Annotated in this window: 46 protein-coding genes and 4 tRNA genes (2 of these 50 cut by a window edge); 39 read left to right on the top strand and 11 right to left on the bottom strand. The window is 46.3% G+C overall.

The window, feature by feature from the left end:
• A protein-coding gene (gene asd, locus L5M18_RS03220) for an archaetidylserine decarboxylase (RefSeq protein ID WP_028761759.1) crosses the window boundary here: on the bottom strand, window positions 1–101 show its start. It extends 778 nt beyond the left edge of the window; the window shows 101 of its 879 coding nt (coding positions 1–101); its start codon is at window positions 99–101; the stop codon falls past the left edge of the window.
• A 62-nt stretch (window positions 102–163) separates the two neighbouring features.
• Window positions 164–1,228: a small ribosomal subunit biogenesis GTPase RsgA gene (rsgA, locus tag L5M18_RS03225; RefSeq protein ID WP_105250279.1), complete on the bottom strand. Its 1,065-nt coding sequence runs from the start codon at window positions 1,226–1,228 to the stop codon at window positions 164–166.
• Between the two features lie 112 nt (window positions 1,229–1,340).
• On the opposite strand from rsgA, the gene orn reads away from it, so the two are divergent.
• The 28 genes from orn (at window position 1,341) to L5M18_RS03365 (ending at window position 29,252) form a co-directional block, all read left to right on the top strand.
• Window positions 1,341–1,886 (top strand): oligoribonuclease, encoded by a 546-nt coding sequence (orn, locus tag L5M18_RS03230; protein ID WP_263195935.1) that lies wholly within the window; start codon window positions 1,341–1,343, stop codon window positions 1,884–1,886.
• Between the two features lie 271 nt (window positions 1,887–2,157).
• Window positions 2,158–2,233: transfer RNA gene (locus L5M18_RS03235), tRNA-Gly, on the top strand.
• A gap of 42 nt (window positions 2,234–2,275) precedes the next feature.
• Window positions 2,276–2,351: transfer RNA gene (locus tag L5M18_RS03240), tRNA-Gly, on the top strand.
• Window positions 2,352–2,472: 121 nt separating this feature from the next.
• Window positions 2,473–2,548: transfer RNA gene (locus tag L5M18_RS03245), tRNA-Gly, on the top strand.
• Between the two features lie 42 nt (window positions 2,549–2,590).
• A tRNA-Gly gene (locus L5M18_RS03250) sits at window positions 2,591–2,666 on the top strand.
• A gap of 787 nt (window positions 2,667–3,453) precedes the next feature.
• The gene (locus tag L5M18_RS03255) at window positions 3,454–3,909 is read left to right on the top strand and encodes a hypothetical protein (RefSeq protein WP_028761762.1); all 456 of its coding nucleotides are present in this window, start codon (window positions 3,454–3,456) and stop codon (window positions 3,907–3,909) included.
• Window positions 3,910–4,177: 268 nt separating this feature from the next.
• Complete coding sequence (locus L5M18_RS03260) at window positions 4,178–5,662, top strand: NAD(P)H-hydrate dehydratase (RefSeq protein WP_263195936.1); 1,485 nt, start codon at window positions 4,178–4,180, stop codon at window positions 5,660–5,662.
• Between the two features lie 102 nt (window positions 5,663–5,764).
• Complete coding sequence (gene tsaE / locus L5M18_RS03265) at window positions 5,765–6,223, top strand: tRNA (adenosine(37)-N6)-threonylcarbamoyltransferase complex ATPase subunit type 1 TsaE (protein WP_028761764.1); 459 nt, start codon at window positions 5,765–5,767, stop codon at window positions 6,221–6,223.
• 8 nt (window positions 6,224–6,231) lie between these two features.
• Entirely contained in the window at window positions 6,232–7,689 is a 1,458-nt protein-coding gene (locus L5M18_RS03270) for an N-acetylmuramoyl-L-alanine amidase (protein WP_263195937.1), read from the top strand.
• A gap of 13 nt (window positions 7,690–7,702) precedes the next feature.
• Window positions 7,703–9,616: a DNA mismatch repair endonuclease MutL gene (gene mutL, locus L5M18_RS03275; RefSeq protein WP_411569264.1), complete on the top strand. Its 1,914-nt coding sequence runs from the start codon at window positions 7,703–7,705 to the stop codon at window positions 9,614–9,616.
• A complete protein-coding gene (gene miaA / locus L5M18_RS03280; protein ID WP_263195939.1) occupies window positions 9,609–10,535 on the top strand; it encodes a tRNA (adenosine(37)-N6)-dimethylallyltransferase MiaA in 927 nt (308 codons plus the stop codon). The genes mutL and miaA overlap by 8 nt, the downstream gene beginning before the upstream one ends.
• 92 nt (window positions 10,536–10,627) lie before the next feature.
• Entirely contained in the window at window positions 10,628–10,900 is a 273-nt protein-coding gene (hfq, locus tag L5M18_RS03285) for an RNA chaperone Hfq (protein ID WP_006084207.1), read from the top strand.
• Between the two features lie 23 nt (window positions 10,901–10,923).
• Entirely contained in the window at window positions 10,924–12,231 is a 1,308-nt protein-coding gene (hflX, locus tag L5M18_RS03290; protein ID WP_263195940.1) for a ribosome rescue GTPase HflX, read from the top strand.
• A gap of 36 nt (window positions 12,232–12,267) precedes the next feature.
• A complete protein-coding gene (hflK, locus tag L5M18_RS03295; protein ID WP_028761770.1) occupies window positions 12,268–13,407 on the top strand; it encodes an FtsH protease activity modulator HflK in 1,140 nt (379 codons plus the stop codon).
• Window positions 13,408–13,410: 3 nt separating this feature from the next.
• A complete protein-coding gene (gene hflC, locus L5M18_RS03300; protein ID WP_113939145.1) occupies window positions 13,411–14,304 on the top strand; it encodes a protease modulator HflC in 894 nt (297 codons plus the stop codon).
• Between the two features lie 370 nt (window positions 14,305–14,674).
• Window positions 14,675–15,265, top strand: a complete 591-nt coding sequence (petA, locus tag L5M18_RS03305) for a ubiquinol-cytochrome c reductase iron-sulfur subunit (RefSeq protein WP_006080059.1) — start codon at window positions 14,675–14,677, stop codon at window positions 15,263–15,265.
• Complete coding sequence (locus L5M18_RS03310; RefSeq protein ID WP_105250274.1) at window positions 15,265–16,479, top strand: cytochrome b; 1,215 nt, start codon at window positions 15,265–15,267, stop codon at window positions 16,477–16,479. Before petA ends, L5M18_RS03310 begins: the two co-directional genes overlap by 1 nt.
• Complete coding sequence (locus L5M18_RS03315) at window positions 16,479–17,177, top strand: cytochrome c1 (protein ID WP_105250273.1); 699 nt, start codon at window positions 16,479–16,481, stop codon at window positions 17,175–17,177. The genes L5M18_RS03310 and L5M18_RS03315 overlap by 1 nt, the downstream gene beginning before the upstream one ends.
• Window positions 17,178–17,273: 96 nt before the next feature.
• Entirely contained in the window at window positions 17,274–17,903 is a 630-nt protein-coding gene (gene sspA / locus L5M18_RS03320) for a stringent starvation protein SspA (RefSeq protein WP_006080065.1), read from the top strand.
• A complete protein-coding gene (locus L5M18_RS03325; RefSeq protein ID WP_105250272.1) occupies window positions 17,903–18,340 on the top strand; it encodes a ClpXP protease specificity-enhancing factor in 438 nt (145 codons plus the stop codon). The genes sspA and L5M18_RS03325 overlap by 1 nt, the downstream gene beginning before the upstream one ends.
• A gap of 193 nt (window positions 18,341–18,533) precedes the next feature.
• Window positions 18,534–19,118 (top strand): anthranilate synthase component II, encoded by a 585-nt coding sequence (locus L5M18_RS03330; RefSeq protein ID WP_263145522.1) that lies wholly within the window; start codon window positions 18,534–18,536, stop codon window positions 19,116–19,118.
• Window positions 19,119–19,298: 180 nt separating this feature from the next.
• The gene (locus tag L5M18_RS03335) at window positions 19,299–21,779 is read left to right on the top strand and encodes a prolyl oligopeptidase family serine peptidase (RefSeq protein ID WP_263195941.1); all 2,481 of its coding nucleotides are present in this window, start codon (window positions 19,299–19,301) and stop codon (window positions 21,777–21,779) included.
• A 205-nt stretch (window positions 21,780–21,984) separates the two neighbouring features.
• Window positions 21,985–23,130, top strand: a complete 1,146-nt coding sequence (locus L5M18_RS03340; protein WP_113939142.1) for an HDOD domain-containing protein — start codon at window positions 21,985–21,987, stop codon at window positions 23,128–23,130.
• A 54-nt stretch (window positions 23,131–23,184) separates the two neighbouring features.
• Entirely contained in the window at window positions 23,185–24,096 is a 912-nt protein-coding gene (locus tag L5M18_RS03345) for an alpha/beta hydrolase (RefSeq protein ID WP_263195942.1), read from the top strand.
• Between the two features lie 308 nt (window positions 24,097–24,404).
• Window positions 24,405–25,622: an aspartate aminotransferase family protein gene (locus tag L5M18_RS03350; RefSeq protein ID WP_263195943.1), complete on the top strand. Its 1,218-nt coding sequence runs from the start codon at window positions 24,405–24,407 to the stop codon at window positions 25,620–25,622.
• Window positions 25,623–25,749: 127 nt separating this feature from the next.
• Window positions 25,750–26,769: an arginine N-succinyltransferase gene (gene astA, locus L5M18_RS03355; protein ID WP_259561751.1), complete on the top strand. Its 1,020-nt coding sequence runs from the start codon at window positions 25,750–25,752 to the stop codon at window positions 26,767–26,769.
• A gap of 9 nt (window positions 26,770–26,778) precedes the next feature.
• The gene (gene astD / locus L5M18_RS03360) at window positions 26,779–28,239 is read left to right on the top strand and encodes a succinylglutamate-semialdehyde dehydrogenase (protein WP_173247537.1); all 1,461 of its coding nucleotides are present in this window, start codon (window positions 26,779–26,781) and stop codon (window positions 28,237–28,239) included.
• A 209-nt stretch (window positions 28,240–28,448) separates the two neighbouring features.
• The gene (locus L5M18_RS03365) at window positions 28,449–29,252 is read left to right on the top strand and encodes a DUF1338 domain-containing protein (protein WP_263195944.1); all 804 of its coding nucleotides are present in this window, start codon (window positions 28,449–28,451) and stop codon (window positions 29,250–29,252) included.
• 102 nt (window positions 29,253–29,354) lie between these two features.
• On the opposite strand, the gene L5M18_RS03370 is transcribed toward L5M18_RS03365, so the two are convergent.
• The 4 genes from L5M18_RS03370 to crp all read right to left on the bottom strand — a co-directional run bounded on the left by L5M18_RS03370 (window position 29,355) and on the right by crp (window position 32,400).
• Window positions 29,355–30,683 (bottom strand): ATP-binding protein, encoded by a 1,329-nt coding sequence (locus tag L5M18_RS03370; RefSeq protein WP_131523982.1) that lies wholly within the window; start codon window positions 30,681–30,683, stop codon window positions 29,355–29,357.
• Window positions 30,680–31,354 (bottom strand): response regulator transcription factor, encoded by a 675-nt coding sequence (locus L5M18_RS03375; RefSeq protein ID WP_131523983.1) that lies wholly within the window; start codon window positions 31,352–31,354, stop codon window positions 30,680–30,682. The genes L5M18_RS03370 and L5M18_RS03375 overlap by 4 nt, the downstream gene beginning before the upstream one ends.
• Entirely contained in the window at window positions 31,335–31,682 is a 348-nt protein-coding gene (locus tag L5M18_RS03380; RefSeq protein ID WP_105250261.1) for a PepSY domain-containing protein, read from the bottom strand. The genes L5M18_RS03375 and L5M18_RS03380 overlap by 20 nt, the downstream gene beginning before the upstream one ends.
• An 82-nt stretch (window positions 31,683–31,764) precedes the next feature.
• Window positions 31,765–32,400, bottom strand: a complete 636-nt coding sequence (gene crp / locus L5M18_RS03385; protein WP_006080082.1) for a cAMP-activated global transcriptional regulator CRP — start codon at window positions 32,398–32,400, stop codon at window positions 31,765–31,767.
• A 431-nt stretch (window positions 32,401–32,831) separates the two neighbouring features.
• Between crp and L5M18_RS03390 the strand changes: the two genes are divergently transcribed.
• Window positions 32,832–33,611, top strand: coding sequence for a tetratricopeptide repeat protein (locus L5M18_RS03390; RefSeq protein ID WP_105250260.1), 780 nt, complete (start codon window positions 32,832–32,834; stop codon window positions 33,609–33,611).
• A 123-nt stretch (window positions 33,612–33,734) separates the two neighbouring features.
• Here L5M18_RS03390 and thpR read toward each other — a convergent pair whose 3' ends face one another.
• Window positions 33,735–34,280, bottom strand: coding sequence for an RNA 2',3'-cyclic phosphodiesterase (gene thpR, locus L5M18_RS03395; RefSeq protein ID WP_263195945.1), 546 nt, complete (start codon window positions 34,278–34,280; stop codon window positions 33,735–33,737).
• Between the two features lie 200 nt (window positions 34,281–34,480).
• Between thpR and L5M18_RS03400 the strand changes: the two genes are divergently transcribed.
• The 7 genes from L5M18_RS03400 (at window position 34,481) to L5M18_RS03430 (ending at window position 44,216) form a co-directional block, all read left to right on the top strand.
• Window positions 34,481–36,700: a putative bifunctional diguanylate cyclase/phosphodiesterase gene (locus tag L5M18_RS03400; protein ID WP_263195946.1), complete on the top strand. Its 2,220-nt coding sequence runs from the start codon at window positions 34,481–34,483 to the stop codon at window positions 36,698–36,700.
• A 127-nt stretch (window positions 36,701–36,827) separates the two neighbouring features.
• A complete protein-coding gene (hrpB, locus tag L5M18_RS03405) occupies window positions 36,828–39,377 on the top strand; it encodes an ATP-dependent helicase HrpB (protein ID WP_263195947.1) in 2,550 nt (849 codons plus the stop codon).
• 91 nt (window positions 39,378–39,468) lie between these two features.
• Window positions 39,469–41,787 (top strand): penicillin-binding protein 1B, encoded by a 2,319-nt coding sequence (gene mrcB, locus L5M18_RS03410; RefSeq protein ID WP_168827694.1) that lies wholly within the window; start codon window positions 39,469–39,471, stop codon window positions 41,785–41,787.
• A 159-nt stretch (window positions 41,788–41,946) separates the two neighbouring features.
• Window positions 41,947–42,225 (top strand): peptidylprolyl isomerase, encoded by a 279-nt coding sequence (locus L5M18_RS03415; RefSeq protein WP_006084190.1) that lies wholly within the window; start codon window positions 41,947–41,949, stop codon window positions 42,223–42,225.
• Window positions 42,226–42,304: 79 nt separating this feature from the next.
• Window positions 42,305–42,700, top strand: a complete 396-nt coding sequence (locus L5M18_RS03420) for a DUF2391 family protein (RefSeq protein WP_105250257.1) — start codon at window positions 42,305–42,307, stop codon at window positions 42,698–42,700.
• Window positions 42,701–42,859: 159 nt separating this feature from the next.
• On the top strand, window positions 42,860–43,090 hold the full coding sequence (locus L5M18_RS03425; RefSeq protein WP_105250256.1) for a hypothetical protein: 231 nt from the start codon (window positions 42,860–42,862) through the stop codon (window positions 43,088–43,090).
• A 424-nt stretch (window positions 43,091–43,514) separates the two neighbouring features.
• Window positions 43,515–44,216, top strand: coding sequence for a DUF3581 domain-containing protein (locus tag L5M18_RS03430; protein WP_263195948.1), 702 nt, complete (start codon window positions 43,515–43,517; stop codon window positions 44,214–44,216).
• Window positions 44,217–44,299: 83 nt separating this feature from the next.
• Here L5M18_RS03430 and L5M18_RS23420 read toward each other — a convergent pair whose 3' ends face one another.
• The 4 genes from L5M18_RS23420 to dsrO form a co-directional block, all read right to left on the bottom strand.
• Window positions 44,300–45,604: a methyl-accepting chemotaxis protein gene (locus L5M18_RS23420; protein ID WP_168827655.1), complete on the bottom strand. Its 1,305-nt coding sequence runs from the start codon at window positions 45,602–45,604 to the stop codon at window positions 44,300–44,302.
• A 303-nt stretch (window positions 45,605–45,907) separates the two neighbouring features.
• Entirely contained in the window at window positions 45,908–49,015 is a 3,108-nt protein-coding gene (locus tag L5M18_RS03445) for a tetrathionate reductase subunit A (protein ID WP_263195949.1), read from the bottom strand.
• 35 nt (window positions 49,016–49,050) lie between these two features.
• The gene (gene nrfD, locus L5M18_RS03450; RefSeq protein WP_025008365.1) at window positions 49,051–50,133 is read right to left on the bottom strand and encodes an NrfD/PsrC family molybdoenzyme membrane anchor subunit; all 1,083 of its coding nucleotides are present in this window, start codon (window positions 50,131–50,133) and stop codon (window positions 49,051–49,053) included.
• On the bottom strand, window positions 50,123–50,905 hold the full coding sequence (gene dsrO, locus L5M18_RS03455) for a sulfate reduction electron transfer complex DsrMKJOP subunit DsrO (RefSeq protein WP_011790755.1): 783 nt from the start codon (window positions 50,903–50,905) through the stop codon (window positions 50,123–50,125). The genes nrfD and dsrO overlap by 11 nt, the downstream gene beginning before the upstream one ends.
• A 315-nt stretch (window positions 50,906–51,220) precedes the next feature.
• Between dsrO and L5M18_RS03460 the strand changes: the two genes are divergently transcribed.
• The 3 genes from L5M18_RS03460 to L5M18_RS03470 form a co-directional block, all read left to right on the top strand.
• Window positions 51,221–53,233: a PhnD/SsuA/transferrin family substrate-binding protein gene (locus tag L5M18_RS03460; RefSeq protein WP_411569263.1), complete on the top strand. Its 2,013-nt coding sequence runs from the start codon at window positions 51,221–51,223 to the stop codon at window positions 53,231–53,233.
• Window positions 53,233–53,853, top strand: a complete 621-nt coding sequence (locus tag L5M18_RS03465) for a response regulator transcription factor (RefSeq protein WP_263195951.1) — start codon at window positions 53,233–53,235, stop codon at window positions 53,851–53,853. The genes L5M18_RS03460 and L5M18_RS03465 overlap by 1 nt, the downstream gene beginning before the upstream one ends.
• Before the next feature lie 360 nt (window positions 53,854–54,213).
• Window positions 54,214–57,671: the 5' portion of an ATP-binding protein gene (locus tag L5M18_RS03470; protein WP_219253255.1), read on the top strand. It continues 217 nt past the right edge of the window; the window shows 3,458 of its 3,675 coding nt (coding positions 1–3,458); its start codon is at window positions 54,214–54,216; its stop codon lies beyond the right edge, outside the window.

Consider the following 57,671-nt stretch of genomic DNA (forward strand, 5'->3'; position numbering starts at 1 on the left):
GTGGTTAAGGCGCCAGCTTCGGCTGCAGCGAGTTTACCCACTAAACGAGATAACAAGTGTTTTGGCAGCATGTACTGCAGCGCTATTTTGACTTTATCCAATTTCAATTCCTTTTCTTACTGCTCAATCTTTGCTGAGACTGTTGTTATTTATCAATAAGTCGTTATTCATCAGTGGCCGCACGGAAATGGCGGGCATGACGTTGTTCATCTAAGCTGGCGATAATTTTATGGTAATTATTAAAGCGATCTGCGCTGATCTTACCTTGGCTCAGGGCTTCTTGCAGTGCACAGCCGGGATCGTCACCGTGTTTACAATCGCGGAATTTACATGCGCCAAGATACTCGCGAAACTCGATAAAGCACCAGCCGACACGTTGTGCAGGAAGATGCCATAGGGCGAATTCGCGCACGCCCGGAGAGTCGATTAAATCGCCGCCACTAGGCAAGTGCAACAGTTTGGCTGTGGTGGTGGTGTGTTGGCCTAAACCTGAGTTATCGGAAACATCGCCGATAATAAGCTCTGCATCGGGTAGTAATGCATTGATGATCGATGACTTACCCACACCAGATTGGCCAGCAAACACGCTGACTTTATCTTTGAGTATGCCTTTGATGGTATCGATACCATCACCGAGCTTGCTGCTAACCTTATAAACCGGATAGCCAATGTCTTTGTAGCGCTGTAGCGCTTCATCGATTGCCTGCGCTTCATCGGGATTGAGCAAGTCAATTTTATTCAAAATGATGATAGGCGGAATATCGGTATCTTCGGCAGCCACTAAATAACGGTCGATGATCTGGGTGGTAAAGCTGGGTAATACCGAGGAGACAATCAAAATCTGGTCGATATTCGAGGCGATGATTTTCACGCCATCGTATAAATCTGGGCGTGTAAGTGATGAGCGACGTGGATGAACGGCTTCAACAATACCTGCGATGCCGCTATTGGCTTGGCTCTCAATGGCTAAGCGTACGATCACTTTATCGCCAGTCACTAAACTTGTGACGGCACGGCGAATATTACAGCGCACAATTTGGCCGCTTTCAGTTTCTATGTCGGCATGTTGGCCAAAACGTGAAATCACAGTACCGGGCTGTTCTTGCCCCAATGAACTATCCTGTAACTCTGGCGTATTTTTATCGCCACTATCACGATTGAGTCGCTTCTCGTGATTAGCGCGCATACGGCGTAATTGACCTTGGCTTAGGGGTTTCTTTTTACTCACTGATTCGTCTTCGTCAATTAGGTGATTTTTTGTGTTGGAAAAAAGCAGTATGATACACGCTCTTGAATAAAAAAGCCTGAATTTAGGCTAACTGACACGATAAGGCTGATTTATGACGGCAGATGTAAATAATCTCATTTGGATCGATTTGGAAATGACAGGGTTAGAGCCCGACGTCGACAGGATCATTGAAATTGCCACTTTAGTGACAGATCAAGAACTCAATATTATCGGTCAAGGTCCGGTTATCGCGATTCATCAGTCAGATGATGTGCTGGCCGCTATGGATGATTGGAATCAAAAGCACCATGGTGAGTCAGGGTTGATTGACCGCGTTCGTGTTAGCCAAGAAACCGAAGCGCAAGCCGTGGCTAAGACGATTGCCTTCTTAGAACAGTATGTTCCTAAGGGCGCCTCTCCAATGTGTGGTAACAGCATTGGTCAAGATAGACGCTTTTTAAATCGTTATATGCGCGAGCTGGAAGATTATTTCCACTACCGCAATGTGGATGTCAGTACGATTAAAGAGCTAGTGAAGCGTTGGAGCCCAGAAACCATGGATGGCTTTAAGAAGCAAAATACTCACCAAGCCCTGCAGGATATCCAAGAGTCGATCGCTGAATTGCAGTATTATCGCAGCAAAGTATTTAAAATTTGACCGATCAGTAGATAAATATGCAAGAAGGGGTTGCAGCCGCATGAATTTTTCATATAATGCGGCCTCAACTTTTTGATGCGAACAGAGATGTGCGGTCATTTAGATTGAATGCGACATTAGCTCAGTTGATAAAGGTTGATAGACGATACCTTTGTTAATGTTGAAGGCAAATGTAGCAGCGATGCAAAAAGCGACATTAGCTCAGTTGATAAAAGTTGATAGACGATACCTTTATTAATGTTGAAGGCAAATGTAGCAGCGATGCAAAAAAGCGACATTAGCTCAGTTGGTAGAGCGATACCTTGCCAAGGTATAGGTCATCGGTTCGAACCCGATATGTCGCTCCAAATTAAAATTTAGTGATTTGCCAAGTCATTAATACAGATTATGCGACATTAGCTCAGTTGGTAGAGCGATACCTTGCCAAGGTATAGGTCATCGGTTCGAACCCGATATGTCGCTCCAAATTAAAACTTAGTGATTTACAAAATCATTAATACAGATTATGCGACATTAGCTCAGTTGATAAAGGTTGATAGACGATACCTTTTTGAATGTTGAAGGCTGATGTGACAGCGATAATTATGCGACATTAGCTCAGTTGGTAGAGCGATACCTTGCCAAGGTATAGGTCATCGGTTCGAACCCGATATGTCGCTCCAAATTAAAACTTAGTGATTTACCAAATCATTAATACAGATTATGCGACATTAGCTCAGTTGGTAGAGCGATACCTTGCCAAGGTATAGGTCATCGGTTCGAACCCGATATGTCGCTCCAATTTCCTAAATATTCCACTATCAGATTACTCAATTGACATTAGATCAGTTGTGGACTTGATATGGCGATACCTTCTTTTTTACCAAGGTATAGGTCATCGGTTCGAACCGCTCTTGATCAAAATCATGCCGCTCCAATTCCCTAAATCTTCCATTATCACATTACTCAATTGACATTAGATCAGTTGCGGACTTGATATGGCGATACCTTCTTTTTTGCCAAGGTATAGGTCATAGATTCGAACCGCTCTTGATAAAAATCATGTCGCTCCAATTTCAATAAATCCCTCCAAAATTATTTTATCCAACATCATTTCAATCGTGTTGCTCATATTGCTATCACTTATAATGCTTAGCCGTTGACTAAGGCATTGATCATTGCTCGAACCTCTCCCTATCAAAATCATTTCGCTGTACTTCCGTTAAACTCTCTAACAATGACTTTTTCGTGTCATTCCCTCAATTCGCTCATCTGTATTTGTCTTGATTCACTGCTATCTACTTCAAGCCCTCTATCTCAAATTTACCATCTGCAACTAAAGACTTACGAATACCCTTTGGGCTAAGTGTGTTGAGATCTCTTTTGGCTTTTCTCTTTTATACAAAACAGTGTGATAGGATTTAGATGCGTGATCTATAGCGTGTTTCTTCAAGTTTTCCTAAATTAGATAGCTGCGTGAAAGTTAAATTATGACCTTGTTCAAATATTCGTAACGCTTTTACTCACATAATGGAATTAGACAAAATTAATAGCGCCAAGTAGTTGGCCTGACAATGGAGTGCATTATATGCGTATTCAACAATTACGTGATCTACTCGAGTATGTGGCAAATTGCCGCTTAGATATGGCGCAACTCTATGGCCGACTCAACAATCAAGCTGACTCGGCTCGTGTGAAAATGATGTTGGAGTATTTTGAATCACACCAAAAAACCATGGCAGAAAAACTGCGTGATTATATGGATGAAGCACCACATCGTATTCTTGATACTTGGTATAAAGACTTTACTTTTGAAGACTTTACTAAGCGTTGCCAAGATACTATGTTGCCCGCAAATATGAATGAAGATGATGTGCTCAACTTACATTTAGACCTAGAGAATCGTCTGATTGGTTTGTTAGAAAAAACAGTTAACTCAACCACGGCAGAAGATGCGCGCAATGCGTTAGCTAATTTGATCCGAGTAGAGAAAACTCAGCAGCAACGTTTAGTCCATAGTACGATTCGGATGGACGATATCTAAACCGTCATTTTTTCTCGATTCTCAAAGCCAGCCCAGTGCTGGCTTTGGTTTTTATGTCGACTTTGTATCGGCAACTTTTACTCTACTTTGCTCCATTTGGGCGGGTTTCTGCGCCTGAACTGATTTACGTCATAATTTCTCGCTGCTTTTTTTGCTACTTTCTTGATCTATTGGCTGATTTTTATTGGCCTTGCTCAATTCTGCCAAGACTTCTATGGTGAGATTACTCATTGTGAAATGGAGTCATTGGTGTCTAAGGAGATCCTTCATGGCACAAGATCTATCGCAATTTCCCAAAGCTCTATACACCCAAACACAAGTTCGCGAAGCGGAACTGAGTGCGGTGTCTCAGGGAGTCTCTAGTCTCTATGAATTGGTCGAGCATGCTGGCGCGGCGGCTTTTGAGTGTTTAGCGAAACATAGCTCCAAAGTCTTACCTGTGTTAATCCTTGCTGGCAGCGGTAACAATGGTGCCGATGCTTTAGTGTGCGCCCGTCTAGCCCGTGCCAGTGGTATGGACGTTTCTGTGATGATGACGTCAGCAGCAGGCACGCCTGAGTGTCAGCAAGCATTGACCCATTATCTTGCTGAAGGTGGAAAATTACTGCCGTTAGAGGTTGAACCTATTCTCGCAGCGAAAATCATAGTCGATGGTCTGTTAGGTACGGGGGTACATGATGCTGTACGCGACGATATGGCTAAATATATCCGTGCCATCAATGACAATTCGGCTTGGGTATTGAGCCTTGATTTACCCTCTGGAGTCATTGCTGATACAGGCGCCGTAGCAGGTGTTGCTGTGATGGCGGATATCACCTTATGTTTTGGAGGTTTAAAGCAAGGTGTGTTAACCGGTAAGGCGCGGCATTACAGCGGCGAGCTTGAATTTGCAGATTTAGGATTAACGCCTTTCTTTGCTGAAGCGAGCGCACAAAGAGTAGGAAGAGAGACTCTTAAGGACTATTTTGCCGCCCGAGCACGGGATAGCCATAAAGGCCAATCGGGAAAAGTCACTGTCATCGGCGGTGATATAGGCATGGCAGGGGCTGTGAGACTGGCAAGTGAGGCTTGCCTACGTGCAGGCGCGGGATTAGTCACTGTGATCAGTCGACCTGAGCATCAACTGACGGTGAATGTCTCCCGTCCTGAATTGATGTTTTGGGGTTGTGATTTAGTCGATATGGAAGTGTATCTGCGCCTTGGTTGGGCGCAGGTTATCGTGCTTGGCCCTGGTTTAGGTAAGCATGACTGGGGGTATAATTTGTTTAAAGCCGTGGGCTTGAGCGATAAGCCTTGTGTTTTAGATGCCGATGCGTTGAATCTGCTCAGTAATGAACCAAGGCGCCAAACGAATTGGGTACTAACACCACATCCGGGCGAGGCGGCGCGTTTACTTGGTTGTACCGTGGTCGATATTGAACTGGATAGATTTGCCGCTGTTCGCGCGATACAGCAAAAGTACGGTGGCGTTGTATTGCTAAAGGGCGCAGGAACGGTCATTTTTGATGGTCAGCAAATGGTAGTGGCACCAGTCGGCAACCCTGGGCTTGCCAGTGGTGGGTGTGGCGATGTGTTATCTGGTATTATAGGCGCGCTCATGGCTCAGGGAATGGATAATATGCAGGCAACTGTGCTTGGCGTAGTCGTACATGGTTGCGCCGCTGATCTTGCGGCAATACAGGGAGAACGGGGTATGTTAGCGAGCGATTTAATGCCTTTTATTCGCCAATTAGTGAATAGTGATTTACTCTAGGCGGAATGTGAGACTTAAGCGGGGCTGGACTTTGTTATGTGCCCTGTGCCTTTTTAGGATTGAGTCGCTTCTCCATCAATAACAGCAGTGATATAAGCGGATATGACAGAGTTAACTTTTTTCTTAGACAACGAAGACGACACTATTGCGGTTGGGCAAAAATTAGCCCGCCATGTCCAAGCGCCTTTGACTCTGTATCTTACGGGTGATTTAGGAGCCGGTAAAACGACGCTGAGTCGTGGCTTAATTCAGGGATTGGGCCATAAAGGTGCCGTTAAAAGCCCGACTTACACTTTAGTTGAACCTTATGAGTTAGAAGGTGTCGAAGTTTATCATTTTGATTTGTATCGTTTAAACGATCCAGAAGAACTCGAGTTTATGGGGATCCGTGATTACTTTACGGATAAGAGTCTGTGCATTGTTGAATGGCCAGATAAGGGAGAGGGTTTACTGCCCGCTGCCGATGTCCATATGCATTTAAGTTATCAAAATAGTGGGCGAGAAATACGCATAGAGGCCTTGTCTGAGCCAGGTGAAAAGTTATTAAAAGCGATAAAATAAAAACTAAAATGATAAAAAATAACCCGTATTTTCAAATTATTATTCTTTCTTTGTGTTCTTTTTTCTCTGTGGTGGCCCATGCTGCTAATCAGTTAGAAAGCGTACGTATTTGGGCCGCGCCTGAGTCAACTCGAATCGTGTTTGACTTGAGTGGAGTGCCTGATTACACCTATTTCTCTTTAGATGGCCCTAATCGTTTAGTGGTGGATTTAAAAAAGACCACTGCTAAAGTTGTGCTTAAAAATCTTGAAAACAACAGTAAGTTAGTTAAGGGCGTGCGGATCAGTAAGTCACCGACTAAAGGTGATTTGCGCTTAGTGATCGATCTCGTAAAACCATTGAATGCAAGCTTGTTTTCTTTGCCTGTTACTGCGCCCTATGGCAATCGTCTAGTGGTTGATTTAGAAGATAAAACGTTAACTACGGCAACGGCTATCGTGTCATCTACACCCGTCAAAACTGTCACCCAAGCGGCGCAATCATCCCGCGATATTGTCATTGCAATTGATGCGGGTCATGGTGGCGACGATCCTGGCTCCATTGGTCCTTCTGGTGTTTATGAAAAAAAGGTCGCCCTAGAAATCGCCAGACGTGTTTCCAGCAAAATCAATGACACGCCAGGCATGCGTGCTGTGATGATCCGTACTGGTGATTATTTTGTGAATTTAAATAAACGCTCTGAACTGGCGCGCAACAGTAAGGCCGATCTGCTGATTTCTATCCATGCGGATGCCTTTACCTCGCCCAATCCACGTGGTGCCTCCGTATGGGTGCTATCAATGCGTCGTGCTAATAGTGAAATTGGTCGTTGGTTAGAGCAAAAAGAGAAACACTCTGAGCTGCTGGGCGGCGCGGGTGAGATTATCCAAAACACGGATAATGAACAGTATTTGGCCATGACGCTGCTCGATATGTCAATGAACAGTTCGATGGCAATTGGCCATTCTGTAGCGGGGGATATTTTAAAAGATTTAGGTGGCGTGACTCAATTGCATAAAAGTCGCCCTGAGTCCGCGAGTTTAGCCGTGCTGAAGTCACCGGATATTCCTTCAATCTTGGTTGAAACGGGCTTTATTTCAAACCCTAAAGAAGAGCGTTTACTGTCGAGTAGTCGCCATCAAGAGAGCATTGCCAATGCTATTTATAAGGGGGTGAGCCGTTACTATCACAACAATCCGCCAGCGGATACTTTGCTTGCCCAAAGAAGGGGAGGAAGTTCTAGCAGTGCTAAGCCGGCCAAAACCACAGCAAAAGCATCAACAGAAAGAACGCCAACTGAAAGAACACCTACAGCCTATGTTGGCGATGCGGTATCGACAAAGGTTAAACATAAGGTCCGTCGCGGAGAATCTTTATCTGCAATCGCGCAACGTTACAGTGTGCCAATGTCCAGCATCAAACAAGCGAATGGAATGAAGTCCGATGTGGTGCAGTTAGGGCAAACGCTAGTCATACCCCAGAGTTAAATAGGAAAGCATGATGGGCATTCAGATCCTGCCTCCGCAATTAGCCAACCAAATTGCGGCGGGGGAAGTGGTTGAGAGACCCGCTTCCGTAGTCAAAGAATTGGTCGAGAATAGCCTCGACGCAGGAGCGAGCCGAGTCGATATTGAAATCGACAAAGGCGGTAGCAAGCTGATTAAAATTCGCGATAACGGATCTGGCATACCTAAAGATGAACTCGCGCTAGCCTTATCGCGCCATGCGACCTCAAAGTTACACACCTTAGACGATCTTGAAGCAATCCTTAGTTTTGGTTTCCGTGGTGAAGCGCTAGCCAGTATCAGCTCAGTCTCACGTTTAACTTTAACTTCACGCACGGCTGAGCAAACCGAAGCGTGGCAAGCCCATGCTGAAGGTGCCGACATGGCAGTTAAAGTGATGCCCGCCGCGCATCCAGTAGGTTCGACGATTGAAGTGGTGGATTTATTCTTTAATACACCGGCTCGCAGGCGCTTTTTAAAGAGTGACAAAACCGAATTTACCCATATAGATGAATGGTTAAAGCGCATTGCATTAGTGCGCGGCGATATTCATTTCACGTTGACGCATAACGGCAAGACAGTACGTAATTATCGTCCTGCCATGAATGAAGCCCAGTATTTACAGCGTTTGACGCAAGTGTGTGGCCGTCCATTTGCCGAGCAAGCGCTTAAGATTGAATGCCAACACGATGATTTGCGCCTCAGTGGCTATTTGCAGTCACCTTGGTCACCGGTTATCAGCGATACCCATTACTTTTATGTCAATGGACGCCTTATCCGTGATCGCTTGGTCAATCATGCAGTGCGTCAAGCCTTTGCTCAAAAAGCAGAACTTGAACAGCCCGGCTACGTGCTGATGTTGGATATCGATCCCCATCAAGTGGATGTTAACGTGCATCCTGCTAAGCATGAGGTGCGATTCCATCAGAGTCGCTATGTGCATGATTATATTCTGCAAGCATTGCAATCGGCGCTGGAAGAAGCAGGAGAGCTCAACTTCGTTCACTCAAGCTCTTTGGGTGAGGTTGAAGATGTGTTTGTGGATGCCCCGATAAGTGCCACTGAAATCTCAGCCCCTTTTGTATTTGGCGCTGATTCAGCTCAAGTTAATACGCAAGCTGATACACTTGAGTCTGCTCAAGATTCAGTTGCCCCTGCCGTTCAAGTAAAGTATGTAGGTGCAGGACGAGAAGGCGCCAGTTTTGGCACTCAAACGAATGCTTTTGGCAGCATGACAACGCCAAGGGACAGCAGCCGTGGCAGTTATTCTGCAGGTGAATCTCGACAACGTACTGAATTACCGTCAAAGGCGGCAATAGCAAGTTATGGTGCTTTACTGCAAACCCCTTCTTACAGTGTAAAAGATCAAGATTATCAGTCTGTGTTACCTATGCCATCGATATTAGATGGGCAATATTGGGTGATGACGTCGGAAGATAAACTCAGTCTATTATCAATAAAATCAGTAGCATTGGCGACGCGATGCCAAGAGATTGAAGCTAAGCTAGCGACGGGGTTAATTGGTCAGCCTTTATTGATGCCAGTGTCTGTCGCGGCTGATGCGGATTGGCAGGCTGTGCTCACTGAACACGACACGCTGATCCGCCAATTAGGTTTAGAACTAACAATTCGTTACCAGCAGTTGATTATTAAAAAAGTGCCCCCATATATCAGAGAGAGCCAGTTAGCCAAAGTGATCCCTGAATTGCTACAATCACTACGTTTTGAAACACCTGCGCCGAGCGCATTGGCGTTTTGGTTGGCAAAACACAGTTTAACGGGATTCGTTTCGGCACCAGAAGTCTGGGCAGCATTTTCGCAGTTAGCTGAAGAGAAAAAACAGCTTATTGCCAACAAAGCGATATTCTTACCTTGGCAATCGTGGCTAGAAGAGCAAGCAAGTGAATAAAGAATTACAGCCTAAAGTGTTATTTTTGATGGGGCCAACGGCCTCAGGTAAGACAGCTTTAGCATTAGAATTGGCCGAAAAGCATAACTGTGAAATTATTTCGGTCGATTCGGCATTAATTTATCGTGGTATGGACATTGGCAGTGCCAAGCCTTCAGCAGACGAACTGGCTCGCGGGCCGCACAGATTAATTGATATTCGTGAACCCAGTGAAAGCTATTCGGCAGCCGACTTTAGAGCCGATGCAATAGCCCAGATAGAAGAGATTGTCAGCATGGGGAAAACGCCAGTATTAGTTGGCGGAACCATGATGTATTTCAAAGCGTTACTCGAAGGTTTGTCACCTTTGCCGAGTGCGGATGAGGCCATTAGAGCCGAGATCCAAGCGGAGGCGGATGAAAAGGGATGGGAAGCACTGCATGACCAATTAAGGGAGATAGATCCCGTGTCGGCAGAAAGAATTCATCCTAATGATCCACAAAGACTTTCAAGAGCGCTGGAAGTCTATAGAATAAGCGGCAAGAGCATGACTGAGTTGACTCAGACCAAGTCAGCTCCCTTGCCTTATGACGTAGTGCAGTTTGCTATTGCACCGCGCGAACGCAAAGTGTTACATGACTTAATAGCGCAACGTTTTGCGATTATGCTCAAACAGGGCTTTATTGAGGAAGTCACAGAGCTAAAAGCCCGTGGAGACTTGCATTTAGACTTGCCTTCAATGCGTTGTGTCGGTTATCGACAGTGCTGGCAATACCTAGATGGTGAGTTTGACTATGATACTATGGTCGAAAAAGCGGTTGCTGCTACTAGGCAATTGGCTAAGCGTCAATTAACATGGTTGCGGAGTTGGCCAGAGTTGAATTGGCTTGAAAGTGGTGCTGAGGGGAATTTAGTTATACTTATGCGTCAATGCCGCTAGCTTATTAGCCCTTGCTGTATAATACTAAAACTAAACAAAAAACTATCACTGATATCGATTTATTTTATATAAATTAAAAAGGAAATAATAAAATGGCTAAGGGGCAATCTTTACAAGACCCATTTTTGAACGCATTGCGTCGCGAGCGCGTTCCTGTATCAATTTACTTGGTTAACGGCATTAAACTCCAAGGACAGGTAGAGTCGTTTGATCAATTTGTCATTCTGTTGAAAAATACAGTGAGCCAAATGGTTTATAAACACGCTATTTCTACTGTCGTGCCAGCACGCCCATTCAACGTTACTGGTCACCAAAATGCCCAAGGCGGATATGGTGCTCAAGATGATGCGCCTAGTGGCGAATAAGTATTATCTGAGGAGTTTGCTTCTTGTTTGATCGTTATGAGGCGGGAGAAACTGCGGTTCTTGTCCATATCGACTTTTCCGATGAGGAACGCCGAGAAGATTTAGTCGAGCTGCAGCTATTAGTAGAATCAGCTGGGGCAAGATCAGTCGGGGTGATTACTGGAAGTCGACGTTCACCGGATCGCAAATTTTTTGTGGGTTCTGGTAAAGCCGAAGAGTTAGCTGCATTAGTGGCGGCGACTGAAGCCAATGTGGTGATTTTTAATCATGCATTGAGTCCAGCCCAAGAGCGTAATCTTGAGCAAGTGTGTCAGTGTCGAGTGCTCGACCGTACGACACTTATTCTCGATATTTTTGCCCAAAGAGCGCGAACTCACGAAGGTAAGTTACAGGTGGAGCTAGCGCAATTGCGCCATATGTCGACTCGCCTGATCCGTGGTTGGACGCATCTTGAAAGGCAAAAGGGCGGTATTGGTTTACGTGGTCCAGGGGAAACCCAGCTCGAAACCGATAGACGTTTGCTCAGAGGACGGATTAAAAATATCAACAAACGCTTAGAGCGAGTTGATAAGCAACGTGAACAGAGTCGACGTGCACGTAAGCGTAGTGATTTGTCGACAGTTTCACTAGTCGGCTACACAAACGCGGGTAAATCAACGCTGTTTAATGCCCTAACATCATCTGATGTTTATGCTGCAGATCAGCTATTTGCCACACTCGATCCTACGCTAAGAAAGTTAGATTTACCTGATGGTGCCGTGATATTAGCGGATACTGTCGGGTTTATTCGTCATTTGCCCCATGATCTCGTTGCTGCATTTAAGGCAACCTTACAAGAGACAAGGCAAGCTGAGTTATTACTACACATAGTTGATTGTGCAGATGAAAACATGGCGGATAATTTTGATCAGGTTCAATCTGTACTGAAAGACATCCAAGCCGATGAAGTCATGCAACTCGTGGTCTGTAACAAAATCGATTTACTCGAAGATGTGACGCCAAGAATTGAATATAACGACATAGGCAAACCCGTTCGAGTTTGGGTTTCAGCACAGAAGCGTTTAGGATTTGATTTGCTACTGAAAGCCATCACTGAACTTATTGGTGAGGTGATTAAAGAGCTAACACTTAGAATTCCGGCAACTGCTGGACATTATCTTGGCCAGTTTTATCGACTGGATGCGATACAGCAGAAAGAGTACGACGATCTGGGGAACTGTATTTTGTCTGTTCGTTTATCGGACGCCGATTGGCGCCGAATAACAAAACAGAGTCAGGGTGAGTTAGAAACCTTCATCTTCGAAGATTCGATAGATGAAGCTGTTTGTTAATAATCTAATTTATTTCATCCACTTATGGAGTGCTAAATGGCTTGGAACGAGCCCGGTAACAAGGGTAATGATCCTTGGGGAAATAAAGGTGGTAACGACAAAGGACCACCGGACCTTGACGAGGTTTTTCGTAATCTTTCAAAGCGCTTTGGCGGCAAAGGAAATGGCTCAGGCCAGTCTTTTAGTTCGTTTAGCCTAATCATCATTCTTGCTGTTGCTGTAGTTGTTTGGGGACTTTCGGGTTTTTATACAATTAAAGAAGCTGAGCGTGGTGTGGCACTGCGATTTGGTAAACACGCTGGCGAAATTGGTCCTGGACTTCATTGGAAAGCCACATTTATCGACCAAATTTATCCCGTCGACATTCAATCGGTTCGCTCTATTCCTGCGTCTGGTAGCATGCTGACATCCGATGAAAACGTCGTGAAAGTTGAGCTTGATGTTCAGTATCGTATTTTAGATGCTTACTCATATCTATTTAGTGCCGTCGATGCGAACGCCAGTTTGCGTGAAGCGACTGACAGTGCACTGCGTTATGTCATTGGACATAACAAGATGGATGATATTCTGACTACTGGCCGTGATGCTATTCGTCGCGATACGTGGAAAGAGTTAGAGCGCATTCTTGAACCGTACAAATTGGGTCTTGCTGTTGTTGACGTTAACTTCTTACCGGCACGTCCGCCAGAAGAAGTGAAAGACGCCTTCGATGATGCGATTTCTGCCCAAGAAGATGAACAACGTTTTATTCGTGAAGCTGAAGCTTATGCCCGTGAAATTGAACCAAAAGCTCGTGGTGAAGTTGAACGTATGGCGCAACAAGCGAATGCTTACAAAGAGCGTGAAGTCTTAGAAGCTCGCGGTAAAGTGGCTCGTTTTGAGTTGTTATTACCAGAGTATCAAGCTGCGCCTGAAGTGACTCGTAAGCGTTTGTATCTTGATACAATGCAGCAAGTGATGACAGATACGAATAAAGTGCTGATTGATGCTAAGAACAACGGCAACTTAATGTACCTACCGCTAGATAAGTTAATTCAGCAGAAGCCTGCGACAAATGAGCTGGAAGCTAAGCCACAGCAAAATGTTAATTCTTCATCTGTATCAACGACTCGCGCGAATGAGCCTTTGAGTGGACGTCCATCCCGCGATGATCGTACTCGCCAAGGGAGGGAGTAATCCATGGGTAGATTAAGCGTTATTCTTATCGCCGTGCTCTTAGGTATTGGTTTGTCATCTTTAATGGTGGTGAATGAAGGTGAGCGCGCTATTGTGGCGCGTTTCGGTGAAATTTTAAAAGACGACGTTGACGGTAAGCAAGTCACCCGCGTCTATGGCCCAGGCCTGCACATGAAAGTGCCTGTGATCGATAAAGTAAAATTACTCGATGCTCGTATTCAGACACTCGATGGTGCAGCTGATCGTTTTGTAACTTCAGAGAAGAAAGACCTTATGGTCGATTCCTATGTGAAGTGGCGCATTATGGATTTCGAAAAATATTACCTGTCTACAAACGGTGGTATTAAGTCGAATGCAGAATCGCTATTACAACGTAAAATCAACAACGATTTACGCACAGAGTTTGGTCGTCGCACTATTAGAGAGATTGTTTCTGGTAAGCGTGATGAACTGCAAAATGATGCGTTATCCAATGCCTCAGAAAGTGCAAAAGACTTAGGTATTGAAGTTGTTGATGTGCGTGTAAAGCAAATCAATCTACCGGCTAACGTCAGTAACAGTATTTACCAGCGTATGCGAGCAGAGCGTCAAGCTGTGGCAAAAGAGCATAGAGCGCAAGGTAAAGAACAGTCTGAAATTATTCGTGCAACGATAGATGCCAATGTGACGGTGAAGATTGCCGAAGCCGAACGTAAAGCCTTAACCATTCGAGGTGAAGGAGATGCGTTAGCAGCGAAGATATATTCTGATGCTTACAACAAAGATGCTGAGTTCTTCGGTTTTGTTCGTAGCTTAGAGGCTTATCGAGCCAGCTTCTCAGGCAAGTCCGATATTATGGTGTTAGAGCCTGATAGCGAGTTCTTCAAGTATATGAAGAGCACTGCACCTAAGAAGTAATGCATTAAAAGTATTGATTTAATAGGTCCTGTTACTCAGGGCCTATTTTTTTATCTGGCGATTGTTAACTTAGCTTGAAAAGTCTGGGCTAATTTATATTAGCGATGCATGCTTTATGCCGATGTCACAGACAAGAAGCTTAAAATATGATCTAAATGAATTAAAATGGGTTAATAGTTGGGTCTTTTTTAGGCTTTTTTTAAAAAACACGCAATCTCCCTAACTTACTTGCGTGTTTTCACTATGATCTGCTTCTAATTTTTAGCTATAATGAGCCCCGCTTCAAACTTCGATTTTTGACCCTAGTGATGACTAAGGGCTGAAAGTCTTTGAAATATAAAAATTCCAACACCCTCTGGGAGATAAGTGGATGAGCAATGCGCCAGTCGATACCGGACGTCGCAGATTCCTGACAGCCGCAACCGCCGTAGTAGGTGGTGCTGGTGCCGTCGCTGTAGCGGTTCCTTTCATCAAGTCATGGAATCCGAGTGCCAAAGCGAAAGCTGCAGGTGCACCGGTCGAAGTAAATATCAGTAAAGTAGAGCCAGGTCAGCTGATCCGTGTTGAGTGGCGTGGAAAACCTGTATGGGTTGTCCGTCGCACAGATGCTGTGATCAATGAACTGCCAACACATGATGATAAGTTAAGAGATCCTGCTTCTGCTGAGATGCAGCAGCCTGATTATGCAACAAATCCTTTGCGCTCAATCAAGCCAGAGTATTTTATTGCTGTCGGTATTTGTACCCACCTCGGATGTTCACCTACTTATTTGCCAGATTCATTTGGTGAGCAAGTTGAAGGTGTCACTTCTGGTTTCTTCTGTCCATGTCATGGCTCTAAGTTCGATATGGCTGGTCGCGTTTTCCAAGGCGTACCTGCTCCATTGAACCTAGTTATCCCTCCACATCAATACGTTGATGATGGCACCGTGATTATCGGTGTAGATAAAGGAGTGGCGTAATGGTTAAGAATTTAATTAATTGGATTGATGCGCGTATCCCAATGACGGCGACTTATAACCGTCACGTGGGCCAATACGCTACGCCAACTAACTTTAACTTTTGGTATTTTTTCGGTTCGCTAGCGATGTTGGTATTGGTTAACCAATTACTGACAGGTATCTGGTTGACGATGAACTATGTACCAACAGCAGAAGGCGCATTTGCCTCTGTTGAATACATAATGCGTGATGTTGAATACGGTTGGTTGCTGCGTTATATGCACTCAACGGGTGCATCAGCCTTCTTCGTTGTCATCTATCTGCACATGTTCCGTGGTTTAATTTACGGTTCATATCAGAAGCCTAGAGAACTACTGTGGCTGTTCGGTATGTTAATTTTCCTCGTGTTGATGGCCGAAGCCTTTATGGGTTATTTGCTGCCATGGGGTCAAATGTCATATTGGGGCGCGCAGGTAATTATCTCTCTGTTCGGTGCAATTCCAGTTATTGGTGACGACTTAACCCTGTGGATCCGTGGTGACTACGTGATCTCTGGCGCAACGCTGAACCGTTTCTTTGCGCTGCACGTTATTGCTCTGCCGCTAGTATTAGTCGTACTCGTGTTTTTACACTTAATTGCGCTGCATGAAGTGGGTTCTAACAACCCTGACGGTATCGAAATCAAGAAGAACAAAGACGAAAATGGCTGGCCAGTTGACGGTATTCCATTCCACCCATATTACACTGTAAAAGACATCATGGGCGTCGCGGGCTTCCTGATAGTGTTCTGCTATGTGTTGTTCTTTATTCCTGAAGGCGGTGGTTACTTCCTTGAAAAGCCAAACTTTGAAGCGGCTAACTCGATGAAGACTCCTGAACACATTGCACCCGTTTGGTACTTCACTCCTTTTTACGCCATTTTACGTGCTGTGCCTGATAAATTGGGTGGCGTAATAATGATGGGTCTGTCGATTGCAGTACTGTTCGTATTGCCTTGGTTAGATCGCTGTAAAGTGAAGTCAGTTCGCTACCGTAGTACGCTACATAAGCTGAACATTGCTCAATTTGCTATATCTTTCATAGTATTGGGTTATTTAGGGGTAGTGCCTGCCACGCCGACGCTGACGATAGTTGCACAGGTGTTTACTTTCACTTACTTTGGTTTCTTTGTGGCGCTGTGGGTATACAGCAAGAATGAAAAAACTAAACCTGTTCCAGCGAGGTTGACACACTAATGAAAAAATTATTGATTGCATTAGTTACCTTGTTGCCGACGTTGGCTATGGCCGCGAGCGGACATAAAATTCATTTAGAAGATGCCAATGTTGATCTGCATGATAAAGCTTCTTTAGAGCGTGGTGTGGATCTGTTCCAACATTACTGTTCTGGTTGCCACAGCACTCAGTATCAACGTTATGAACGTGTAGCGACCGATATCGGTATCTCTGCGGATGATATGCGTAATAAGTATATGTTCACCGATGCTAAAATTGGTGAGTTGATGCAAAACGCTATTCCACCTAAAGATGCTGCTAAATGGTTTGGTGCTACACCGCCAGACTTAACTTTAGTTGCTCGCGTGCGTGGTGAAGATTGGGTTTATTCCTATCTGAAAGGCTTCTATAAAGATCCAAGTCGCCCATTTGGTGTGAATAACACAGTATTCCCATCTGTTGGTATGCCACATGTACTCGAAGAGTTACAAGGCACACCAGTTAAACAAGAAGATGGCACTATTGTGGTGACTGGCGGTAAATTGAATGCGGAAGAATACGACCAAGCAGTACGTGATATCACTGGCTTCTTAGTTTATTCGGCTGAACCTGTTAAGCTAGAGCGTCAAGCTATGGGCTGGTGGGTACTCGGATTCCTATTTATATTCTTTATTGTGGCCTACCTCTTGAAGAAAGAGTATTGGAAAGATGTACACTAGGCACCAATAACGGGTAAAATGTAATATCCGCATAGTGTAAACGGGGGGCTTTGCCCCTCGTTTACTTTTGTTTTATTTCGATTCTGGAGGGTATCAATGGCTGTTGCTGCCAACAAACGCTCTATCATGACACTGTTTTCAGGTGCTGATGATCTGTATAGCCATCAAGTACGTATCGTGTTAGCTGAGAAAGGGGTTACTGTTGATGTTTTACAGGTCGACCCTAACGAAATGCCTGAGGATTTGCTCGAAGTAAATCCATATAACTCAGTGCCAACTTTGGTAGACCGTGAACTCGTTTTATATGAATCACGCATTATCATGGAATATTTGGATGAGCGTTTTCCTCATCCGCCTTTGATGCCAGTTTATCCAGTGTCTCGCGGCCAAAGCCGTTTGATGATGCATCGCATCGATACTGACTGGTATTCGCTCGTTGACCGTATCCGTAAAGGTGATCGTGTTGAAGCGGCTCGTAAAGAGTTGACTGAAAGCCTGATCGCAATTGCGCCTATCTTCGGTGAAGTGCCTTACTTCATGAGCGAAGAATTTGGTCTAGCGGATTGCTACCTTGGCCCATTGTTGTGGCGCTTACCTGTATTAGGTATTGAGCTAGATAGCCGTGTAGCTAAAGATATCAAAGCGTATATGACACGTATTTTTGAGCGTGAATCGTTTAAAGCTTCTTTAACTGAAGCCGAACGCGAAATGCGCATGGGTATGTAATGAAACCTTTGACTCCAAATCGTCCTTATTTACTAAGGGCTTACTATGATTGGTTGATGGACAACCAATTGACTCCTCACGTTGTGGTTGATGCCTTTGTTGAAGGCACTCAAGTACCGCAGCAATACGTGAAGGATGGCCAGATAGTGTTAAATATCGCTGCTGGCGCAGTGGGCAATTTGCAAATTAGCAATGAGTGTGTGGAGTTCAATGCGCGTTTTGGTGGTGTTCCTCAGCAGGTGATGTTGCCAATGGCGTCGATTGTCGCTATTTATGCCCGTGAAAATGGTGCTGGCACTGTCTTCGATATCGAAGATGCTTACCTGATGGACGATGAAGTCGATTCATCTTTATCTGTTGTTGAAACAACAGATAAAGCGTTTGAACCGACAGATGAGCCTCCTAAGCGTCGCAGTCATTTAACTGTGGTTAAATAACTGTGGTTAAATAACTGTGGTGAAATGCCCAAGTCGTTTAAAAACTAAGCCAGTCTAATGACTGGCTTTTTTGTCGCTGTATTTTAATCCCCACAATTGGTTAAACCTTAAGTACAAGGTGTGATAGCATTTGCGCCCGCATTCATCCGTTAGATATGCGTTACCTTTACCCATTTAGACCAATGGATCTTGTATGTTGCTAATGATCGATAATTACGACTCTTTCACCTTTAACTTAGTGCAGTATTTTCAGCAGCTAGGGCAAGAGATAGTGGTTAAGCGTAATGACGAAATTAGCCTAGCCGACATAGAGGCACTTGCGCCTACTCATCTGGTGATTTCGCCCGGCCCTTGCACTCCCAATGAGGCGGGAATTTCCCTTGCGGCGATTGAGCATTTTGCTGCGCGCATGCCAATCTTAGGTGTCTGTTTAGGACATCAAGCGATGGCGCAGGTTTTTGGTGCCAATGTGGTGCGTGCCGAGCGGGTAATGCACGGCAAGGTCAGTGCCATTACGCACACTGGACAGCGGTTATTTAAGGGATTAAATCAGCCTTTAACCGTGACACGTTATCACTCGTTACTGGTTGATGCTGTGCCTGAAGGTTTTGTACTCGATGCTTGGTTTGACGATGCAATTCACGGCCGAGAAATCATGGCCATGAGCCATCAAGACTTACCGCTTTATGGGGTGCAATTTCATCCCGAATCAATTCTCACCGAGCAAGGTCTCGAACTGTTAGCCAATTTTTTAGCGCAACCGGCTGTGTCCGTATAATTTCCTCGCCTTAAAAACTCTCCACACTATCAATTTCTGTTACAAGATTTATCCTTCTTTTTAAGCAAGTTTAGCGATTAACTATGCTATAACTGCCGCAAAACTACGCGAATAGGCAAAACCAGCAGATAAGTAGACTGGGTCATTTAGCCATTGCGATAACAATAAAAGGAAGGATAAATGAGAAGCGTAATGCGAAATTTGGGTTTTAGTGCGTTAGCGGTTGCCGTATTGGCAGGGTGCGCAGCGACATCGACTGAAACTGCAACTCCCGTAATAGCTCCGCCAGCATTCCAAGTTCCCTTAGCCCAACCGCCACAAGTTTCACAGGCGCTTACGCTTAATCAAATTATGGCAAATCCTGATTGGATGGGGATCTTTGCCAAAGAGGCTTACTGGAGCGACGATAGCCAAAGCGTACTGTTTGCCCGCCAAGCGAGTGCTTCACCTCTGCGTAGCTATTATCAGCAAGGCCTTAATGACAGTCGCGCCGTCGAGCTAGCTCTCGATAAGTTACATGCCGCAGATCAGCAGTTTGGCGTGTTTGATCGCACTAAGTCCCACAAGGCCTATCTGTATCAGGGCAACATTTTTGTTAAGCAATTAAGCACAGGTAAAATTAGCCAATTGACTCGCCAGCGCACCGCCATCGATGGTGTGCGTTATCTCAATAATGGCGATATTGCCTATTGGCAGGGCGATAATGTTTTCCAGATCCATCAAGATTCTGGCTTAGTCGAGCAACTTGCTGAAATTAAAATGGCGAAAGCACCAGAAGCGGTAAAAGAGCCGACATCTTATATTGCGAAACAACAGCACAGATTGATTCAGTATGTAGCGCTGCAGCAAGAAAATGCTAAAGCTAAAGCGCAGTACCAAGATGAATTACAAAAAAATGATCCAACGCTCGCCGCCAGCACTTGGTATTTAGGCGATAGTGAAGTGGTGTCAGAGCTGAGTTTATCACCCGATGGCCGCTATATTTTAGTCGCGCTTACAGATAAAAATTACACAGGTAGCAGCGAACACGACATCATGCCTAATTACTTAGGTAGTGAAGGTTATATCGACCCTGTGCCAGTGCGCGCGCGCGTGGCTGAAGATACGCCACCAGGGCAACGTTTTGTTGTGCTTGATTTAAACCAACATAAAAAAGTCGATATCACAATCGAGGGCCTTACTGGTTTTGATGAAGATGTGCTAGCCAAAGTGAAAGCTGAAAATGCTAAAGCGAAAGGCGAAACTTATCAAAGCACTAAATCGCCACGTAAAATTCAGTTGATGCAGGATTGGGGCTGGACTCAGAGTGCGATTCAATGGCATGAGTCGGAAAATAAATTAGCCCTGATGCTAGAAGCCACCGATAACAAAGATCGCTGGATCGCCAGTGTCGATCTTGCTAAGGGTAAATTCATTACCGAACATCGTTTGCATGATGATGCATGGGTGAATTACGACTACAACCAATTCGGTTGGTTACCGGATACGGATACCTTGTATTACTTGTCAGAAGAGTCCGGTTATTCGCAGCTTTATATTAAAGCTCAAGGCGAAAAGCCGCGTGCGTTAACCCAAGGCAAGTTTGTGGTGAGTGATATTACGCTGTCACCGGATGCCAATTACATCTATTACAAAGCGAACCAGAGTCACCCCGGCATTTATAACGTTCACCGCGTGAATCTTGCCACAGGTAAAAATGAGCAACTAACCCAGTGGGATGGCAACTTAGATTACAGCTTAAGCCCCGATGGCACTCAGCTATTACTCAATGCCTCACGCCGCACACAGCCTAATGAACTCTATGTTCAACCCATTGGCGGCGAGTTAAAGCAGCTGACGTCTTATACCAGTGATGCCTTCAAAAATTACCCATGGCAAGCGCCAGAAGTGGTAGCTGTACCTTCAAATCATGGTGCTGGCAATGTGTACGCTCGAGTTTATCTGCCGCAAGGCTATGATAAGTCCCGCGCTGAGAAATATCCTGCGGTTATTTTCAATCACGGCGCAGGTTATCTGCAGAATGCCGATTATGGTTTTAGCGGTTATTTTCGCGAGTTTATGTTCCACAACCTGCTGACTCAACAAGGTTATGTTGTGATGGACATGGATTACCGTGGCTCTAAAGGTTACGGCCGAGATTGGCGCACCGCTATTTATCGCAATATGGGTCATCCAGAAGTGGAAGACTTAAAGGATGGCGTAACGTGGATGGCGACTCATACCCATGTCGATACTAAGCGTGTCGGTACTTATGGTGGCTCTTACGGTGGGTTCTTAACCTTCATGTCTTTGTTTACCGCGCCGGACTTGTTCCAAGCTGGAGCTGCATTGCGTCCTGTGGCGGACTGGGCACATTATAATGCGCCTTATACCTCTAATATCTTAAATACGCCTGATGTCGATCCTATCGCCTATGAGCGCAGCTCTCCTATTGAGCATGCCCAAGGATTAACTAAACCACTGCTTATCATGAGTGGCGTAATGGACGACAACGTTTTCTTCCAAGACAGTGTGCGTATGGTACAGCGCCTCATTGAACTGGAAAAACCAACCTTTGAAATGGCGATTTATCCTGTTGAGCCCCATGGTTTCCGTCAACCTTCTAGCTGGTTAGATGAATACCGCCGCATCTATAAGTTATTTGAACAAGAACTTAAATAATTCAGTTCGATTTCTTTTAAAGGTCTCCTAGTCGAGGCCTTTTTATTGGGTAACTGACTAGGAAATATCCGATATAACTCTTTGTTTGCGTTCTGCGACTTTGCATTATTGCTAAGATTAAGTGTATGTGCTGAAATTGTAATGATTTTGAGAGTTTGATTGTGTTGACGTCACTCGGGCATTAGCGATATAGGAAAGATTTATAGTGGCGATTTCGGTTGCGGGCGGTGTAAGACCCGGCAAAATTATAGAGATAGAACATAGACTCTATCAACAATTGATCCTCGGAAAGCAAAAAGCGAGCCCGACTCTTTTGGATGAACTCGACCTTGAATTAGAGGCCGATGCAAATAAGTTAGATGTTGAACGCGAAGCGATTTTGGTGCGTTTGATGAAACAAATTAAAGCTAAAGAAGTGTTTGAAGCCGTATCGAGCCAGTTGCATGAAACTGTCATTAACGCCATCGAGCATCAACTCGCGTCCCCTGAATCTGTTCTGGCTAAGTCAGATATCAATGAGTCGCAAATCCTCTTGCTGGAATTATTGCTGGCAAAAAATCTCGATGCAACGCGATTAAGACCACTGATCAGTAACTTAAGTTGGTTGTGCCGCGACTTAACCAACATGGTCAACAGCCCATCTTTTCGCGCTCGCCGGTCTCAGAGCTCAGATGTGCGGGTCACTGATATCAAATTAGTGATGAATTACATCGGTATCGAAAACCTTCGCACTATTATCCCTTACTTTTGTTTGCGAAATTGGCTTCCTAGTGGCAATGCTAAGTTGTTATGGACTACCCGTAAATTATGGCGCTACAGCATAGTCAGTGGCATAGCGGCAAATGCTTTAGCTCAGCTTCATAATACTGACTCAGCCTTGGTTTATAGTAGTGCCTTACTTAATCAGTTAGGCACATCCGTTGTATTGAGTTTAAGTGCCCGTTTATTCGACCAAACATGGGGATCTTGGATAAGAGAAGCCAGTAGCAGCCGTGATAAGGAAGTGTATGATGCGGTGATTGCCACTGAGTTTCCTGCTAAGGCCGTGTTTGAACAAGTGTTAAGCCATGGCCTTAAACTTAATTGGCAATTATTAGAGTTACTTAAGTTTGAAGCGAGTCCCTTAACTCGGTTGTTAAAGGAGTTAGACCAAACCTTAAGCTATCGAGAATTGTCGCTTCAGTCGGCATTAGTCGCGCGGGCAAACTGTTATGCTAAGGTGGTATTGCTCGAAGAAATGCGTCAAATCGATCCCCAAGAAAAGCGCTTAATGTTTGATTATTATGAGTTAACTGAGCAAGAAGTACTGCGCTTAAAAGCACAAAACTATAGGAAGTTAGATCTGCTGTAATCCTCGGTCTGCTACGTAGCGCCATGATTGCGGCGTTTAAGTAGAGGAAGGGATATGCCAAGCTGGCAAGCATCTGTACTAAATACCATTTTATCCTATGTCGCTAGGCCATCCATCAGTCGTGGACAGGCCAAAATGCCCTTAGCGCAAGTGCGTGAAAAGTTGCTTGAGCTTGATAGACGTTGGCTCCCTTGGCCGGATAAGTTAGTCAGCGCTACCATCCCCTTACAACACTCAAACTTGTTACATTATGTGCTTCTGAACGAACCTCCTCGCCTTGGAAATCTATTTTATATCCGTGGCGGAGGCTTCTGTTTTAAAACGCCCCATGCCCATGCAAGACTGGTCGCAGATATCTGCCAGCGTTGTCAATTAGATGCTTATATTCCTGATTATCGTCTCGCACCTGAGCATCCTTTCCCCGCACCATTTGATGATGTGCTTGAAGCCTATAGGCGGTTAATTGAGCTGAAAGGCACGGGGAATTTGATCCTCATGGGTGACTCGGCAGGCGGCAATTTAGCACTGAGTTTGTTGCTGGAATTAAAGCGTTTAGCCCTGCCTTTACCGACCGCCTGTATCTTGCTATCGCCCGCGTTAGACTTAGCACTTACGGGGGATACTGAGTTGATACTCGCAGCCGACGATCCCTTTTTCACCATAGAGGCATTGCTGCGCTTACGTGGCGCTTATCTTGCGGGGGCCGATCCTATGTCGGCAAAAGTTTCCCCCTTACAGGGGAACTTGGCAGACCTGCCGCCCATCTTAGTGATTGCGGGTACGCGGGAGTTATTATTACAGGATTCTGAACGTTTAGTCGCCCAAATAAAAGCCTGTGGTGGTGAGATAACGGGCTGTTTTTACCCTAACATGCCCCATGTGTTTCCCTTGTTCAATTTATTACCCGAAGCCCTTGAAGTGAGGTCGAAAATTGGTCATTTTGTGCTTTCACACTTGATTCGTTAAAATGGTGTAGTTATTCACATTCAGTGAATAGCTAGCAAAATGAGGGGTAAATAACTTTTTTTCTGACTAATTATGCTGTAAGCCACGGGCTTAACCGCTTGTATAGTTCTTAAACTGCAATCTTTATGCACTTTGGGTGGAAGTGCGTGGATTGATGTTTGTGAAAAACTGGTATTTTGATCACATTTTCGCTAATAATGGTTATTAATAGACACAAGCAATCCCAGTATCACTAACTCTAGATAAAGATACCTATGGGACTCTGACGGTGCAAGGCGCCGTTACACAAACACAAAGGACGAAGAAGAATGAGCGTTGATATGAAGTTGGACCGTGCCCAGTTTGACGCAGTGATGGTGCCTAATTATGCGCCTGCTGCCGTGATCCCTGTTCGTGGCGAAGGAAGCCGAGTTTGGGACCAAGAGGGTAACGAGTTTATCGATTTTGCTGGCGGTATTGCGGTAAATTGCTTAGGTCACTGTCATCCAGCCCTTGTGAATGCCCTTAAGACACAAGGTGAAAAATTATGGCATCTGTCAAACGTAATGACGAATGAGCCAGCCTTAGCATTAGCGACTAAATTAGTTAATAGCACGTTTGCCGACAAAGTGTATTTTGCCAACTCTGGCGCCGAAGCCAACGAAGCCGCATTGAAACTTGCCCGTCGTTACGCCTTAGAAAAACACGGCGTTGAAAAAGACGAAATCATAGCATTCGATAAAGCCTTCCACGGCCGTACCTTCTTCACCGTGAGCGTCGGTGGACAAGCTGCCTATTCCGATGGTTTTGGTCCTAAGCCACAGAGCATTACTCACCTGCCATTTAACGATGTTGCTGCATTAGAAGCTGCAGTAACGGACAGAACCTGTGCCATCATGCTTGAGCCGCTGCAGGGCGAGGGCGGTATTATCGATGCCGATCCTGCATTCCTAAAAGCCGTGCGTGAACTGGCTAACAAGCACAATGCGCTAGTGATTTTTGATGAAGTGCAAACAGGTGTGGGTCGTACTGGCGAACTGTACGCTTACATGGGTACTGAAATCGTGCCTGACATCTTAACCACAGCTAAAGCACTCGGCGGTGGTTTCCCTATCGCAGCTATGCTGACAACGGCTGAGATTGCTGAACATCTAAAAGTGGGCACTCACGGTTCTACCTATGGCGGTAACCCATTAGCCTGCGCTATCGGTAATGCTGTGTTAGACGTAGTGAACACCCCTGAAGTGTTAGACGGCGTTAAACATCGCGAGCAGTTATTGCGCGATGGTTTGAACAAAATTAATGAAAAATATCATGTATTTTCAGAAGTACGCGGTAAAGGTTTGCTGTTAGGGGCAGTTCTTAATGAACAATACCAAGGCCGTTCGCGCGACTTCTTGGTAGCCTCTGTCGCTGAAGGCTTAATGAGCCTGATGGCGGGTGCTAACGTGGTACGTTTTGCTCCTTCTCTGGTGATCCCTGAGGCAGATATTGCTGAAGGTCTAGCTCGTTTTGAACGTGCTGTGGCGAGCATAGCTGCCGCCTAAATGACCAAAGGAGTGTTGAATTTATTCGCACTCCTTTTTTGTCAGGGAATACTTACGTGCATCATTACCTGTCTTTTTGAAGAGAGGCGCCTTGATGCACGGCAAGCCAAAGTGAGGAGACACTAAGATGTTAATCATACGTCCTATTCAGGCTGGCGATTTTGAAGCCTTATATCAAATTGCCGAAGAGTCTGGTCATGGTTTTACGTCATTACCCGTGAATGCCGATTTGCTCAGACATAAAATTGCGCGAGCAGAAGCCTCATTCGTCAAAACCGTCGATGCGCCCTTCGATGAAGGTTATCTGATGGTGCTGGAAGATACCGACACCCGTGAAGTGGTGGGGACGTGCGCTATCGAAGCAGCCGTGGGAATGGAAGATGCTTTCTACCATTATCGACTCGGTACTGAAGTCTATCATTCCGAACAAATTGACGTACGTAACGAGGTCGAAACCCTCACCCTTTGCCATGATTACACTGGCGCCGCCGAGATGTGCACCCTGTTTTTGCGTGAAGCGTATCGCAAGGGCAACAATGGCCGCATGTTATCCCGCAGTCGCTTTCTGTTTTTAGCTCAACATGCGAAGCGTTTTGGCGAAACTGTGATTGCCGAAATGCGCGGTGTAAGCGACGCTGAGGGGCATTCACCTTTCTATGGCTGGCTGCAAAAACACTTTTTAGGCATTGATTTTATTCAGGCAGATTATCTTTCTGGTTTGGGCAAAAAGGCATTTATGGCCGAAATGATGCCACGAAATCCTGTCTACGTTTGTCTGTTGCCTGAAGAAGCGCAGAAAGTGATTGGCGAAGTGCATACCAATACCCGCCCGGCATTAAGTTTACTGCAGGCCGAAGGTTTTAGATGCCGCGGTTATGTGGATATTTTTGATGGTGGTCCAACGGTTGAGTGTCGTTTATCGGACATTCGCGGCGTGCGTGAAAGTCGTTTATTGACCGTCGATATTGGTGACATGGTCGAAGCCGACACTCAATTTATTATCTCAAATACCCAATTAGCCAATTACCGAGCGACGTCTGCCGCATTGGCCGTGGACGACAAATCCGAACATATCATCATTAGCCCTGAGCTGGCAGCGGGTTTGTTACTCGCAAAAGGCGATCAAATCCGTATTTTGGCAATGTAGGAATAACCAATGACACATTATATTCAAGGCCAGTGGCATGCTGGCAAAGGTCATGACGTGACCTCAATTAACCCTGCCAATGCACAATCTATTTGGACAGGTAAAACGGCCACTGCAGAACAAGTTAATGCCGCCGTTGATGCCGCGCGCGCCGCACAGTTTGATTGGTTTATGTTAGGTTTTGATGCGCGTTTAGCCATAGTTGAAGCGTATCGCAGCCAACTCGAAGCCAATAAAGCGGAACTGGCAGAAACGATTGCCCAAGAAACCGGTAAACCTCAGTGGGAAACCGCGACTGAAGTCGGCGCTATGATAGGCAAAATTGCTTTATCGGCTGCGGCTTACAATAAACGTACGGGCACTGAAGCCAACGATACGCCAGCAGGACGTGCGGTTATCCGCCATAAGCCCCACGGTGTTGTGGCGGTGTTCGGTCCTTACAACTTCCCTGGTCATTTGCCGAACGGCCACATAGTCCCTGCGCTGCTGGCGGGAAATACCGTGATTTTCAAACCTTCAGAGCTCACGCCTAAAGTTGCTGAGCTGATGGTTAGCCTATGGGATAAAGCGGGTCTGCCTGCTGGCGTACTTAACTTAGTCCAAGGTGAGGTTGATACGGGTAAAGCACTGGCTTCACACCCGCAGCTCGATGGTCTGTTCTTTACCGGTAGCTCACGCACGGGTCATTTTTTACATCAACAATATGCCGGTCATCCGGGCAAAATTTTAGCACTTGAGATGGGGGGTAATAACCCACTGATCATCAAAGGTGTGCAGGATATTAAGGCCGCAGTGCACGATATTTTGCAGTCGGCTTATATTTCATCGGGCCAACGTTGTACTTGTGCGCGCCGTTTATATGTCGAGCAAGGCGAGCAGGGCGATGCGCTGATTGCCATGTTAGTCGATGCGGTTAAACAGATTAAAGTCGGTCCTTGGAATGCGCAGCCACAACCTTTTATGGGCTCAATGATTTCTGAAACAGCCGCTAAGGGTATGGTTGCGGCGCAGGCGAATTTGCTGAACTTAGGCGGTGTGTCTTTGGTCGAGTTAACCCATCTAGAAGCGGGTACAGGCTTAGTGTCTCCTGGCCTTATCGATGTGACAGCGATCGATGCATTGCCGGATGAAGAATACTTTGGACCTCTACTGCAGCTAGTGCGTTACAGTGATTTCGATCAAGCGATCAAATTGGCTAACCAAACGCGTTACGGCTTGTCTGCGGGATTACTTGCCGATAGCCGTGAAGATTATGACTATTTCCTCGCGCGTATTCGTGCTGGCATTGTTAACTGGAACAAACAAATCACTGGCGCATCGGGCGCGGCACCTTTTGGTGGTGTTGGGGCTTCGGGTAACCACAGAGCGAGTGCTTTCTATGCCGCCGATTACTGTGCTTATCCGGTCGCTTCGGTCGAGGCTGATGCCGTGAGTTTACCCGCGACATTAAGCCCCGGTTTGAGCTTGTAAGCGGGTAGAGATTTGACTTTTATGCGGTAAAAAATATGTGGGAAAGAGGAGGAAGGACTAATGTTCTTCCTTTTTAATAACAAGCAGTAACGTTACTTGAGTTTCTACTGTGGGTATGTGTGACGCTACAACAGTGGCATTTAGGTCGTTACATTTAGTGTTCGCGGCAAAATAACAGCAATAACCGCAGCACAATAAAAGGAGTTTTTATGCATACCGACATCAACGCGTTATTTGCCGCCCTGTGGCAAGACTATATTCAAATGACCCCTTCTGCGGCAAAAGTGCACGCGTTGTTGGGTCATGGTAAGCCGATTATCAACGACCATATTGCCCTGCGTACTTTCAATATCGCTAAGGTGAATTTGGATGTACTCGCTAAGCATTTCATTTCGTTAGGTTATGTACCTTGCGGTGATTATAAGTTTGAACAGAAAAAACTGATCGCTAAGCATTTTGAACATCCCGACTCGACTCAGCCTAAAGTGTTTATCTCTGAGCTGTTAGTTGAAGAATTTAGCCCTGCGTTGCAAAAAACTATTCAAGGCTTAATCGCCCAAGTGGATGCTGCTGCGACTACCGCTGACAACTTTATTTACTCCGGCCGTCATTGGTCTTTAGATGCTAAAACCTATCAGGACTTATTAACTGAGAGTGAATATGCAGCTTGGGTAGCGGCTTTTGGTTATCGCGCTAACCATTTCACTGTGTCTATCAATCACCTCGACGGTTTTGAGACTTTAGAGTCAGTGAATGATGCACTGAAGCAAGCGGGCTTTGTGCTTAATAGTTCAGGTGGCGAGATCAAAGGTTCGCCAGAAGTCTTGTTAGAACAGTCTTCGACTATGGCCGATAAGATTGGTGTTGAATTTACTGACGCGACAGTGGAAATCCCAAGCTGTTTCTATGAGTTTGCACTACGTTATCCTATGGCTAATGGCGAGCTCTACACAGGCTTTGTGGCAGCGTCTGCCGACAAGATTTTTGAAAGCACTAATGTGAATAAAGTCTAACGTCCTCAAATTGCTTTCTGCATAAAAAAACGCCATCAATTCGATGGCGTTTTTTATGGATATTTCAAACAAGGCATTTAATACGATTGGCATAACCCGGGGCTAGCTAAAGGTCAGCTCGATCCTCAATCCACCTAAGCGAGTGCTGTGATTAAACTGCAGTTCAATCTCGTATTGCTCGGCAATTTCTTTCACTATTGATAATCCTAAACCGTGACCCATCACTGACTCATCAAGCCTTGTTCCTCTTTGTGTGAGCTTATCTAGCTCATCATCAGCAACCCCTGGACCATCATCATCAATACAAAGGCAGAGACGCTCTTGCTGACGCGATAGCTGAATGCTGACTCGGCTCTGGGCCCATTTAAAGGCGTTGTCTAGCAGGTTGCCTAAGAGCTCCATACCATCTTCCCTGTGAATAGGCAGTCTGAGAATGTTGGGATCGAGTTCGAAATCGCATTCAATGGATTTGTTGCGGTGAACCTTATTTAGCGTGTTGGCTAGGCTGTGTAAATCCCTAGGGATCACCAATTGCGCTGCGGGGAGCATGTCGCCAGTGATCCTTGCCGCCGCCAGTTTGCGCTCGACCATCTTGTGGATAGAATCCAGCTGTTGCTGCAAGGCAATGGCAGTTTCAGGATCTTTGAGGCCAAGAGCTTCAACCTGTTGCTGCATCACGGCAAGTGGCGTTTTGAGCCCATGGCTCAAATTACCTAAGTTATTGCGGCTACGTTCAATTTGCTTGGCAGTATACTCAAGTAGTTCATTATAGGTTTTTGCTAATGGTTGTACTTCGGGGGGAATATTATTGAGCTCCAGCGCGTTAATTTCCCCTTGTCTTAGCCGAGAAAGTGCGTGCTGTATGTGCTTAACTGGCTTAAAGGATTGACGTAGGATCAAGAATATCCCCGCGATCATAGCAACTAACATCGCCAGATTGACACCAAGCTTAGTGCCATAAACCTCGCTAAACACACGTCTACCGATACTCAAATCTTGCGCAACGGTTAAGGTGGCGCTGACATTGGCACTGCTGGAATTTAATCCCAGTGATAACAACTGCATATCGTTATTTTTTGGCCCTTTAGCCTGCCAGACGCGGGTTTGATTCGGTGCCAGTGGCTCGATATCTAACTGCATATCCCACAGGGAGCGTGAGCGAATCACTTCATTTGGCAGGTTAAGCTGAAAATAACGGCCTGAATAGGCGGGCTTGTAGAAACTGGAAAGCTGGCTTTGATCTATGCTGATCTCCCCATCGTGGATATGGGTTGCCAGCATGATATGTTCGAGATCTTCTTCTAAGCGATTGATAATAGAGTCGTGGAAGGCCTGACGTAGCATGGACTCAAACAGTATCAGTCCAATCACAGTACCTAACACGAGTAAGCCAGTTAACCATAAACTGAGCTTAGTGCGGATCGAGATCATTCAATAATGCCGTGGAAGATGTAACCTTGGCCGCGACGGGTTTCGATCGTGGTTTTACCCAGTTTCTTGCGTAGATGGGTGACATAAACCTCGACCACATTACTCTCTTTTTCATCGTCAAACTGATAGAGCTTATCGGTTAGCTGCGTCTTAGATAACAGCTTCTTAGGTGACATGAGGAAGATTTTTAACAGCCTAAATTCCATTGCTGTGAGTTCATACAGCTGCTCGGCCACTTTTACTGTTTGCTCTGCTTCATCTAAAACCACACCACCATAACTCAATTGTTTACTTGAGGTGTTTAGACGACCATGTGCACGGTGGATTAAAGCTTGGATTCGGGCCAATAATTCCTGGGCGTGGAAAGGTTTACCTAAGTAATCGTCGGCACCAGCATTAAAACCTTCTACTTTTTCATGCCATTGGCTGCGGGCCGTCAGCATGATGACTGGAGTGCTGATCCCTTGATTTCGCCAGCCTTCGAGCAGTTCGAGGCCGTTGCCATCGGGCAAACCTATGTCTAAGATTACGCAATCGTATTGGGTTTCTTTGATCAGATAATCGGCTTCAAGCGCTTTGTCTGTAATATCGGTTACATAGCCAGCGAGTTTGAGTTGTTTCTCCAGCTCGGTGACTAGCATTGGGTTATCTTCAACGAGTAACAGTTTCATGTTTTCGACATTCGCTCGGTAGTGCTATTGATTGATCGGCTTGACCATTAGTTGCATCAATACTGAGATTAACGATTTGGCCACGCTGAACTTTGATTTGCAAATCATAGCGCCATTTATGATCTTCTTGATAGAGATGAGCATCAATTAGTTCACCTTGGCAAAATTGATTCACTACGGCGAGTGTACCGTTTAAGGACAATATTTGCCCAGAGTTAACTAACGCCTTGGCTTGATAATGTTCTAATTCAATAGGTTCGGCATGCAAGATTATTGGATGCACCAGCGTGAATAGGCTGAAAAAACAGATTAAAAACAGCCGTTTCATTTGAGCTCCCCAATAAAAAATGGCCTAGAATTTATTCTAGGCCACTTTAATAAGGCAGGCTTAAATCAAGCTGAAGACTAACTTAACGGGTACCGTATACCACGATTGTCTTACCATGAGCTTGGATCAAATTCTGTTCTTCTAACATCTTCAAGATACGACCCACAGTTTCCCGTGAACAGCCAACGATTTGGCCTATCTCTTGACGAGTGATCTTAATCTGCATGCCATCAGGGTGTGTCATAGCATCAGGTTGTTTAGCCAGATGTAATAGAGTTTGAGCAATACGGCCTGCAACGTCTAAGAATGCAAGGTTACCCACTTTCTGGCTGGTACTTTGTAGGCGATAGGCCATTTGCGCAGACAGCTTCATCAGAATTTCAGGGTTAACTTGAATTAACTGTCTGAATTTCTTATATGAAATCTCAGCGATTTCACAAGCTTGCTTAGCACGAACCCAAGCGGTACGTTCGGCTTGTTCTTCAAACAAACCTAGTTCACCGATAAAGTCACCTTGATTCAGATAAGAAAGGATCATCTCCTTACCTTCTTCATCTTTAATCAATACCGCTACAGAACCTTTTACTATGTAATAAAGGGTATCTGAGTCTTCACCAGCATGGATAAGAGTGCTCTTTGCAGGGTACTTATGAATGTGACAGTGTGATAAAAACCATTCCAAAGTTGGATCAGGTTTTGGCTTACCAATCAGAGCCATGTTGGTGTTCCTCGATTGATTAAAACGAAAGTAAGAGTATTCTAAATAAGCATTTTACGTCAATTAAACTCACAAAAACTTGATGGAAGTCTTAGTTTAGAATAAGTGAATAAATGCAATTAACCATCTAAAATTAGAGCTTATTTTGCTACTTTAGTGATTTAAGTCAACTAAATCGATATGAAACTCGCTGGATTCACTTAACTCTGTCGAGTTAATCACATCTTACCAGTCTATTTCAGCAGTTTTATTATAGATTATGAATAAAATATGCCACTAAATTACACAATAACATGTTTCACTTTTTAAATTTGACATTCCATTTGGCTTAGCTTCCCCCATTATCCTGAGGTTTGTGTGTATTTAGGCTCGACTTATGGGGTTAATTCTGGCTAACTTTGAGGGCAGTTGTTTTTAAGAGAGGTAAGCAAGTGAAATACAGATTATGGGTTTTAGGTGCAGGTTTAAGCTTAACAATAGGGCTGAGCTCTGCGGCGCACGCATTTTCTATCCCGCAGCCAGCAGCTGAACTTGCGGCCAGTAAGTTTGTGCATATTCAAGTGACGGCAGAGCAAGGTGATGCCGATGCCCAATTTTTGCTGGGATTAATGTATCTCTCTGGACGTTTTGTGTCGCAAGAAGTGCCGACTGGATTGCACTGGATCTCACTTGCCGCCGAACAACAGCATGAAAAAGCGCAGCAAACCTTAGCGGATCTGTCATTTGAAGGCCAATTGATCAAGCGTGACTTGTCAGTCGCTGAGCATTGGTATAAAGCGTTGAGTGAGCAGGGCAGTCGTTGGGCTCAATTCCGTTTAGGCTTTATTTATGCGTCTGGCGGTGACGGTGTGCAGCGCAACTGCGGTAAAGCGGTCGAGCAATTTTCCCAAGTGGGTGATGATGTTGCTTTGGGCAATGTGGCGTGGATTTTAGCAACTTGCCCAGAAGCAGAATATCGTGATGGCAATAAAGCGGTCGAGTTGTCCTTAAAATTACTCAAAGTGAATGAAAACGATCCTACAAATCTTGATAATTTAGCCGCGGCTTATGCGGAGTTAGGCGATTTTGGTGCTGCTATTTCGACGCAGCAGAAAGCGATCGAAGCGTTGAAAATGAATGCTGAAATGACTAAGACTGATGAGTTTATGCTGCGGTTACAAACCTACGAGCAAAAGCGTGCCTATCGCGAAACCTTACGTTTACTCGAATAGGTATTTCTTTATCATCGCTCTCTAGTTAACTGCTATTTTTTATTCTAGTATTGATTAATGCATTGATTCATAAGTTTAAAAATAAAGCCTGAGTGGATACTCGGGCTTTTTTTTTGATTAAGGTTAACCGAGTGTCCAAGAATTTAGGATGTGATATTCGACACCCGTGCTTGTGCTTTTTGAATGGTATAAATGCAAATTATTGGGCGTGAACGTCAGCGTATTCATACCTTTGAGTTGCAATAAAGCTGCTTCATCAAGTATCCATTGTTTTGCTTTTCTAAATAAACTGATGTGCGGGCAAAAGCTGTGCTCACTTCGATGTAATTGCAGTCGGTCGGCAATTTCTTGCGTCTGTTTAGCGAATTGCGCTAACGGAGGCTCAATATCATCGCCTTTCAAGCAACATACTTGCGCATTGGGCCATACATCGAGCTGGTTAAGCCGAACGCTAAATCTTGGCTTCACTAAGCGGTCAACCGCATCAAGGAGGGCGATTTTTTGCTCGTTGTTAGCTTGACCCATAAAGCAGAGCGTTAAATGCAGATTGCTGACACTCACCGCTTTCGCCTCAGGATTAAGATGGCATATCAATTGCTGCTGCAATTCACTTAGATATACCCTTTGACTATCTGTGGGAGCGAAGCCGAGGAATAGCCTTTGTTGCATCGGTTTATCATCCTTTGGGTGCGCCTAATATGGATTATCTCAGCGAACACTTTGACGTTAAGCGCATTTGAGCGTTAATCTAGCTGTTGAATTTATCAGCTAATTTGTGACTCAAGCAGACGTTTAATTCACTGTGAGCCTATACTTAATACACGTCGATAATACCTTAAATGGATTTTTAGGTAAGGAAGATACTTTTCATGTCAGTAGGTTTAGCTAATCCACTCCAACAGGCTTTGGTCAGTATTTTTAGTGAATCCCCGCTAGAAACCTTAGAGCAGAATGTTGACAGAGCGCTTGAGACTATTACTTTGCAACTGCATTGTGACGGGGTATTTGTATTAACCGGAAGCCAGTCACTGGATCGTTTACGCACACGTAATCTGTATTTAAAACCTCAATTTGCCCAAGGCCAACAGACACGAGTCTGGCCCTTGGCACGAATGCCATTTTTTCGCTCTCTTGTCCGTACTCCGCGTCTATTAAATCTGGCTGATGTGAATACCTTGCCTGCCGATGCTCAGGCTGAGCGAGCTTTATTAAGGGATTGGGACGTTAAGAGTCTATTAGTATTGCCGCCAGTCGTGTTTGGCGAAACCCGTATTGCGCTGGGCGCGGTGAATTGCTCCGAGTGTTGCGAATGGAGCGAAGAGTTTATTCAGGAATTTAATCATGCCGCTGTGATGATTGGCTCGGCGATGGAATTGACGCGTATTGCTTTAAGCATGCTTGCCAGTGAACATAAATACTGTGAAGTATTCAACCAGTTGCCCTTAGCTTGCGCCTTGTTAGATAAGCATGATCAATTGACTATGCTGAATAAAGTCGCTCTGCAAACCCTGCCAATTCAACATGGCTATGATTTATTCGACATGGTGCGTGAGGAAGAACACGCCATGCTAACCGATACCTTACATGTGGTACGAGAAGGTGTGCTCGGTCAAGCTTGGTGTGAATTACCTTTAAAATCAATTCATCAATTAACTTGGTTAAAACTGAGTTTTAGCCAGATTAGCGGCGATAAAGATACTTTAGTCATGATTGCCGAAGATGTCAGTGAAAAGTACCGCTTAGCCGATGAGTTATCCTTCCATGCCAATTATGATGCACTTACGGGTTTACCTAATCGGCTACATTTCGAAGCCCTATTAGAAAACCTACTACATGCCCATGACGATATGCCTATTTGCGTGGCGTTTCTCGATTTAGACCAATTCCAAGTCATTAACAATATCAGTGGCCATCAGGCGGGCGATAAGCTGCTTTGCCAAGTCGCATTACGTTTGAAACAGCTCGTACGTAAAGGCGATATAGTTGCCCGTTTAGGGGGCGATGAGTTTGGTATCCTGATGCATTACTGCAATGTGGACTCTGCGAAACAGATTGCTAAGCGGATTTGTACCCAGTTAGCAAATCATGAGTTTATTTGGGAAAGTCGTAGTCACAATGTCAGTGTCAGTATGGGGATTGCTAGGCTAGATAAAAAATCTGCCGATATTTATACCGTCATGAGTCAAGCTGACGCTGCTTGTCGATTGGCGAAGGATCAAGGCCGAAATGGTTGGCATTTATACAGTGCGAGCGATCCTAAAATGAACCGTCTCTACACCGAGATGATGGCCTCTGTAGATATCGTCGGCGCACTCGCGTTAAACCAATTTGAGCTTTATTTTCAAAGCATAGTGCCGTTAAACCGCGAGGAAACTGGCTTACATTTAGAGATCCTACTGCGTATGGTGCAGACTAACGGCACTATAGTGTCTCCTGCTATCTTCTTACCCGCCGCCGAGCGATACAACTTGGCTTCTAAGGTTGATCTTTGGGTGATCGATAATTTGCTCAAGTGGGGTGGTAGTCATTTAGATATTTGGCAGCAATTGGATCTTGTGTCTGTGAATCTGTCGGCAACCTCTTTGGGCGATCATGAGTTTATGAATTGGCTAGAAATGCGTTTGATGGCCGAACCTGAGCTGGTGGATAAGCTTTGCATCGAGATCACAGAAACCGCGGCTGTGAGTCAGCTTGATCAAGCGACAAAGTTACTCGAGATACTTCGTCCGCTCAATTGTAAATTAGCCCTCGATGATTTTGGTGCAGGCTTTTCTAGCTTTGCTTACCTTAAGCGCCTCAATGTGGATTTTGTAAAGGTTGATGGCCAATTTGTCGTCAATATTTGCGAAGACTCTGCGGATCAGGCGATCGTAAAATCCATCTGCCAACTTGGTCAAGATATGGGGTTTGATGTGGTTGCTGAATTTGTCGAATCCCAAGAAATAGGGTGGAAATTGCAAGCCTTAGGCGTCGACTATGCTCAAGGTTACGCCATCAATAAACCGATACGCTTAGCTGAACTACAGTCAGGGCTCAGTCAACCTTGGCTCGAAAAGCGTGAGATTTTTGCTCCCTATCCACAGCTGTAATCTTGGGCATGGCAGCCTTGAGCTGTTACTTATGTCAGCACTGACTTGATAATGTTTGCTGTGAAATGGTACTCAAAGCCGATTGTTAGTACACTGACGCCCTGTCTTGGCCGCTGATGTCTTTTTCTTGAACTCTCTACCTATTCATAGCTTATTAGCACCGCTGCGCGCGGCTTTTTCTCGTCACGCTCAAGTGATCCTCGAGGCACCGACAGGTGCGGGTAAATCAACGGCGTTACCTTTGGCTATGTTGGATTGGCCTGAAATCAGCGGACGCATTTTAATGCTCGAACCGCGGCGTGTCGCGGCGCGTAGTGTGGCGCACTATATTGCCAGCTGTCGCCAGCAAAAGGTGGGGCAAGAAGTCGGCTATCGCGTCCGCGGTGAAGCTAAAATCAGCGCTAATACCCGTTTAGAAATTGTCACCGAAGGCATACTGACGCGAATGATCCAACAAGATCCCGAGTTAACTGGGATTGGAATGATCATCTTCGATGAAATTCATGAACGTCACCTCACCACAGATTTAGGTCTTGCCCTAGCGCTCGAAGTGCAAGCTTCACTGCGGGACGATTTAAAGATATTAGCTATGTCAGCGACTCTATCAGGTCTTGCCTTAGTTGAACTCATGCCAGAAGCGGTGACCTTGCACAGCGAAGGCCGGAGTTTTCCTGTCGACATCGAATATCGCCCTTTGCCAACTCAGCAGTATTGGATCGATCACCTCGGCCGCTGCGTGCTCGAACTGGTCTCGGCCAGCAGCAGAGCCTGTGTTGATAAAACGGCTGCCAATAATGCCGTGCTCGTGTTTTTACCCGGTAAAGGGGAGATCTTACGATTACAGCAGTTTTTGCGCGAGCGTTTAGCGGACGATGCCTTTTTGATTTGCCCTCTTTATGGCGAACTTTCGGGTGCTGAGCAAGATAGCGCGATTGCGGTAACCACGGACGGCAGGCGTAAAATCGTGCTAGCCACTAACGTGGCGGAATCGAGCTTAACCATTGAAGGCATAGGTTTTGTCATCGACAGTGGCTATAAACGACAAGCGAGTTTTAACCCTAAAACCGGCGTCACCCGCTTAGGCTTAAAACGTATAAGCCAAGCCTCGGCGACTCAGCGCAGTGGCCGCGCCGGACGTTTATCTGCGGGCGTGTGCGTGCGTTTGTGGAGCCAAGAAGAACATGGCCGCATGCTCAGGGTCGATGAACCCGAGATCAGCCAAGCGGATCTGGTGGCTATGGCCCACGATTGTGCTTACTGGGGCGCAAAATCCTTTAGCGACTTGATGTTGTTAACGCCACCACCAAGTGTGCATGAGGCGCTGGCGTGGAAACTGTTACAAGATTTAGGCATGGTCGATGCTCAAAATAAACTCACTCCCCACGGTAAAGTGGCCTACGAGCTAGGGTGTCACCCAAGACTTGCTCATATGTTATTGGGCGCAAAAAGTTTGGGCGCAAACAATGGGGGAGTCAATAATGCTAACGAACAAGCAACGCAATTGGGCAGTTTGGCCTGCTTGTTGTCGGGGGTTTTAGAGGCGCGCGGTTTGCCTAAAAAGGGCGCCGATATCATGAATTACCTGCACTTTGCCTGTCATGGACAAGCTGGGCAACAGGCAAAACAGTGGCAGAAAAAGCTAGGATTAGCGGCGGATTTGTCTAAGATAGCGACCCATGCACACCACAGCGATGTGGGGTTGTTATTAGCACTTGCTTATCCGGATCGTATCGCTAAGGCCCGCGGTGTTGAGGGCTACCAATTAGCCAATGGTACTGGCGTCGTGCTCGCAGCCGATGATGCATTGGCACAAACGCCGTGGATGGTGGTGGCGGATTTTCAAGAAACTGAAGGCAGAAACGCTGGGCGGATTTACTTAGCGAGTCAGCTTCAGCCAAGCTTGTTCGACGGCGAGCTAAAAAACTTGCTGGAAATCCACGAGATCTGTGGCTGGGATGAAGCTAAAGGTCGAGTGATTGCGCAGCGCCAATACAAGGTCGGACAAATTTTAGTAAAAACCGAGACGATTGCTAAGCCTGAACGTAAGCAAATTGTCGCGGCCTTACTGGGCTATATTCGCCAGCAAGGATTACAAATCCTCAATTGGAACGCTAACTTAGAACAGTTTCAATACAGGCTCAAACTGGCAACTGAGTTTGACGCGGGCGGTGACTGGCCCAAGGTTGATGATGAAGCATTATTAGCGAGCCTAGAAACTTGGCTGGCGCCTTACCTCGAAAATGTGAATAATCTGCCGCAATTAGTTAAGCTTGATTGCTTTGGTTTTGTGGCAAACTGTTTGAGCTGGCAGCAGAAACAGCGACTTGACGAGTTATTGCCAACTTCCTGGCAGTTAGTGACTGGTACCTCTGCGCCAATAGCATATGACGAGTCTGGGCGTGCGCTACTGCGTGTACGTCTGCAAGAAACCTTTGGCATGGCGCAGAGTCCTATGTTGGCGCAGGGCAAACTAAAGGTGACGATGGAATTACTCTCTCCGGCCCAGCGTCCATTAGCCTTGACGGCAGATTTAGCCAGCTTTTGGCAGGGACCTTATGTGGAAGTGAAAAAGGAAATGCGCGGCCGATATCCAAAACATCTGTGGCCAGACGATCCTGTGAATACACTGCCGACAAAATTTACCAAGAAGAAAACCTTGGGTTTAGCTCAGCCCTAGCACCACGCCGCTGGTTTTATAACATTTTGTTATGAAAAACTTTGATTCGCACCACGTTAGCTTTGTGCCTATGGCTGATGTCTTTAAATGCATGAATGATGAAGTAGATATGACAACTAAGACGACAAAAAAATCACCCGCTTCCCGTCGGGCTAATCATGGCCGCGGTTTATTTCGACGAATTTGGTCTATCAGTTGGAAACTAGGCTTGGCTGGATTAGCTGTAGTGACTTTTTACAGCATTTATCTTGATCAAATTATTGCGCAAAAATTTGAAGGCCAAAAATGGCATTTGCCAGCACAGGTGTTTAGCCGTTCTATGGCGCTGTATCCCGGTGCTGCAGTCAGCCATCCGCAAATGATGGCTGAGCTTAAGTTGCTCGGCTATCGCAAAGTCGCTAACCCACGCCAAGTGGGAGAGTTTTCGGCATCGAGCACTCGTATTGAATTGTGGCGTCGACCGTTTTTGCATCCTGAAGGCGATCAAGTCGAACAAAGAGTCATGATCAGTTTCGACAGCAATGGCATCAGTTCGGTCACTCGAGTGTCAGATAAGCGCCAGCTTGCTGTGTTCCATCTTGAGCCTGTATTGCTCGACCGCATTATTACTGGCGATGGTGAAGACAGGCTGTTTGTGCCGACCGAAGAAATGCCAAAGTCGATCGTGCAGGCGTTACTGCTGGTGGAAGATCGTAGTTTTTATGAACACCATGGTGTGAATCCCTTCGCGATTGCGCGCGCTGCTTTTGTGAACATCAGCGCCGGTCGCACTGTGCAAGGTGGCTCGACGTTAACTCAGCAGTTAGCGAAAAACTTTTTCCTTTCGAGTGAGCGTTCCTTGCTGCGTAAGGTGCGCGAAGCCTTAATGGCGGTCATTATTGATTTTCGTTACAGCAAAGACGAAATCCTCGAAGCCTATCTTAACGAAGTGTATATGGGGCAGGATAAATCCCGCGCCGTCCATGGTATGGGTTTGGCCTCACGTTTCTATTTCGGCCGTCCTATCAGTGAGTTGACTATCTCCCAGCAGGCATTCTTAGTGGCTGCGATTAAGGGACCGTCTTACTACAATCCATGGAAATATCCGGATCGTATTCAAGAACGCCGTGATCTGGTATTGCGTTTGTTAATGGATGCGGGGGATTTAACCACGGCTGAGTACAAGGTGGCGGTAGAGTCACCCTTAGGGATCCGTAATCTCAATAAACCAGCACATCAAAAATTGCCTTCCTTCTTCGCCTTGGTAAAACAGGAAGTGAACGAGCGTTATGGCGATGCGTTATTAAAGCAATCTGGGGTGAAAATCTATACCACGCTTGATCCTATGGCCCAAGAAGCCGCCGAAATTGCGGTGACTCAAACCCTCAAAAGCTTAGATAAGAGTAATAAATCATTGCAGATTGGTATGGTCGTGACCGACAAATACACGGGCGGTATTGCGGCTATGGTCGGCGATAAAACCCCAGGATTTGATGGCTTTAACCGCGCGGTTGAAATTCGTCGTCCTATTGGCTCGTTAATTAAGCCTTTTGTGTATGCTACGGCTCTGGCACCTAATAGCCAATTTACCTTAGCGACACCTCTTAAAGATCAACCTATTACCTTAAAAAGCGAGCAAGGTAAGACATGGTCACCACAAAACTTTGATAAGAAGTTCAGTGGTCAGGTGCCTTTGTTAACGGCATTGAAAAAGTCGATGAACGTACCGACGGTAAACCTTGGGATTGCTGTGGGTGTGGATGCGGTCGCAACAACATTGGCTAAATCGGGTTGGCAGGAACCGTTAAACGAGTATCCCTCCATGTTACTCGGCGCCGTCAATGGCTCGCCATTAATGGTAGCGCAAGTGTACCAAACCTTAGCTGATAGCGGTGTTTACCGTAAGTTAACCACAGTGACCGCTGTGCTAGATTCTGATAAGAACCCATTGCCAGTGACGCGATTGCCTAAAGAGCAAGCTATAGCACCTGAGACAGATTTCTTAATTCAATTTGCTATGCAGCAAGTTGTGAATACGGGAACGGCGACGCGTTTAGGTAATGCCTTCCCTGGCGTTGGACTTGCGGGTAAGACTGGCACCAGTAACGACAGCCGTGACTCTTGGTTTGCGGGCTTTGATGAGCGTAACGTCGCCGCCATTTGGGTTGGTCGTGACGATAACGGCAAAACCAGTTTGTATGGTAGTAGTGGCGCCATGGCCGTGTATCTTGCCTTCTTAAAGGAACGTCCACCTATTAGTCTGCGCTCAATCCCTGTGAACGGCGTAGTGAAGGGCTTTTTTGACCGAGATACAGGTGTGGCTAAGGAATCCACTTGCAGCAATGTTGATGCGCTTCCGGCATTAGCTGCGACCTATCGTCCTGTGAATAACTGCGGCGACCCTTTGCAGTGGTGGCAGAAAATTTTCTAGGTTAATAGGGTCGATAATGGGCCAATAACGCACTTATGCGTTGGATCTAAAACCTTTTAGTCAGTAGAACCTGTGCCGATGGAAGTGGTGTGATCGAGGGCAAACTCGGGGCACCAATTTTTCCTTTGCACGGGACGTTAATCCAAAGTGAGAAATGACATGTTTAAAACCGCTGCCGCTGTGCATATTTTAGTGAAACACAAAGAACAGGCTGAGGATATTGTTAAGCAGTTGAATAATGGTGCTAATTTTGCTGTGCTCGCTAAGCGTTTTTCCTCTTGCCCTTCGGCCAAAAAAGGTGGCGATTTAGGCGAGTTCAAAAAAGGCCAAATGGTGCCACAGTTCGATAAGGTTGCATTTTCAGGTGAATTACTGGTGCCACATATAGTGAAAACTAAGTTTGGCTGGCATGTGGTTAAAGTGCTGTATCGCACTTAATACCCCAGTAATAAGCGCATCTTCACCGAACGTTATTTTCGACTAATCAAATAGATTGGAAGATTAGGGAGCGATCAGCATGAAATTTAGTTTTAACACCGAAGATGCGAGCCAAGTTTGCGTAGGGGCTTTTGCCCTTGCGGTCCCCGTTGCATTTTCTGAGGAAGCGTGGCATCTCGGTGAGACTTTACCTTTATTGAATATCGGTATGCTTTTTAGTTTATCGCTGCTCTTTCTTGGGGTATTCACCTATCACAGCGTGTTCCAACAGAATATTGCTTCCCGCGTTCCTGTGTTTATTTTTCGTATCGTGGTGGCGTATTTGCTCACTGCCCTCGTGGTTTTCCTCGTGCTGCTTTGCCTCGATAAAGTGCCATTTTTTGAGGATCCACTAACCTCTATAAAACGGATCATAGTGATCACTATGCCAGCCTCTATGGGCGCTATTGTTGTGGATAGTTTTGATAAGGAATGACACTGTTTCGCTAAATCTCATGACTTTTGTCACTGGTTGATTGCGGTTGTCTTGCGCATACTTATTTCCATGTTCTGACTTTGACATTGATTAAGCGTCATAAGCAGATCTAAATGTTGAGCTTGATAACGATAACGCCAATAGATAAAGGAAATGACTATGAACACTGGTGCCCTCGCTTTACTTATCCCAATATTTGCAATTGTTGGTGGATATGTGGTCGCTATAATGAAAATCCGCAACAAACAAGGTGTGTCGACTCGTGAGCAAGTGGCCGAAAACCAAGCTTTTCAGACCGAGTTAGCCATCCTTCGTCAGCGTATCGAAGTGCTAGAGCAGTTAGCCACTGACGATGGTTTTCAGTTAAAGCGTGAATTTAAAAAGGTCTAACGATTTATTCCTTGGCTTATCGGTGGCTAGGCAATACTTACGTATTAGATGTTATTTGTTCTGACAAGGTATTGCTCGCCAAACGATAAATGATGTTGAGTTATTCTAAATGAGTCACGAGTGATGAAAACAGCCTTATTTAGCTAACATTTCTGCGGCATTATCGGCTGTTATATGTCGCGTCATCACGCCATAAAGGCTCTATCTTGCATAAAATCCCGCCTAATATCTGCAGAATAAACCTGAAACGTCAACAGATCCTGATACCCCTGTCATTTGTTTGGCTTTACAAATGTGGGCAGGGTGTTACTTTGTACGCCTTACGTGGGTCAAGTCATCGGGTGAGTTAAATACCTAATTTAAGGTAGACTCGTGATAATTTAGTTATCCATCCCTGTATTGAGTTATTACAAATAGAGTTTATATGTTTCTAGCGCCTTATTTTTCTAAGCAAAATCAAGCTATTTCCGTTTCAGCACAACAAGCCAGTGACTTCGCGAAGAAAATTGCGCAGGACTTTAATCCTATCCACGATGTGGGGGCAAAACGCTTTTGCGTACCGGGAGATTTACTGTTTGCCCTAGTATTGACTCAATATGGTTTGAGCCAGAGCATGAAGTTTAGCTTTGCGGGTATGGTGGGTGATAGCGTCGAACTGCAATTCCCTGAACAAGTGAGCGAGAGTTTTTCGATTCGCGATAGTCGTGAAAAAACCTATCTTAATGTCAGCCGTCATGGCGATGTGAGTTGTTGCGATGCGCAGACCGAATCCTTTATTCGTCAATATGTTGCTTTCTCTGGGCATAATTTTATCGATATTCTGATCCCTTTGATGAAACAACATCAAGTGATGATCAACCCAGAACGGCCTTTAGTGATTTACGAAAGTATGTCGTTTGACTTAACCACTCTCGATTTTGTACAAGTGACCTTATCACTCATTGGCCAAGATTTAAAAATCGACGGTAAACGTGGCGATGTGACATTGCACTTTGAATTACACAGTGGCGACACTTTAGTTGGCACAGGTATCAAAACCTTAGTGATGAGTGGATTACGTGCTTACGATGAGGTTCTTGTACAGCAAATGCGCGCCACCTATGAAGGTCGTAAAACTGATTATTGATTGACGTAAAAGCAATAGGTTGGCGTTTTGTCTTTTAGATAAAGCGCCATGCAATCCTTGATAGCGAGATTAAATGCTAGCAATTAATTGTTATTGACTGATAGCTGCGACACGATTGCTGAGACGTTTTCCGCGCCGCTACGTATTTCTCCCATTACTAATGTTACCTCCGCTAACTGTTGTTTTCCTTCCAGTGCAATACCTTCAACTTCGTTCATCATGCTAGTTGCACTTGTGGTGAGTTGTGTATTTTTAGTGACGACGGCGGCAATCTCACTGGTTGATTTACTGGTTCTGGAAGCAAGCTGCCTCACTTCATCGGCGACAACGGCAAAACCTCGGCCTTGTTCCCCCGCTCGTGCGGCCTCAATTGCGGCATTTAATGCCAGTAAATTAGTTTGATCGGCAATCGAACTAATGGTCGCGACTATGGCTTGAATACTTTGAGATTGTTCATTGAGTTGAGTTATCGCCAAGGTCGCTTTATGGGTTTGCTCGGCAATAGCATTAGAGGTATTTACCGTCGCATTGAGTAAATGTACGCCTTGTTCTGCTTGCTCGACGGTACGTTGTGACGTGGTCAGTGCAATATTGGCGGCTTCACGTACAGCGTGGCTTTGCTCGATCCGCTTGCTGATATCGCTCGCAAATTTAATTACTTTAACCACTTTACCTTGCTCATCCATAATAGGATTGTATGCCGCTTCTAACCAAATCGAATCGCCATAAGCATTTTTACGTTCAAAGAGACCGCTGCTATATCGACCTTGCTTTAGATCGTCCCAAAAGTGTGGATTTTGTCGATAAAACTCATCAAAACAGAAAATACGATGGTGTTTACCAATAATCTGCTCTTTGCTAAAGCCCATTGTCTTTAAGAAGTTAGTATTGGCTTTCAAAATCGTGCCATCGGTAGTGAATTCAATAATGGCTTGCGAGCGATTCAAGGCATTAAAAATGGCCGCTTGGTCGTCAAGTTGGTGCTTATCTTGGGTGATATCAGAGGCTGTTTTCATTATTTTAACGACTTTACCTGCCTGTTTTATGGGGAAGTAAGTGGCTCTAAGCCAGATCTCTTGGCCATTTTTATTCACTCGTGCAAAATTGCCTTCCTGTGGATGACCTGCTTTTAGACTGCTCCAAAATTGCTGGTAGGTAGCAGAATTACCATAAGCCGCCGAGCAAAACAGCTTGTGATGTTGGCCTACGACTTCATTAAGTGAATAACCTACCGTTTTTAAAAACAACGCATTAGCATCGAGAATTATTCCATCAGGCGTAAATTCTACTGTGGCAATACTGTGTTTAATCGAGTCGATGATCGACTCTGCCTCTTGGCGTTTGCTTTCGCTCACTTCAAGGCTTTTACGTAATGAAGAGTTGAACACTGAGATACTCCTGATGAGTCTAACTGACTCAAAAACTGCAGTTCTTTATTGAAAGCTCGATATTTCGAGCTAGATATACTGATAAATATAGCTGTGATTTTAATATGTGGTTTATTTCTATGAAACGCGTGATCGGGATCTATATACCTAAATTGAGTAAAAAAGATCACTATTCCTCGGTTTATTCGCGAATAGGCATAGCTAGAAAGCATTAATGAGGCGATTAGGCTTAATCAGATTGAATTGACGCCAAAGAAAAAGCTGCCAAAGGGCAGCTTCTTAAGTGTCATCTATGCTCGGCGGTTAGCTTAGTTTTTCAATCTTAGCTGGCAGCCCTTGTCTGGCCGAAGCGCCACTTGCCCAATCCACCAGCGGGTAGCGGCCGTGGCGACTCGGATCAAACAGATTCAAGTCGTTCATATTGATGCCTACTCGGATCAGCGGATTGGCGGCGATTTTAAGGTTGTCGATCACTACGTCCCGCGCGCCGAGTTCCTTATGACCATAACCGTGTTCGATAGCGATGCAGTCAGGGTGCACTCCGGCAACACATTCTACTAAGGCAATCACGCTACCGTTGGGCGTGCTGATCTTGACCGTGTCACCTGTGCTGATCCCAAGTCGACTGGCGGTCTTCTCGTTTAGCCGCACCGGATTATTAGGGTGCACTTGGCGCAAACGATCCGAGCCAATACTCATAGAGCTCATGGTGTGGGATTTGTAACTACTGATCAGCAAAGGCCATTGTGATTTATTAAACGCCTTATCGAGCGGTGTGCCATTGGCTAATGCGGGTTGATATAAGCGTGGGCAGCCACTCATAAATTCCCCAGTGAGACTGTTACGGCGACTGCCCACTTCGGGATTCCACAGCATCATAGGTTTTGGCCAAACCTTGGTTGGATTACCCACTTCGTCCCGTGCACCGCTCATATTTTCAAAGCGGCCGCCGCGGGCAAATAAGTAGCTGACTTTTTTGACTTCATCTGGCTTGAGTCTGGCGTTGAGCTCACTTTGAATACGACTCACACCGCTAAGATACATGTCCTCAGCGTTGATATCGGCGACGGCTTTGCCCAAATAGGCCACGTTAGCGGCGCCGTAAAGTGAGTAATCCGCTGCGCGCGTTAACGGATGTAAGCTGCCATCGGCGGCTTTAACGGCATTTTCGCCAAAGCCAGGTAGTTGCAGTTTTATCGCCACTTGGCTCAAGAAAGACTCCATGCACACCACATCGCCACTGGCCATTTTTGTGACCCTTGGTTCGACAATCGGCCAGCGACCTGTTGTTTCTTTTGTCAGAGTCCCATGCCACGAAGGGCTCCAACCCCATGACTCATACGTTAATGTGTCGGGCACGATATAATCCGATAGCGCCGAGGTTTCGTTAATAAAGCTGTCGATACTGATAAACAGTGGTAGCACTTTGGGATCTTTCAGTTGTTCACCAATGGCTTCACCTAGGCCCGCTTGACCATAAATCGGATTGCCCATGTGGTTAATCCATGCTTTGAGTCGATAGGGATAACCGTGCACCGCCGCCGTTAAATGTTCGCCAAGCAAGGGTGATGAAATCGGAAACCAAGGCTCCTTTGCAGGATAAGGCGATTCGCCCGCTTCGACTTTACGGCGATACTCTGAGGTTTTCTCGTAGGGGAATTTAGATCGCGATAGGAATACGCCATTAGGCTCGACCATGCCGTCAAACTCCTGCAGATTATACTTTGGGCCTTTACCAAAGGCGGGAAAGGAACCGCCGGAAGCTAATGCGCCACCTTTTAAATTGATGTTACCTATCATGGCGTTGAGCATCATGATTGCCCACGCGCTATAAAAACCATTAGCGCTCATTGTGCCGCCGTGGGAGATCACCGCAGCCTTAGTGCCATGGCTGGTAAATTTATCCGCGAGGGCGATAATTTGCGCCTCGCTGATATCGCACTCCTTGGCATAGTGTGCGATCTCGAAGCTCTGCGCCGCTTCACTTAACAGTTGGAAACTAGATTTAACCGCAATCATTCCCTTAGGTGTGTCGACGTTTTGGTTAACGTCGAGCTTGGCTTTCTGACTTTGGCTCGCCAAAACTATCTTGTCACTCGCGGCATCGACAACCAACTGCGAGTCTTGCTCGCCGTAGGCTTTGCCGTCGAAAGGTAAGCCAAGATCGCTGGCAAAGAGATATTGGCCATATCTTGGATGGGTAGGTTCGCTGACGATCAAGAATCCTGCGTTACTGAAGCCACGGTAACCTGATGCTTTTGCGGCATCGACATTGGGCGCACTCAAAAAATCGGCGGCATAGCGCTGGTTATCAATAATCCAGCGCAACATGCCCATGGCGAGGGCCGAGTCGGTGGCGGGGCGGATCGGCAGCCAAGTATTGTTACCCGCGCAAGGTTGATTCGAGGTATTGGGTAGCATGGGCGACACCACCACATAACTGAAATTGGTGTTATTCACACGCGCGTTAGCCAATTGTCTTGCTTGGCGTTTAAAGGGATTGCCCGATTGCTGCGGCGACGTGCCGATAAAGAGTAAAAATTCACTATGGTCCCAATCGGGTTTTAAGTGGGCGTATTTTTTCAAATCATCCAATAAAGCGCCCGCTCCAGCACGGTAGGTAAATCCACAGTAAGCGCCGTGGTTGGCAAAGTTGCGCGTGCCAAAGCTGTTGAAGGTGAAGCGTTTGATAATGGCATCGCGGCCTTCATCTGATGCGTTTGAGACCAGTAACTGATTAGCTTTAGGGCCGTATTCTGGATTATTGGCGTCGAGCGGCGTGGCGATATTACGAATCGCTCTTAAGCCTTCGACTTGCCCCTCACCAAATAAATTACCACCTTCGACGACTTCATTCAGCAATTGCTCAAAGCTAATGCTCTGCCATTGGCCGCTGCCGCGCTTACCCACGCGTTTAAGGCATTGGGTGACGCGGTGTGGGCTATCTAATTGTTCTAACATGGCATTACCGCGGGCGCAGGCGGTGGAACGCCCCTGTAGACCTTGTTCTTGAAAGGCGCTAAGCCCGACAAAGGCGGTTTTTATCGGCGTATCGAAATCGATATGTTCCCGCGATGACAGTGGGTGATAGGGATTGCCGCTGATACGGATGATCTTATCGGTTTTTTGATCGATACGAGCGCGCACGCCGCATTTGGTCCAGCAACCTAAGCACATAGTATTGGCGATGCGTTGATCGTCATTGCTGATTAACTGGCCTGACTGTAAATCGACTTTGTATTCAGGTGCTAAGGAATTGCCATGCAGCGGATCTTGGGTTGGTTTTCCTGAAGTACCATTGACGACACCTTTACCTATTTGCGCTAATGTATGGCTATAACCCGCAGCAAATAATCCCACACCACCCGTTACAGCGGCCCCTTTGATAAAACGACGTTTACTCTTATCCATGATGGACTCCTTAATTCTGTAAACTAATTGGGTACTCAGCGAGCAAGTTTTGCTGCAGGCGTGTGGCGAATAAGTTCGGAGACCAGCGCCATTAATGCTAACCAGAGGCCGAAGGTACCAGCTATGCCTAATAGCCCTTCAGGTCCCCAAGGCAGTTGATAGAGATAAGTCCCCGCGCCGTATTTAGGATCGGTTTGCGCTTGAATTAACACTATCCAGCGAAATCCCCACGCAAGGTGAATGGCCGTGAGGCTGACGATTAGCATTGCCATATTGGGTAAGTGACGAATGGCGAGCATCAGTGCTAGCACGGCGAGTGTGACCAGTACCCAAATTGCAGCAAGTTGCCAGCTTGGGCTGGTTTCAAGCAATAATGCGGCTTCGGGGGCCGAGCCCTTATCGAATAACGCCCAGCCGATAAGGCATAGGGCGAATAGACCAAAACTCGCTCTTACCCAGAGTAATAGGCTGTCTTGGGTGCGCTGTTGGTAGCCCTTTAATAGTCGATTCAGTACCACCAAAGTGCCGCAGGCGGCGAGCAGGGCACTCATTGCCATCAAAGGTGGCAGCCAATAGGTATGCCACAGTGGCCGCGCCTTAATGGCCATGGTTTCCATGCCAGTGTAGAGGGCGATACTGCAGGCACTCAGGGCCGTAATCAGTGCGATCGGCTTGATGAATTTGTCACTGTTCCAATCACCGAATCTCAGTAATTGGCCTATTTTATTCACCCAATCTGAGTCTTGATTCGTGGTGTGCTTAGGCAGATATTGACGCAGTAGCAGCCAAGCAAATACTGCGCTGGTGCCCGAGAATACGGGCAGTAAAAAGGCGCCATACCACATCCAAGAATCAGGGCGAACTTGCGCATAAAAATGCCAAGCCCGCAGCGGTTGGTGTAAATCGGCGAGTAAGGCGATAGGAGCGACTATGCCTGCGGTTAACATTAAACAGGCGCAGAGCTTCAGCAATCTGTCATCGGGTTTGGGTTGGCTAAACAAATGTATTGTCGCTACCCATACGCTGGCGTAGGCGAGCCCCATCATAAAAAAGTATTGCACTGCCCAAGGTAGCCAAGTAATGGCGATATCTGGGGTAAAGATTTCTTTAATGACCATGGTGGATCTCCTCGCCAGTATCGGTAAGTAAGGTTCTAACGGGGGCTTGGCCGCTAATCTTGTCCTCAAAAGCGCTGCTCATGCCGATGTAGAACACCCGTGGCGCAGTGTTGGCCGTCGGTTTGAGCACCTTGATGTCGGTTTTGTTGGCGGCAAGCAGTTGGCTTATCTGGCTGTTGGGATTATTCAGATCGCCAATCACACGGGCTTCTCCTACGCATGTTTCGACACAGGCAGGCAGTAATCCTGCATCTAACCTGTGGGCGCAGAAGGTACATTTGTCGGCGGTATTGGTGTCGTGGTTGATAAAGCGCGCATCATAGGGGCAGGCTTGCACGCAATAGCCACAACCAACACACCATTCATTGTTGACGACCACTATGCCGTCCTTGCGCTGGAAGGTCGCGCCCGTAGGACAAACTGGGATGCAGGGCGGGTTTTCACAGTGATTACAAAGTCTTGGCAGCATTAAAAACGCAGGCGGAGTGGTATCTTCCTGCTGCGAGACTTCATACTGCTGCACTGTGGTGCGAAATTGCCCGAGGGGCGGTTGATTCTCGATAGTGCAAGCGACGGTACAGGCTTGGCAGCCCACACAGCGGCGCAAGTCAATTACCATACCGTAACGTTTACCCACTTGGCCTTCGCTGGCACTGTGCATTTGAGGGCTGCGCTTATCATCCTGTGCATACACTTGCACGACAGGGATGAGTGCGGCGCCAACACTGACGCTGGCCATTTTGCCGAGAAACTGACGTTTACTCTTGTCCATACAGATTTCCTTCACTACTTGCAGATGGCGAATAAACTGGCTCATAGACCTAGAGTTAAGGTTTATGGCGAGGTTTACAGGCATTCTGTAAAAGGGGAGGCGGCATAACTATAGTGGTTTTCCACATATCGGGTGTGGACTTGATCTAGCGCAACAAATATCCGTTAGAATAGCCTTCAAAATGCTAGGGTTTTATTTTTTGTTACTTGAGTTTGGCCTGCTTCCAATTTGAATTGGATCTGCTTTTAACTGAATTTGAGCTTGAGTTGAATTTGAGTGATTGGGGATAAAGGATTGCACTTCACGTTATTGAGGATGATGAAAACAGTGTTTAGCTCAGGGATGTCGCTCAAGCGGCCGTTATCGATTCAGGGGCAAATTGCAACTAAGGTGACAACACGAATGATTTTCAGGATGGCACTAGCCGTGGCGTTAGCGTGCTTGCTCGCTTCGGCAAACGTGTTTGCCGCCGAGCCGCAGAATCAAAGCGCGCCTTCGGATGTAATGGAGGCTGAGGTTGTTGCGCCAGTCGCTAACGAAGAGACCGGTTATCAAGTGGTCGATGTGGGCGTGTTAGCCATCCGCGGTTATAAGGCGACGATTAACCGCTGGCAGCCGTTAATGGGTTGGCTCGAAACCCAAATTCCCAACAGTTACTTTAGGTTACATCCTCTCTCCCTCGATGAGCTCGCTAAGGGCGTTGAAACCCAAGGGCTCGATTTTGTGATCACTAACCCAGGGCAATTCGTGTTGCTGGCGCGGCAATATTCCCTTACTTGGTTGGCGACCCTGCGCAGTCCGTTAAATAATGGCGCGGCGATGCAAGTGGGTTCGGCGCTGGTGGTGCGCGCCGATTCACCCTATCAGACTTTAACTGATCTCAAGGGACGTCGACTCGGGATAGTGTCGAAAAATGCCTTCGGCGGTTACTTGACCTTAGTGTACGAAGCGCAGCTAAAGGGCATAGATTTGCCTCGCTTTGTGGGTGAGATTATTCCGCTGGGGTTCCCGCTAGATAATCTGTTGTATCAGTTAGATGATCAAAAAAGTGGTAATTATGCGGCGAAAGACAATCGACTGGATGCGGCTGTGGTGCCCGTGTGTCAGCTTGAGCAGATGCAAACGGAAGGTCTTATTAATATCGCCCATTATCGAGTACTCGATAATCAAGCGCCTGCGGGATTTAATTGCCAAGTCTCGACCCACCTTTATCCCAACTGGTCTATGGCAAAGACCAATCGCGCCTCCCAGTCTCTGGCTAAAAGTGTGACTCAAGCTTTGCTGGCGCTGCCTGAAGATCATCTCGCCGCTAAGTCTGCTGATTCGGCGGGCTGGACCACGGCCGTGAGTCAGCTTGCGATCGATCAACTGCTTAAAGATCTCGATATGCATCCTTTGCAGGCACCATGGTGGCAAAGGGCGTGGCAGTGGATCAAGTTACATCAACAATGGGCTTGGCTTGTGTTAGGGATTTTGGTTTTACTCAATGTGTATCATTTTTGGCTTGAATACCGCTTTAGCCGCCGCGGCCGTGAGTTGATTAACACTCAGCGCCAACTCAATGAAAACCGTGCGTTACTGGAACATGCCCAGCGTATTGCTATCGCGGGCGAGCTTGGCGCGAGTCTCTCCCATGAACTGAATCAACCTTTGGCGGCGATTGGCCATTATTGTCATGGCGCCGAAGTGCGATTACAGCGGGGGACGAGCCCTGAGGAGTTGCAATCTGTATTGGCGCTGATCCAGCAGGAAGTCACGCGCGCCGACAATATTATCAGTCGCTTACGTAATTTATTGAAGAAGCGACCTGTGTCGAAACAGCCTTTGTATCTGCATGAGTTGGTCAATGATACTGTGCCACTGCTTGCCTATGAGTTTGAACAACATCAAATCAATCTTGCCGTCAATGTGAATGGTGAACCCTATTTACAGTCCCTCGATGAAGTTGGCATGCAGCAGTTGTTGCTTAACTTGCTGAAAAATGCCTTTGACGCCTGCGTTCAGCGGTTAGAGCTTGAATCCAGTGGCACCGAACAGAGCATCACGCAAAAGCCATACACACCTACGATCGATATCGATCTTCGCTATCAAGAATGTACGCTCTTGCTGACAGTCACAGATAATGGCACAGGGTTAACCGAAGAGACCAGTCTGCTGATGCAAGCATTTTATTCCACTAAATCAGAGGGGTTAGGTTTAGGCTTAGTGATTTGCCGTGATATTGCCGAGAGCCATGGTGGTACGTTTAGCCTAGAAAGTGCTATGGGTGGCGGTTGCCAAGCGCAGGTGGCTATACCGCATAAACCTGAACCCAATGGAGCACAATAATGAGTCTTGATCTATCTGTGTATTTAATCGATGACGATGACTCAGTGCGTCGTTCTTTGCGTTTTATGCTTGAAAGTTATGGCCTTAAGATCACCGACTTTGATAGCGCCGAAGCCTTTTTTACCGCCGTAGACTTAACACTACCGGGTTGTGCGCTGGTCGATGTGCGTATGCCGGGTTTGAGTGGTCAGCAGTTGCATCTTGAATTAGTGGCAAAAAATAGTCCGCTAGCGGTGATTTATCTCACCGGCCATGGCGATGTGCCAATGGCGGTAGATGCGCTTAAATTAGGTGCGGTGGATTTTTTCCAAAAGCCCGCCGATGGCGCTAAGTTAGCCGAAGCGGTCGTCAAAGCGTTGGAACATACCAAGGCGCATCATCAAGACAATCAGTATCTTGAGACTTATCAAGCGCTCACGCCAAGGGAGCGGGAAATACTCAACCTGATTGCCCAAGGCCTGAAAAACCAAGAGATCGCCGATAGTCTCTGTATTGCCATGCGCACGGTCGAGATCCACCGTTCCAATTTGATGAAAGGCATGCAAGTGGGATCGCTGGCGGAAATGATGCTGATCTACAGTCGGATCGCCGAACGCCTGCGCCTTGAAGATAACCGCTAAAATTTACCTTTTACTGCGCTAATTGCCGCTTTGTTAGCCGCCTATTTTGGTTAAGTTGTCGTATCATTGACCGTTTGATTTGAGCCTAGCTATAGGGTTATGTTTTTGCTGAGCAATGGGCTGAGATGTGAGCCAAGGCATTAGTGCATCGCCGCTTAATTGCCAATACACTGTGATTGCCTTATTTTAGGGGCACTATTTTTAGGCCACGATTTTTAACATCACTTTTTAGTCACTTTTTTAAAGTGTTTATTTACAGTGACGATTTTAATGTCAGTGGCCCTCTTGGATTGTTTTCTCTTATTTGTGTAGAAGCTTCTGCAGCTTAGATAAGACTCTCCTGTTTGCATAAGGAATGAAATGGCAAGCTTGATTCGTATTGTGCTGATTGATACGCACCTTCCGGGCGTGGTGGAACTCGCCCTCAATGGTCATACCAACATTTGTGGTACTAACGCCTCGGGTAAAACGACATTACAACGTCTAGTCCCTGTTTTTTATGGTGAATACCCAAGCCGCGTGGTGCCTTCGACCCGCGACAGTTTCGAGCGTTGGTATTTGCCACACGATTCAAGCTACATCATTTACGAATATCAAAAGGCCGATGGCTTACTGTACCAAGCCGTGCTGGCCTCTGCGGGCGATGGTAAGGGCGTTAACTATCGTTTTATCGCCAAAGGTTTTGAGCTAAGCGATTATATTAAATCGCAAAATGGCGACACTATTCTGTGCCACACCATGGCGGAATTAGGCCGTGATTTAAAACGTGCCGGCATCGCGACCACTAATTTGCTTAATACCCGTGAATATCGCGCCATTATTCAAAACGATCGCACCCTATTAAGCACGGGCAGTAACCGTAGTGAACTACGCGGTTATGCACGCCAATTTGCCCTGTGTGAGGGGGAGCATTCCCTGCGCCACATCGAAAAACTCGCTAAAGCGGTGCACTCCAAAGAAGGCAAGATGGAGACGGTCAAATCCATGATCGCCGCCATTTTAGAGGAAGATGGGGTTAATCCGCCCAGCTCACGTTTGAATCCGCAGCGCGTTGAAGCGTGGATCCGTGAAAGCCAACTTATCCAAGGCTTTGAAGTTATTCGTCCTGAGTTTGAAAAACTCGAGCAAGAATTTAACCAACTGCTTAGCGCCGAACTGCGTTTATCGAGTCTGTCTCGCGGTTATCGCAACGATGAAACCTTAGAAGCCGATCGCCAAGATATTCAACAAACCTTATCTAAGGAACTGAATTTAAAACTCAGATTGCTTGATGATGAATGGAAAGAGCAGCGCGATGAGCTCAATCTCGATTTATCGGCAGCTAAGGGCGATGTGGCAAAGTGCGAGTATGAGCTCGATGCCATTGAAGATCAGCATGCTGCCTTTTTAGATGCCAACATAGAGCAAGCCAAGGCCGATCTTGAGATGCTGCCGAACTGGCGCACCGATGTTGAAAACCTAAGTGAACGCCATAAGCTGCAAACCGAGAAGCACCAAGACATTGAGGCGGCGTACAATGCCCGTCGCAGTAAGATTGGCGAGCAGTTAAACCGCGAGCTTGAAGGTTTGCATGCCGACCAAGACAAGCAGCGTGAAGCCCGCGATAAACAACGTGAAGTGGCGCGCACCGATATTGACGCCTTAGAGCTGCAATGGCGCAACCAAATGGATGCGGGCAAGGCTAGCTTTAGCGAGCAGGAATACCAATTCAAACTCACTGCCGCCGAGCTTAAATTGCGTGTTGATGGCGTGACTTACACCGAAGAAGAAAAGCTGAGTCTCGCGATTTTCGACGAACGTATTCACCGCGCCGACGAAGAACAAGAAAGCTGCAATGCCAAGGTTGAACGCTTAAGTAGCGATGAACGCAAGCTCAGAGCCAAACGTGACCAAGCTAACGAAGCCTTGCGTATCGCCACCTTAAGGGTGAACGAGCGTCAAACTGCGCTGGATGAATTGCACCATATGCTGTTCCCGCAATCCCACACCCTATTGGAGTTTCTGCGTAAAGAATCCCAAGGCTGGGAGCAAAGTTTAGGTAAAGTGATCGCGCCTGAACTACTGCATCGCACTGATTTACATCCAAGCTTAGTGACTGAATCGAGCGAAGCTTTCTTTGGCGTGCATTTAGATCTTAAAGCGATCGATGTGCCTGAATATGCCGCCTCCGAACAAGAGCTGCGGATTCGGTTAAGCAAAGCCGAAGAAGCCCACACTAGCGCCCAAGAAATGCAGGCCGAGGCCGAATCTCAGCTGGTGGCCATTAATGGCGAGTTGGATAATCTCAGCCGTGAACTGACCTTTGCCCGCACAGCGTACAAAAATAGCCGTGACGATCTGCGTCGCCTATTTGATGAAAAGCGCAGCGAGCAAGAGAAAATCAACAAAGCATTGAGCGAGCGCAAAGCCCATGCGGGACAAAGACTGACTCAACTCGATGGTGAGCTGAAACAGCTTAAACATCAGCACGAACTCTGGCTCGAAGATCAAAAAGAGCAAGCGCTTGAAGCGCGCATGGAAAAGAATGCCTATTGGCAGGAAGTTATCGGCGCGCTCGACAATCAACTCGGCCAAATTAAAGCGACCATTGAAGGACGCCGTGAAAGTGCCAAAATCGAGCAGAAAGCCTGCGAGACTTGGTACAAAAACGAGCTTAAATCCCGTGGTGTGGATGAGGATAATATCCTCAAACTCAAGCAACAAATTCGTGAGTTAGAAACCAAAATCAGCCGCGCCGAGCAGCGTCGCAGCGACGTACTGCGCTTCGACGATTGGTATCAGCATACTTGGCTTGCGCGCAAACCTAAACTGCAAACTCAGCTTAGCGATGTGAAGCGCGCGGTATCGGAAATCGATCAACAGCTTAAGGCGAAAACTCAGGATGTTAAGGCCCGTCGTCAACAACTTGAAACCGAGCGTAAAGCGTCCGATGCGGCGCAGGTTGAAGCTTCTGAAAACTTAACTAAATTACGTGCCGTAATGCGTAAACTCGCCGAGCTTAAGTTACCGACCAATAACGAAGAAGCCCAAGGCAGCCTAGGCGAGCGTCTGCGCCAAGGTGAAGACTTGCTGCTAAAACGCGATTACTTGATGGGTTCGGTGAAGCAATATGTGGAGCATTTTGACTCAGTGATCGCCAGCAAGTCAGGTTCGGGCCTTGCCGAAACCTGGGAGCGTGCCCGCGAAGAATCGAGCTTTATCAACGATAAAGGTATTCGCCTGCTGGATTACCGTAAGTTAGTGCCACAGCTTGAGCAATTGTTGAACGTGATCGTGCCGCAATCGATTACCGCGCTGCGTGAGCAAGGACGGATTTTCGGCGTCGACTTAACCGCTTTCTACGATGTGTTAGCCGATATCGACCGCCGCATTGCCTCCCAAAGTGCGCGTATTACCCGCGAAGTGGGCGAAGAGTTATTCCTCGATGGCGTGTCTGAATCGGCGGTACGCATTCGTTCGCGCATCAGCGAGTTAGAGTTCTGGCCTGAGCTTGAGCAGTTCGTCAAAGCCTTTAAGCATTGGAAAGCCGATGGCTTTAATGGCTTGCCCGATGAGGATTACACCAACAGCATGCGCCGTGCCTTAGACATTATCGGCCGCGCCGCATTAACGGGGGGTATCTCTAAGTTGCTGGAAATCGAGCTGCGCCTCAAAGAAGGTAACAGCGACTTAATCATCCGCACCGACAGACAGCTTAACGAATCCTCAAGCCACGGTATGGCGTATCTGATTTTGTGTAAGTTCCTGTTGGCATTCACGCGCTTGCTGCGTGGACGCGCCGATGTGACCATTCACTGGCCAATTGATGAGTTGGGCAC

It is taken from the genome of Shewanella sp. SM20, from assembly GCF_025654545.1.
GTDB lineage: Bacteria > Pseudomonadota > Gammaproteobacteria > Enterobacterales > Shewanellaceae > Shewanella > Shewanella oncorhynchi.

Coding starts and splice junctions, on each gene's coding strand:
- orn (WP_263195935.1), top strand. CDS start 1,341: ATGACGGCAGATGTAAATAATCTCATTTGGATCGATTTGGAAATGACA.
- L5M18_RS03255 (WP_028761762.1), top strand. CDS start 3,454: ATGCGTATTCAACAATTACGTGATCTACTCGAGTATGTGGCAAATTGC.
- L5M18_RS03260 (WP_263195936.1), top strand. CDS start 4,178: ATGGCACAAGATCTATCGCAATTTCCCAAAGCTCTATACACCCAAACA.
- tsaE (WP_028761764.1), top strand. CDS start 5,765: ATGACAGAGTTAACTTTTTTCTTAGACAACGAAGACGACACTATTGCG.
- L5M18_RS03270 (WP_263195937.1), top strand. CDS start 6,232: ATGATAAAAAATAACCCGTATTTTCAAATTATTATTCTTTCTTTGTGT.
- mutL (WP_411569264.1), top strand. CDS start 7,703: ATGGGCATTCAGATCCTGCCTCCGCAATTAGCCAACCAAATTGCGGCG.
- hfq (WP_006084207.1), top strand. CDS start 10,628: ATGGCTAAGGGGCAATCTTTACAAGACCCATTTTTGAACGCATTGCGT.
- hflK (WP_028761770.1), top strand. CDS start 12,268: ATGGCTTGGAACGAGCCCGGTAACAAGGGTAATGATCCTTGGGGAAAT.
- hflC (WP_113939145.1), top strand. CDS start 13,411: ATGGGTAGATTAAGCGTTATTCTTATCGCCGTGCTCTTAGGTATTGGT.
- petA (WP_006080059.1), top strand. CDS start 14,675: ATGAGCAATGCGCCAGTCGATACCGGACGTCGCAGATTCCTGACAGCC.
- L5M18_RS03310 (WP_105250274.1), top strand. CDS start 15,265: ATGGTTAAGAATTTAATTAATTGGATTGATGCGCGTATCCCAATGACG.
- L5M18_RS03315 (WP_105250273.1), top strand. CDS start 16,479: ATGAAAAAATTATTGATTGCATTAGTTACCTTGTTGCCGACGTTGGCT.
- sspA (WP_006080065.1), top strand. CDS start 17,274: ATGGCTGTTGCTGCCAACAAACGCTCTATCATGACACTGTTTTCAGGT.
- L5M18_RS03325 (WP_105250272.1), top strand. CDS start 17,903: ATGAAACCTTTGACTCCAAATCGTCCTTATTTACTAAGGGCTTACTAT.
- L5M18_RS03330 (WP_263145522.1), top strand. CDS start 18,534: ATGTTGCTAATGATCGATAATTACGACTCTTTCACCTTTAACTTAGTG.
- L5M18_RS03335 (WP_263195941.1), top strand. CDS start 19,299: ATGAGAAGCGTAATGCGAAATTTGGGTTTTAGTGCGTTAGCGGTTGCC.
- L5M18_RS03345 (WP_263195942.1), top strand. CDS start 23,185: ATGCCAAGCTGGCAAGCATCTGTACTAAATACCATTTTATCCTATGTC.
- L5M18_RS03350 (WP_263195943.1), top strand. CDS start 24,405: ATGAGCGTTGATATGAAGTTGGACCGTGCCCAGTTTGACGCAGTGATG.
- astA (WP_259561751.1), top strand. CDS start 25,750: ATGTTAATCATACGTCCTATTCAGGCTGGCGATTTTGAAGCCTTATAT.
- astD (WP_173247537.1), top strand. CDS start 26,779: ATGACACATTATATTCAAGGCCAGTGGCATGCTGGCAAAGGTCATGAC.
- L5M18_RS03365 (WP_263195944.1), top strand. CDS start 28,449: ATGCATACCGACATCAACGCGTTATTTGCCGCCCTGTGGCAAGACTAT.
- L5M18_RS03370 (WP_131523982.1), bottom strand. CDS start 30,683: ATGATCTCGATCCGCACTAAGCTCAGTTTATGGTTAACTGGCTTACTC.
- L5M18_RS03375 (WP_131523983.1), bottom strand. CDS start 31,354: ATGAAACTGTTACTCGTTGAAGATAACCCAATGCTAGTCACCGAGCTG.
- L5M18_RS03380 (WP_105250261.1), bottom strand. CDS start 31,682: ATGAAACGGCTGTTTTTAATCTGTTTTTTCAGCCTATTCACGCTGGTG.
- crp (WP_006080082.1), bottom strand. CDS start 32,400: ATGGCTCTGATTGGTAAGCCAAAACCTGATCCAACTTTGGAATGGTTT.
- thpR (WP_263195945.1), bottom strand. CDS start 34,280: ATGCAACAAAGGCTATTCCTCGGCTTCGCTCCCACAGATAGTCAAAGG.
- L5M18_RS03400 (WP_263195946.1), top strand. CDS start 34,481: ATGTCAGTAGGTTTAGCTAATCCACTCCAACAGGCTTTGGTCAGTATT.
- mrcB (WP_168827694.1), top strand. CDS start 39,469: ATGAATGATGAAGTAGATATGACAACTAAGACGACAAAAAAATCACCC.
- L5M18_RS03415 (WP_006084190.1), top strand. CDS start 41,947: ATGTTTAAAACCGCTGCCGCTGTGCATATTTTAGTGAAACACAAAGAA.
- L5M18_RS03420 (WP_105250257.1), top strand. CDS start 42,305: ATGAAATTTAGTTTTAACACCGAAGATGCGAGCCAAGTTTGCGTAGGG.
- L5M18_RS03425 (WP_105250256.1), top strand. CDS start 42,860: ATGAACACTGGTGCCCTCGCTTTACTTATCCCAATATTTGCAATTGTT.
- L5M18_RS03430 (WP_263195948.1), top strand. CDS start 43,515: ATGTTTCTAGCGCCTTATTTTTCTAAGCAAAATCAAGCTATTTCCGTT.
- L5M18_RS03445 (WP_263195949.1), bottom strand. CDS start 49,015: ATGGATAAGAGTAAACGTCGTTTTATCAAAGGGGCCGCTGTAACGGGT.
- nrfD (WP_025008365.1), bottom strand. CDS start 50,133: ATGGTCATTAAAGAAATCTTTACCCCAGATATCGCCATTACTTGGCTA.
- dsrO (WP_011790755.1), bottom strand. CDS start 50,905: ATGGACAAGAGTAAACGTCAGTTTCTCGGCAAAATGGCCAGCGTCAGT.
- L5M18_RS03460 (WP_411569263.1), top strand. CDS start 51,221: ATGATGAAAACAGTGTTTAGCTCAGGGATGTCGCTCAAGCGGCCGTTA.
- L5M18_RS03465 (WP_263195951.1), top strand. CDS start 53,233: ATGAGTCTTGATCTATCTGTGTATTTAATCGATGACGATGACTCAGTG.